Source organism: Ruegeria sp. A3M17 (genome assembly GCF_003318255.1).
GTDB lineage: Bacteria > Pseudomonadota > Alphaproteobacteria > Rhodobacterales > Rhodobacteraceae > Ruegeria.
Genome location: NZ_QOCF01000040.1, coordinates 111,892 through 167,574, shown reverse-complemented (window position 1 = coordinate 167,574; position 55,683 = coordinate 111,892). Strand labels below are relative to the sequence as shown.

Annotated in this window: 59 protein-coding genes (2 of these 59 cut by a window edge); 24 read left to right on the top strand and 35 right to left on the bottom strand. The window is 57.9% G+C overall.

All coding sequences use genetic code 11. The features are described from left to right. Nucleotides 1-96: the start of an excalibur calcium-binding domain-containing protein gene (locus DS906_RS21865; RefSeq protein ID WP_113792143.1), read on the bottom strand. The gene continues 336 nt to the left of window position 1, outside the view; only the first 96 of its 432 coding nucleotides appear in the window; its start codon is at nt 94-96; the stop codon falls past the left edge of the window. A 113-nt stretch (nt 97-209) separates the two neighbouring features. On the opposite strand from DS906_RS21865, the gene DS906_RS21860 reads away from it, so the two are divergent. Then, nucleotides 210-713 carry a HugZ family protein gene (locus DS906_RS21860; protein WP_113792142.1) on the top strand — a complete coding sequence of 168 codons (504 nt, stop codon included), beginning with the start codon at nt 210-212 and terminating at the stop codon, nt 711-713. On the opposite strand, the gene DS906_RS21855 is transcribed toward DS906_RS21860, so the two are convergent. Further along, complete coding sequence (locus DS906_RS21855; protein WP_108860159.1) at nt 698-1,105, bottom strand: universal stress protein; 408 nt, start codon at nt 1,103-1,105, stop codon at nt 698-700. The two genes, DS906_RS21860 and DS906_RS21855, sit on opposite strands and share 16 nt — an antisense overlap. Before the next feature lie 65 nt (nt 1,106-1,170). Beyond that, entirely contained in the window at nt 1,171-1,497 is a 327-nt protein-coding gene (locus DS906_RS21850) for an antibiotic biosynthesis monooxygenase (protein ID WP_058273448.1), read from the bottom strand. Between the two features lie 122 nt (nt 1,498-1,619). Here DS906_RS21850 and DS906_RS21845 point away from each other — a divergent pair, with 122 nt between their 5' ends. Beyond that, entirely contained in the window at nt 1,620-2,303 is a 684-nt protein-coding gene (locus tag DS906_RS21845) for a hypothetical protein (protein ID WP_233494881.1), read from the top strand. A 21-nt stretch (nt 2,304-2,324) separates the two neighbouring features. Here the strand turns inward: DS906_RS21845 and DS906_RS21840 are convergent, their stop codons facing one another. The 5 genes from DS906_RS21840 to phhA all read right to left on the bottom strand — a co-directional run bounded on the left by DS906_RS21840 (nt 2,325) and on the right by phhA (nt 8,056). Next, on the bottom strand, nt 2,325-4,613 hold the full coding sequence (locus tag DS906_RS21840) for a glycosyl hydrolase family 28-related protein (protein ID WP_113792141.1): 2,289 nt from the start codon (nt 4,611-4,613) through the stop codon (nt 2,325-2,327). 135 nt (nt 4,614-4,748) lie between these two features. Then, nucleotides 4,749-5,150: a DUF4864 domain-containing protein gene (locus DS906_RS21835; protein WP_113792140.1), complete on the bottom strand. Its 402-nt coding sequence runs from the start codon at nt 5,148-5,150 to the stop codon at nt 4,749-4,751. 48 nt (nt 5,151-5,198) lie between these two features. Beyond that, nucleotides 5,199-6,773, bottom strand: coding sequence for a lysine--tRNA ligase (locus DS906_RS21830; RefSeq protein WP_113792181.1), 1,575 nt, complete (start codon nt 6,771-6,773; stop codon nt 5,199-5,201). A gap of 121 nt (nt 6,774-6,894) precedes the next feature. Next, nucleotides 6,895-7,221: a 4a-hydroxytetrahydrobiopterin dehydratase gene (locus DS906_RS21825; RefSeq protein ID WP_233494880.1), complete on the bottom strand. Its 327-nt coding sequence runs from the start codon at nt 7,219-7,221 to the stop codon at nt 6,895-6,897. A 34-nt stretch (nt 7,222-7,255) separates the two neighbouring features. Next, nucleotides 7,256-8,056 carry a phenylalanine 4-monooxygenase gene (gene phhA, locus DS906_RS21820; protein WP_113792138.1) on the bottom strand — a complete coding sequence of 267 codons (801 nt, stop codon included), beginning with the start codon at nt 8,054-8,056 and terminating at the stop codon, nt 7,256-7,258. 109 nt (nt 8,057-8,165) lie between these two features. Between phhA and DS906_RS21815 the strand changes: the two genes are divergently transcribed. Both DS906_RS21815 and DS906_RS21810 read left to right on the top strand, forming a co-directional pair. After that, on the top strand, nt 8,166-8,633 hold the full coding sequence (locus DS906_RS21815; protein WP_113792137.1) for an Lrp/AsnC family transcriptional regulator: 468 nt from the start codon (nt 8,166-8,168) through the stop codon (nt 8,631-8,633). 81 nt (nt 8,634-8,714) lie between these two features. Further along, a complete protein-coding gene (locus tag DS906_RS21810; protein ID WP_058273455.1) occupies nt 8,715-9,137 on the top strand; it encodes a tellurite resistance TerB family protein in 423 nt (140 codons plus the stop codon). 2 nt (nt 9,138-9,139) lie between these two features. On the opposite strand, the gene dacB is transcribed toward DS906_RS21810, so the two are convergent. The 4 genes from dacB to DS906_RS21790 form a co-directional block, all read right to left on the bottom strand. Continuing rightward, nucleotides 9,140-10,618: a D-alanyl-D-alanine carboxypeptidase/D-alanyl-D-alanine-endopeptidase gene (gene dacB / locus DS906_RS21805; RefSeq protein ID WP_113792136.1), complete on the bottom strand. Its 1,479-nt coding sequence runs from the start codon at nt 10,616-10,618 to the stop codon at nt 9,140-9,142. Nucleotides 10,619-10,683: 65 nt separating this feature from the next. Continuing rightward, on the bottom strand, nt 10,684-11,304 hold the full coding sequence (locus DS906_RS21800; protein ID WP_113792135.1) for a nicotinate-nucleotide adenylyltransferase: 621 nt from the start codon (nt 11,302-11,304) through the stop codon (nt 10,684-10,686). A gap of 32 nt (nt 11,305-11,336) precedes the next feature. Next, entirely contained in the window at nt 11,337-11,816 is a 480-nt protein-coding gene (locus tag DS906_RS21795) for an MOSC domain-containing protein (RefSeq protein ID WP_199528624.1), read from the bottom strand. Then, nucleotides 11,817-12,404, bottom strand: a complete 588-nt coding sequence (locus DS906_RS21790; protein WP_113792134.1) for a hypothetical protein — start codon at nt 12,402-12,404, stop codon at nt 11,817-11,819. It lies immediately after the preceding gene. Nucleotides 12,405-12,614: 210 nt separating this feature from the next. Here DS906_RS21790 and ettA point away from each other — a divergent pair, with 210 nt between their 5' ends. Then, nucleotides 12,615-14,270, top strand: a complete 1,656-nt coding sequence (gene ettA, locus DS906_RS21785) for an energy-dependent translational throttle protein EttA (RefSeq protein WP_113792179.1) — start codon at nt 12,615-12,617, stop codon at nt 14,268-14,270. Nucleotides 14,271-14,510: 240 nt separating this feature from the next. Here ettA and DS906_RS21780 read toward each other — a convergent pair whose 3' ends face one another. Together DS906_RS21780 and DS906_RS22770 are read right to left on the bottom strand one after the other, a co-directional pair. Continuing rightward, nucleotides 14,511-14,726 (bottom strand): hypothetical protein, encoded by a 216-nt coding sequence (locus tag DS906_RS21780; protein ID WP_147235343.1) that lies wholly within the window; start codon nt 14,724-14,726, stop codon nt 14,511-14,513. A gap of 665 nt (nt 14,727-15,391) precedes the next feature. Next, nucleotides 15,392-15,601, bottom strand: a complete 210-nt coding sequence (locus DS906_RS22770) for a hypothetical protein (RefSeq protein WP_369935626.1) — start codon at nt 15,599-15,601, stop codon at nt 15,392-15,394. 326 nt (nt 15,602-15,927) lie between these two features. Here DS906_RS22770 and DS906_RS21770 point away from each other — a divergent pair, with 326 nt between their 5' ends. Further along, a complete protein-coding gene (locus DS906_RS21770; protein WP_058273677.1) occupies nt 15,928-16,134 on the top strand; it encodes a cold-shock protein in 207 nt (68 codons plus the stop codon). Between the two features lie 178 nt (nt 16,135-16,312). Further along, nucleotides 16,313-16,873 (top strand): L,D-transpeptidase, encoded by a 561-nt coding sequence (locus tag DS906_RS21765; protein WP_113792178.1) that lies wholly within the window; start codon nt 16,313-16,315, stop codon nt 16,871-16,873. A 5-nt stretch (nt 16,874-16,878) separates the two neighbouring features. Here the strand turns inward: DS906_RS21765 and DS906_RS21760 are convergent, their stop codons facing one another. Next, nucleotides 16,879-17,493, bottom strand: a complete 615-nt coding sequence (locus DS906_RS21760; RefSeq protein ID WP_113792132.1) for an SOS response-associated peptidase — start codon at nt 17,491-17,493, stop codon at nt 16,879-16,881. 4 nt (nt 17,494-17,497) lie between these two features. After that, nucleotides 17,498-18,139, bottom strand: coding sequence for an arylesterase (locus DS906_RS21755; protein WP_113792131.1), 642 nt, complete (start codon nt 18,137-18,139; stop codon nt 17,498-17,500). Nucleotides 18,140-18,190: 51 nt separating this feature from the next. Here DS906_RS21755 and DS906_RS21750 point away from each other — a divergent pair, with 51 nt between their 5' ends. Together DS906_RS21750 and DS906_RS21745 are read left to right on the top strand one after the other, a co-directional pair. Then, the gene (locus DS906_RS21750) at nt 18,191-18,886 is read left to right on the top strand and encodes an ABC transporter ATP-binding protein (protein WP_113792130.1); all 696 of its coding nucleotides are present in this window, start codon (nt 18,191-18,193) and stop codon (nt 18,884-18,886) included. Then, nucleotides 18,883-21,411 (top strand): ABC transporter permease, encoded by a 2,529-nt coding sequence (locus DS906_RS21745; RefSeq protein WP_113792129.1) that lies wholly within the window; start codon nt 18,883-18,885, stop codon nt 21,409-21,411. Before DS906_RS21750 ends, DS906_RS21745 begins: the two co-directional genes overlap by 4 nt. Here the strand turns inward: DS906_RS21745 and DS906_RS21740 are convergent. Further along, a complete protein-coding gene (locus tag DS906_RS21740; protein ID WP_113792177.1) occupies nt 21,408-21,860 on the bottom strand; it encodes an Rrf2 family transcriptional regulator in 453 nt (150 codons plus the stop codon). The two genes, DS906_RS21745 and DS906_RS21740, sit on opposite strands and share 4 nt — an antisense overlap. A gap of 95 nt (nt 21,861-21,955) precedes the next feature. Between DS906_RS21740 and DS906_RS21735 the strand changes: the two genes are divergently transcribed. Beyond that, the gene (locus tag DS906_RS21735; RefSeq protein WP_113792128.1) at nt 21,956-22,525 is read left to right on the top strand and encodes a gamma-glutamylcyclotransferase family protein; all 570 of its coding nucleotides are present in this window, start codon (nt 21,956-21,958) and stop codon (nt 22,523-22,525) included. Between the two features lie 52 nt (nt 22,526-22,577). On the opposite strand, the gene gltX is transcribed toward DS906_RS21735, so the two are convergent. Continuing rightward, nucleotides 22,578-23,903: a glutamate--tRNA ligase gene (gltX, locus tag DS906_RS21730; RefSeq protein ID WP_113792127.1), complete on the bottom strand. Its 1,326-nt coding sequence runs from the start codon at nt 23,901-23,903 to the stop codon at nt 22,578-22,580. Between the two features lie 60 nt (nt 23,904-23,963). Beyond that, complete coding sequence (locus tag DS906_RS21725; RefSeq protein ID WP_113792126.1) at nt 23,964-24,398, bottom strand: DUF1801 domain-containing protein; 435 nt, start codon at nt 24,396-24,398, stop codon at nt 23,964-23,966. Between the two features lie 117 nt (nt 24,399-24,515). Here DS906_RS21725 and DS906_RS21720 point away from each other — a divergent pair, with 117 nt between their 5' ends. Continuing rightward, nucleotides 24,516-25,448: an MBL fold metallo-hydrolase gene (locus DS906_RS21720; protein ID WP_113792125.1), complete on the top strand. Its 933-nt coding sequence runs from the start codon at nt 24,516-24,518 to the stop codon at nt 25,446-25,448. Between the two features lie 4 nt (nt 25,449-25,452). On the opposite strand, the gene DS906_RS21715 is transcribed toward DS906_RS21720, so the two are convergent. The 3 genes from DS906_RS21715 to DS906_RS21705 all read right to left on the bottom strand — a co-directional run bounded on the left by DS906_RS21715 (nt 25,453) and on the right by DS906_RS21705 (nt 29,162). Then, entirely contained in the window at nt 25,453-26,781 is a 1,329-nt protein-coding gene (locus DS906_RS21715) for an FAD-binding oxidoreductase (RefSeq protein ID WP_113792124.1), read from the bottom strand. A gap of 154 nt (nt 26,782-26,935) precedes the next feature. Continuing rightward, on the bottom strand, nt 26,936-27,220 hold the full coding sequence (locus DS906_RS21710; protein WP_147235341.1) for a hypothetical protein: 285 nt from the start codon (nt 27,218-27,220) through the stop codon (nt 26,936-26,938). 283 nt (nt 27,221-27,503) lie between these two features. After that, nucleotides 27,504-29,162, bottom strand: coding sequence for an NAD+ synthase (locus tag DS906_RS21705; protein WP_113792122.1), 1,659 nt, complete (start codon nt 29,160-29,162; stop codon nt 27,504-27,506). A 147-nt stretch (nt 29,163-29,309) separates the two neighbouring features. Between DS906_RS21705 and DS906_RS21700 the strand changes: the two genes are divergently transcribed. Continuing rightward, a complete protein-coding gene (locus tag DS906_RS21700) occupies nt 29,310-30,767 on the top strand; it encodes an MORN repeat-containing protein (protein ID WP_113792121.1) in 1,458 nt (485 codons plus the stop codon). A gap of 5 nt (nt 30,768-30,772) precedes the next feature. On the opposite strand, the gene DS906_RS21695 is transcribed toward DS906_RS21700, so the two are convergent. After that, complete coding sequence (locus tag DS906_RS21695) at nt 30,773-31,438, bottom strand: SDR family NAD(P)-dependent oxidoreductase (protein ID WP_113792120.1); 666 nt, start codon at nt 31,436-31,438, stop codon at nt 30,773-30,775. Nucleotides 31,439-31,725: 287 nt separating this feature from the next. On the opposite strand from DS906_RS21695, the gene DS906_RS21690 reads away from it, so the two are divergent. Beyond that, nucleotides 31,726-33,300: a 2-isopropylmalate synthase gene (locus tag DS906_RS21690; protein WP_113792119.1), complete on the top strand. Its 1,575-nt coding sequence runs from the start codon at nt 31,726-31,728 to the stop codon at nt 33,298-33,300. A 53-nt stretch (nt 33,301-33,353) separates the two neighbouring features. Here DS906_RS21690 and DS906_RS21685 read toward each other — a convergent pair whose 3' ends face one another. The 3 genes from DS906_RS21685 to DS906_RS21675 form a co-directional block, all read right to left on the bottom strand. Then, a complete protein-coding gene (locus DS906_RS21685; RefSeq protein WP_113792118.1) occupies nt 33,354-33,851 on the bottom strand; it encodes a DUF2141 domain-containing protein in 498 nt (165 codons plus the stop codon). An 18-nt stretch (nt 33,852-33,869) separates the two neighbouring features. Then, nucleotides 33,870-34,799 (bottom strand): sterol desaturase family protein, encoded by a 930-nt coding sequence (locus DS906_RS21680; protein WP_199528622.1) that lies wholly within the window; start codon nt 34,797-34,799, stop codon nt 33,870-33,872. 146 nt (nt 34,800-34,945) lie between these two features. Beyond that, nucleotides 34,946-35,737: a 23S rRNA (adenine(2030)-N(6))-methyltransferase RlmJ gene (locus DS906_RS21675; RefSeq protein ID WP_113792117.1), complete on the bottom strand. Its 792-nt coding sequence runs from the start codon at nt 35,735-35,737 to the stop codon at nt 34,946-34,948. A gap of 155 nt (nt 35,738-35,892) precedes the next feature. Here DS906_RS21675 and DS906_RS21670 point away from each other — a divergent pair, with 155 nt between their 5' ends. From DS906_RS21670 to DS906_RS21645, 6 genes are read left to right on the top strand one after another with little or no spacing between them, the layout of a single operon-like run. Continuing rightward, nucleotides 35,893-36,939 (top strand): rod shape-determining protein, encoded by a 1,047-nt coding sequence (locus tag DS906_RS21670; RefSeq protein ID WP_039523195.1) that lies wholly within the window; start codon nt 35,893-35,895, stop codon nt 36,937-36,939. Between the two features lie 59 nt (nt 36,940-36,998). Then, entirely contained in the window at nt 36,999-37,901 is a 903-nt protein-coding gene (mreC, locus tag DS906_RS21665; protein ID WP_108860807.1) for a rod shape-determining protein MreC, read from the top strand. Next, complete coding sequence (locus DS906_RS21660; RefSeq protein ID WP_113792116.1) at nt 37,894-38,430, top strand: rod shape-determining protein MreD; 537 nt, start codon at nt 37,894-37,896, stop codon at nt 38,428-38,430. The genes mreC and DS906_RS21660 overlap by 8 nt, the downstream gene beginning before the upstream one ends. Continuing rightward, a complete protein-coding gene (gene mrdA / locus DS906_RS21655) occupies nt 38,427-40,376 on the top strand; it encodes a penicillin-binding protein 2 (RefSeq protein WP_113792115.1) in 1,950 nt (649 codons plus the stop codon). Before DS906_RS21660 ends, mrdA begins: the two co-directional genes overlap by 4 nt. Continuing rightward, nucleotides 40,373-41,512: a rod shape-determining protein RodA gene (gene rodA / locus DS906_RS21650; RefSeq protein ID WP_113792114.1), complete on the top strand. Its 1,140-nt coding sequence runs from the start codon at nt 40,373-40,375 to the stop codon at nt 41,510-41,512. Before mrdA ends, rodA begins: the two co-directional genes overlap by 4 nt. A gap of 15 nt (nt 41,513-41,527) precedes the next feature. Next, nucleotides 41,528-42,460, top strand: a complete 933-nt coding sequence (locus tag DS906_RS21645) for a glyoxylate/hydroxypyruvate reductase A (RefSeq protein ID WP_113792113.1) — start codon at nt 41,528-41,530, stop codon at nt 42,458-42,460. 5 nt (nt 42,461-42,465) lie between these two features. Here the strand turns inward: DS906_RS21645 and DS906_RS21640 are convergent, their stop codons facing one another. From DS906_RS21640 to DS906_RS21615, 6 genes are all read right to left on the bottom strand, one after another. Continuing rightward, nucleotides 42,466-44,481, bottom strand: coding sequence for a M3 family metallopeptidase (locus DS906_RS21640; protein ID WP_113792112.1), 2,016 nt, complete (start codon nt 44,479-44,481; stop codon nt 42,466-42,468). A gap of 105 nt (nt 44,482-44,586) precedes the next feature. Then, on the bottom strand, nt 44,587-45,636 hold the full coding sequence (locus tag DS906_RS21635) for a molybdopterin-synthase adenylyltransferase MoeB (RefSeq protein ID WP_113792111.1): 1,050 nt from the start codon (nt 45,634-45,636) through the stop codon (nt 44,587-44,589). Then, nucleotides 45,636-46,091, bottom strand: coding sequence for a dUTP diphosphatase (gene dut, locus DS906_RS21630; RefSeq protein WP_113792110.1), 456 nt, complete (start codon nt 46,089-46,091; stop codon nt 45,636-45,638). Before dut ends, DS906_RS21635 begins: the two co-directional genes overlap by 1 nt. Before the next feature lie 15 nt (nt 46,092-46,106). Beyond that, the gene (gene coaBC, locus DS906_RS21625; RefSeq protein ID WP_113792109.1) at nt 46,107-47,303 is read right to left on the bottom strand and encodes a bifunctional phosphopantothenoylcysteine decarboxylase/phosphopantothenate--cysteine ligase CoaBC; all 1,197 of its coding nucleotides are present in this window, start codon (nt 47,301-47,303) and stop codon (nt 46,107-46,109) included. A 62-nt stretch (nt 47,304-47,365) separates the two neighbouring features. Continuing rightward, complete coding sequence (locus DS906_RS21620) at nt 47,366-48,181, bottom strand: ChaN family lipoprotein (protein WP_113792108.1); 816 nt, start codon at nt 48,179-48,181, stop codon at nt 47,366-47,368. Continuing rightward, a complete protein-coding gene (locus DS906_RS21615) occupies nt 48,178-49,056 on the bottom strand; it encodes an RNA polymerase factor sigma-32 (RefSeq protein WP_113792107.1) in 879 nt (292 codons plus the stop codon). The genes DS906_RS21620 and DS906_RS21615 overlap by 4 nt, the downstream gene beginning before the upstream one ends. 49 nt (nt 49,057-49,105) lie before the next feature. On the opposite strand from DS906_RS21615, the gene cobU reads away from it, so the two are divergent. The 4 genes from cobU to DS906_RS21595 are packed head-to-tail and all read left to right on the top strand — an operon-like array spanning nt 49,106 to nt 52,756. Then, on the top strand, nt 49,106-49,678 hold the full coding sequence (cobU, locus tag DS906_RS21610) for a bifunctional adenosylcobinamide kinase/adenosylcobinamide-phosphate guanylyltransferase (protein WP_233494879.1): 573 nt from the start codon (nt 49,106-49,108) through the stop codon (nt 49,676-49,678). Then, complete coding sequence (locus tag DS906_RS21605) at nt 49,675-50,253, top strand: histidine phosphatase family protein (RefSeq protein WP_113792106.1); 579 nt, start codon at nt 49,675-49,677, stop codon at nt 50,251-50,253. Before cobU ends, DS906_RS21605 begins: the two co-directional genes overlap by 4 nt. Nucleotides 50,254-50,311: 58 nt before the next feature. Next, nucleotides 50,312-51,196 (top strand): glutathione S-transferase, encoded by an 885-nt coding sequence (locus DS906_RS21600; protein ID WP_113792174.1) that lies wholly within the window; start codon nt 50,312-50,314, stop codon nt 51,194-51,196. Nucleotides 51,197-51,241: 45 nt separating this feature from the next. Beyond that, a complete protein-coding gene (locus DS906_RS21595) occupies nt 51,242-52,756 on the top strand; it encodes a YifB family Mg chelatase-like AAA ATPase (RefSeq protein ID WP_113792105.1) in 1,515 nt (504 codons plus the stop codon). Here DS906_RS21595 and gshB read toward each other — a convergent pair. The 3 genes from gshB to rsmI all read right to left on the bottom strand — a co-directional run bounded on the left by gshB (nt 52,753) and on the right by rsmI (nt 54,977). Beyond that, nucleotides 52,753-53,685 carry a glutathione synthase gene (gene gshB / locus DS906_RS21590; protein ID WP_113792104.1) on the bottom strand — a complete coding sequence of 311 codons (933 nt, stop codon included), beginning with the start codon at nt 53,683-53,685 and terminating at the stop codon, nt 52,753-52,755. The genes DS906_RS21595 and gshB overlap by 4 nt on opposite strands. Before the next feature lie 61 nt (nt 53,686-53,746). After that, nucleotides 53,747-54,118 (bottom strand): YraN family protein, encoded by a 372-nt coding sequence (locus DS906_RS21585; RefSeq protein ID WP_113792103.1) that lies wholly within the window; start codon nt 54,116-54,118, stop codon nt 53,747-53,749. A 1-nt stretch (nt 54,119) separates the two neighbouring features. Next, nucleotides 54,120-54,977 (bottom strand): 16S rRNA (cytidine(1402)-2'-O)-methyltransferase, encoded by an 858-nt coding sequence (gene rsmI / locus DS906_RS21580; RefSeq protein ID WP_113792102.1) that lies wholly within the window; start codon nt 54,975-54,977, stop codon nt 54,120-54,122. 88 nt (nt 54,978-55,065) lie between these two features. Here rsmI and DS906_RS21575 point away from each other — a divergent pair, with 88 nt between their 5' ends. Then, nucleotides 55,066-55,683: the 5' portion of a penicillin-binding protein activator gene (locus tag DS906_RS21575; protein ID WP_113792101.1), read on the top strand. The gene runs 555 nt beyond the window's last position; the window shows 618 of its 1,173 coding nt (coding positions 1-618); its start codon is at nt 55,066-55,068; its stop codon lies beyond the right edge, outside the window.

Below are 55,683 nucleotides of genomic sequence, written 5' to 3'. Positions count from 1 at the left end.
CAGCGCCCGTCTGCGCAGCGCATCCGCACGCCGATGCCGCGCTGCGGCTCTTTGGTTTTTCCTATTCGAGCCCTGCTCGGAATCATTGAGAACCATACCCGACACCTAAACCGGCTTTGCGGCAAAATCGAGACCTGTACGACCCCTCGCGCACTGGTCGCAATGCGGATAATGTTGCACCCGAATGAACCCCCAAGGCTAAGGCACCAATGACCAACACCGATCCGTATCGTCCAGTTGATGACACAGCCTGCCAAATGGCCCGCAATCTGATTGAAAACGCGACGTTCGGCGCGCTGGCCGTGTTGCACGCCGATACGACGTTACCTTCTGTGTCGCGCGTGGCCCTTGCAACGGATGGTCAGGGGCATCCTGTCACGTTGATCTCAACCCTGGCCGACCACACCCGGGCATTGACCGCCAATCCGGCCTGTGCCCTGTTGATTGGCGAACCCGGTGATACAGGCGATCCGTTGACGCACCCAAGGTTGACGCTGCATGCCATCGCGCAGTTCGTCGCCAGAGGGACAGAGAAACACGCCGCGCTGCGAACTCGGTATCTGAGCCTGAGGCCCAAGGCCAAGCTCTATGCCGACTTCACCGATTTCGGGTTTGTCACGTTCACCATTTCCGATGCGATTTTGAACGGCGGCTTTGGCAAGGCATGGCGCCTTGCCCCAACCGATATCTGGCCCGATCAGCGCACCACATGAACGGCGCAGGCCGCATGGCGCACTACATGGTTGGTCGTTGAGCCCAGCAACAAATCCTGCATCCCCGGGCGGTGAGACGCCATGATGATCAGGTCAGGCTTATGTTCGACTGCCCAGTCAAGAATTGTCCGGCCCGAATGACCCTCGACCAGAACACCTTTGGCGTTGGGCAGTTTTTCCGCAAGCGCGTCCAGTTCCATCTGCAGCGCCTTGCGAGCTTCGGCCAGATACTCGGGCGGCATGTAGGAAATGGCGTAGCTCGGAATATGCTCGACCACGTGCAGCAACGTGACCTGTGCATCCGATGTCGCCAGTATTTCGGCCAGCTTCAACGGCCCCGAGATATCCCTTTCGGCATCAAAAGAAATGGGGACAAGAATATTGTGATACATGACGCGCACCTCCGTTTTCACGCCTGAATCCTGCACCATCACAGGCAGTAAGGCATTGATTCAGATCAGGCTCCACCAAAGGTCCCGGCCACCTCATACATCACGGGCTCAAAACTTTTGCACAGCTCGTTAATCTGCCGATTGCGGTTTCGCATTTCCGTGGTGCGCAGCATGGCCAGAAAATCCTCGCGGCGTTCCCATTGCGAATAGTTGGCGATCCGGGTCTGCGCGTCATTCACGTGCAGTCCCGCGGCCACAAATCCGGGCTGTTTCGAGATGAATTCCGCATAAGCATCCGTCAGAGCTTCCAGCAGGTCCTGGCAGGTGCCGGGCGTCATTTCAAAGGTCGTGATAACTGTCTGGACGCTGGTGTCTTTGGCAATCTTCGGCATCTGGATTCTCCTCTATCTGTTTCAAACCTAACATAGGTTTTGAAAAGATCTTGTGTTTCCTTTGCCATTCAGCGGCATCAAGTTCCTGTAGATTTGAGCCAAATCCTAACGATCCGTTAACCATGCTGACAGATGCTGCGCGCATGCGCCGGGTTTCGATCATTCTGATTTTGCTGTTGGCAGCCTCGCCAGCCTGGTCTGGTGCTTGGTTGCGGGACAAAGGCGCAGCTTTTGTATCGACTGCCGTTACGGCGTTTAAGGAACCGGATTACGGATACGACTACAAAGGGTCATTTTATGCCGAGTACGGGATGCGAGAGAAGCTAACCCTTGGCCTGGACGTTGAAGAGCACCGCGACATTTATGGGCATGCTCTGGTGTTTGCCCGCTTGCCTGTCGCCGAATTCGAACAGGCAGGGCGCTTTGCTGCCGAGATTGCAATCGGTGCCCATCATCGCCAGATGCGAGCCTGGGCCTTGTACAAAGCCACGCTCTCATACGGCAAAGGGTTTCAAACCGGCTGGGGCAATGGCTGGATCGCCGTTGACGCTGCGCTGGAATTTCGAACGCATGATGCGATATATCGAAAGTTGGACCTTACTGCAGGCCTGTCATCCCCGCGCCTTATGAACCCCCTGCTGCAGATCGAAACCGCGTATCAAAGCGACCACCCCCTGCACTGGAGGATAAGGCCCTCGATCATGATCCGCACCAAGGACAGCCCCACCACATGGGTTCTGGGCTTGGAGCGCAATGATGCCCGCAAAAATACGGGCATCAGGCTGGCAATCTGGAATACGTTCTAGAACGCCTGTGGCGCGCGCCGCTTAGTATTCCATACGCATGATGGCCGACACCGATCCACTGACGGGCAAAGGCCAGCGCAATTGGATAGTGTCCTGATTTGCGCCCTGCTCCAGCTCGACATAGGGCGTGGCATGAACGATCTGCCCGCCCGCATTTCTGAGCGGCCCCAACACCGTAACCGCATCGCACCCGCGTGCCTTACCGCCAAAGGGCAACCGGCTGTCAGAAGGAATGGTCCAAACCGAGGATGCCGATTGTTGCGAGCGTCGGATCCGCAACGGGTTTTCCACCTTTGCGTTTATTCCGTTGAACGTGTTGTCTTCGAAAATAACGTTCAGATGCGCGGAATGGTTCAGATCGGCAAAGCTGGTATCGACGCGGTCGGCTCGTTCGATGCGACCGCTACTTGAACGGAACTTGTTCCCGGTCACGACCACTCCGTTCAGATAGTGCCCAGCCCCATGAGGGCGAATGACGATCTGACTGAACCACGGCGCGACTTCGCTGGCATAAAAGATGTTGTCCGAAATGGTCATCGAACTGAAGGAATACCCGCTTGTGTAGACTGGGTTTGCATCCCTCTCATTGGTCCATTCAACAAAGCAGTTGTCGACATAATTCTCGGAAATGGTCGAGCTGTTATAGGTCCCGGTCATGATCAACCCGGCACTGCGGATACCTTGCGGAATGCTGTCACCCTGGAAAAAGTGGTTGCCTAAGATCAGGTTGTTGGATCCGGCCAGCACAGCAAAATGCAGGAACCGCACGGCGCGATTGTGCCGTAGCTTGATATCGTTTGCGTTGGCATTCAACGCGATGGATTTGCGGTCGGACACGTTGAAGGATTCTTCGGTCGACAGGAACTGGCAATTGTCGATCAGCATCCCCTGACATCCGGTCCCGTGCGAGGTGATGCCGCGATCTTTGGGCCGGCTGATAAAGCAATTCGTCACCGCAAAAGTACTGCCGGACGGCGCAAGCCGGATCGCACTGCTGCGACCGTTGCACTGAAATTCGATCTCTTCCATGCCAAATTTGCGCAACGTACTGAAACCGCTGAAATCCAACAGGTATTTGAACGACTGGAACGTGAAGTTTTGCGTCCCCGCCGCATCAAAGAGCGGGTCATTCAGCCTGATCTCTCCGGCGCCGACATCCTTGGAGCGCACATAGATTTCACGCCCAACACCATTGCCCTGCACCAGCGCGCCAACCGGAATGTTGGCGATGTTCTCCACATTGGTCAGCTTGGTCGAATCCGCCGGGTTGTAGGTTGCGACCGAGGTGAAGGTCTCGGTATCCCAGGCCGCGCTGCTTTTGACATCGAACTGCCCGTTGCGAATGACGCGCCGAGTGGAAAACCCGCCCCGCCGGTTCGGAACGGCAGCGGCCATGTCAATTGGCGCTGTGACCGAGATTTTGCGCCCGCCCATGTCGAGTGATTCATGATCCGAATTGTTCAACAGCGCCTGGAACGCTTTTTTGAACGCGAGTTCTTCGTCCCCAAATGCCGCAATATATGCCGGAAGGTCGAAATTCTTGGTCAGCAACAGCATCTTGTCGTCGGGCATGGTGATGGTGCCTTCAAAATCCATCTCGGACGACATCGACGTGTTCTGCGTCAGCAAATAGGTGCCTTTCGGGACATAAATCCGGCGACCGCCAGCTGCCTGATCCGCTGCTTCGAACGCTACGGAATCGTCGACGACGCCATCGCCGATTGCTCCATAGTCTCGCACGTCGACAGTGCTGATCATTTCGCGCAGGAAGATGCTGGTGACATCGGAGATCTCGATATCATCGACCCGAACGAGCGACCCATTGGCACCGTCGATGTTCAGACCGAAATGCCCATAAAGCGCTGCAACGCCCCAGGGCATGTCGACGCCCGAGCGTTGACCATTGCCAACGATGGCTGTGATTTCATGTACGGTGCCATAGCCCGAAAGCTGCGTGACCGGTCCCTGATCGACAACTCCAACCACTTGCTGGTCGCCGGCCCCGCCAGCCCAGGCCGCAATGCGAACCTGGGGCAAGGGACCACTGATGGCTTTGACGCGCGCCTTGATCTGCAAATAGCACCCCGGGATCAGGGGCGTCTGCCCCATATAGCGCAGCTGTTGGGTTGCCTGCACCTTCAGGATTTCAAGGCTACCGCCGAAATCAGGATCCGCCGGAACGAATGCCCCGTTCGGTGCCCCGTTATAGGTTGGCGAACCTGATGTCCCGTCGCCTCTGGACCAGACGCTCAGACCATTCGCAAAAGCAGGTGGCATGAAGACGATCCCGTCGGTGATTGCCTTGTTCATAGAAATCCCTTTCCCAATCGCGCGCAGCAGGTCACCACGCGCACAAACCTAGTGTCCGGGGCTGCCCGAACGCAAAAGCCTGAGTACCGAATAGGGATTAACCGCCGCTCATATCACCGTGACGGTGGTGTTGCATCATGCAGCCGGATCTGAATTTCCCAAAAGCTGCACGCCATTGATCTTCCAGCCGTTTTCTTGCTGGACCATCTGATAGTCCAGAACGTGCACTTGCCCGTTGCTATCCGTGATCATGACCTTCTGCCACAATGCACCAGCAACCTCTCGCAGTTCCAGAAAGCGAACATCAGCAGGTCTCCAGACCATCGGATAGCCATTACGAACCATCGCTCCGAAATTCTCGGGCGTTCCGAAAAAGCTCTGGATGTTGGGGCTTGCAAAGGTATAGGCAGTGGCAAAATCATCTGCCTTAAACGCCTGTATCTGCGCCGTAATATTTGCCTCGATCTCGGCACTTTGGGCGAACGCGCCCGTGGCCAGTCCGGCACTGAGTGATATAGCAAGTAGTAAACGACGCATGGGGCCACCTCCTGTTGAAAGAGTAGCCCCACGCGGTTTCAGGTCAAATCAGACCAGCTCTCCGGCCAAGGCCTTGTCGATCAGTGCGATGGTTTCGGGAACGCCATAAAGGGCGATGAAACCACCAAAGCGCGGGCCTTGCGAGGCACCAAGCAGCACCTCATAAAGCGCAGTGAACCAGCCGCGCATCGGGTCGAACCGTTCGCGTCCGATGGAATAGACTACCGACTGCAGCGCCTCGTCCTCAATCGGGCCATCATAAGCCTCAAGCGCGGCCTTCAGCGCTTCCAGCGCTTCGCGTTCCTGATCGGTCGGTGCGCGGTGCTGGCGGGTAGGTTTGACGAAATCGTTGAAATAACGCACGGCAAAGCCAGCAGCCTGATCCAAGTCAGGATGGGTGTCGGGCGTGGCCTCGGGCGCATAGCGACGGATAAAGCCCCACAGCGCCTCTTTGTCCTCGGCCCCGGACACAGATGCCAGGTTCAGCAGCATCGCGAATGGCACGATCAAGGTGGATTCCGGAACGTTCCCACCATGAATGTGCCAAACGGGATTGTTCAGCTGCGCCTTCAGATCCTGCCCCGGATACGCCCGCAATTGCTGATGATACTCGTCATAGGCTTTCGGGATCACATCGAAATGCATCCGCTTGGCCGTCTTGGGCTTTTGATACATGAAGTACGTCAGGCTTTCGGTCGGCGCATAGGTCAGCCATTCGTCGATCGACACGCCATTGCCCGAAGATTTGGAAATCTTCTGACCGTTTTCGTCCAGGAACAGTTCATACGAGAAATGCTCGGGCGCGCGGCCACCCAGCGCACGACAGATCGCGTCATAGATCTTTTCGTTGGTGGCGTGTTCCTTCCCGTACATCTCGAAATCAACGCCCAGAGCAGCCCAACGCGCCCCAAAATCCGGCTTCCACTGCAGCTTGACGTTGCCGCCGGTGACGGGAACAGTCCATTCCTTGCCGGTCTCATCGTCAAAGGTCACGGTGTAGGTCTCAGCACAGACCTTTTTCATCGGCACATACATGACCCGCCCGCTTTCGGGGTGCAGCGGCAGGAAGATCGAATAGGTCTGCTGTCGCTCTTCGCGCAAGCTTTTGAGCATGATCGCCATGATCTCGTCATAACGCTCAACCGCGCGTTTCAGGATCTCGTCAAACTGTCCGGATTCGTAGAAATGCTTGGCCGAATAGAACTCGTATTCGAACCCAAACGTGTCCAGAAATCGGCGCAGCATCGCATTGTTGTGCTCGCCAAAGCTGTCATGCGTGCCAAACGGATCAGGTACCGAAGTCAGCGGGCGTTGCAAATGCTGTTCCAGAACCTCGGGATTCGGCACATTGCTGGGCACCTTGCGCAGGCCGTCCAGATCGTCCGAGAAACAGATCAGCTTGGTCGGGATATCCGACAGCGCCTCAAACGCGCGCTTGACCATCGTGGTTCGCGCCACTTCGCCAAACGTGCCGATATGGGGCAGACCTGAGGGACCATAGCCCGTTTCAAACAGCACGTATCCCTTTTCCGGAGCCCCTTTCTGATAGCGTTTGAGCAACCGGCGCGCCTCTTCAAAAGGCCAGGCCTTGGACGACATCGCGGTTTCACGCAGTTCAGACATCAGATTTGCTCCATCGGGAAAAACAGTGCCGGTCGCCCCATGCAACCGACCGACCCCTCCTATTGTGCCGGTGCAGCATGAGTCAATAAAGCGCGCTGTTTTTCCTGATGGATTGGCCGATTTAAGCGGTCAACTGATCCAGTTTGGCAGCCCAGATAAAGTCGTTCTCACTCAGGCCACCGATTTCATGGGTCGTCAGTTTGACATCCACATATCCCCACCCGAAACAAACATCCGGGTGGTGTCCCTGCTGATCGGCCAACCATGCGCAGAGATTTGCTAGATAGGTTGCCTTGGCAAAGCCCTTGAACTTGAAATGCCGGCTCAGCATCTTTGCATCTGCATCCAACTGCCAATCAGCATAAAGCTCGGCCATGTGGGTGTTGGCCTCTTCGCGTGTCAAAGCCGGGACGCCGCCGGAACAGGGCACACAAGTACGTTCCGACAAGCTGCAGGTTTCTCCTGTTAATGACATAATCAGTTCACTCCGCTGCGGTTGCTTTTTCCGGAAACTTGTTCGGCAGCAGTCCAAGGGATTGAGCCTCGCGCACGTCCTGCAACAGATCACGTTCGGCGGCTGCAAACAGCTCCTCAGGTGAGTTTAACACGAAATAGCCCATCTGGTGCATGTCGATCCGATAGGGGGTGCGCAGGATTGTTATAATGTCGAACGGGTCCCGATCGGGGATATCGCTCTCGACGGCATAGACAAGCTCGGTCGGCGAAGATGCGAGCCCTGAGCCCAGCGCCTTGATCTCACCATCCTGACGACGCAGACCAAATTCGATTGAGAACCAGTACAGTCGGATCAGCCAGGAGTAATCCTTGTCGCTGGCCTGTACCCCGGCCTTCCCAATGGCATGGCTGAAAGCCGCAAAGCGGGGATCGCTCAGCAAGGGCGTATGTCCGAATATCTCATGAAAGATGTCAGGCTCTTCGATATAGTCGAAATCTTCGCGTGAGCGGATAAAGGATGCGGCGGGAAAGACCCTGTCCGCCAGCATGCCGAAAAAGGTCTTGAACCCGATCAGCGCAGGCACCGGTTGGACCCGCCAGCCGGTCATGTCCAAAAGCCGCTCAGAGATATCGGCGCAGGACGGCACGGTGGTTTTTGGCAGGTCCAGCCGCTCCAGCCCATCCAGGTAGCCCCGCGCCATATAGCGCTGAACGTTTTCCTCTTGGGCCGCGTAGAGGTCGGCCCAAACAGCATCCTCTTCCGGCGTATACGCGATATGGCCGCGTGCATCGGCAACCTTTGCGGCGTATTTGGTCGACTTGGGCATCACTTTTCCTCCCTTATGAAAAGAATACGCCCTCTGATTGAAAAATTTGGTTTGGATTAACGGCGAAACTCCAGTAATTTGGCAAATACATATCATTGGGTCATGATTTATGAGACAAACGCTTCAATCCGCCGATATCGCCATATTGCAAGAGCTTCAGAAGGATGGCCGTCAATCCATGCAGGACCTTGCGGATCGCACGGGGTTATCCGCTTCTCAGTGCTGGCGGCGTGTGCGCGACCTTGAGGCCGCTGGTATCATTTCCGGCTATACTGCGCAGGTACGCGCCAAGTCTGTTGGGTTGAACGCCATAGCCTACGTTCACGTGGCTTTGCGCGAGCATCAGGAGGACAGCATCAACGCGTTCCTGCGCCTGATTGAAACCGAACCTCAGATCGTCGAGTGTGCCTCAATCACCGGGGATCACGATTTCATTCTGAAAGTCTATGCCAAGACGCCGGAAGAGCTTGAGCACTTCATTATGCAGCGGCTTTTGAAATCCGGGCTTGTGCGCGACACGCGCAGCAATTTTGTACTGCGACAAACCAAAACGCGCGGCCCTTTGCCCATTCTCTAGCTTCACCAAAGCGAAACCCGTTGAACCTGCCCGCTTGCCCACCTATCGTGCTGACGCAGAAAGCCTAATCAGGACGACACCATGACCGAACAAGTACCCCACCCAATGTCCCCTCAGGATTGCCTTGTAGCGATCATGGTTGCAATCTCTGCGTCTGACGAGACCATTCGCACCGCTGAGTTGGTCAAGATCGAAGGCGCGGTCAATATGCTGCCGGTTTTTGCCGAGTATGACATCGACCGAACCCGCCGCGTTTCGCAAACCGTGTTTGACCTGTTTGAACAAGAGGACGGGCTGGACGCCCTGTTTGGCCTGATCCGCGACAACCTGCCCGAACGGCTGAACGAAACCGCCTATGCACTGGCGTGTGATGTGGCCGCCGCCGACGGCTCTTTGGCGGAATCCGAGCTGCGCCTGCTCGAAGAAATTCGTTACGAGCTGAGCATTGATCGCCTGCATGCCGCCGCGATCGAACGCGGCGCGCGGGCACGTCACACCACCTGATCTTAGCTTCCGGCCATAGACCCCCAGCGCTCGATCAAAGCGCGTTGGAGTTTGCGCGAGCGATTGTTCCAGCTTCGCGCGCCTTGTGGTCGTTCGCGCTGCGCGCGCGGGATCGTGGCCCGGTGGTCGACGTCGGCGGTGAAAATGGCAAAGGCCAGTTCCGAGCCGCCCGGCGTAGTGATGAAGCCGCCAAGACCAGAAACAAAATTCAGCGTACCGGTCTTGGCATCGACCTTGATCGGGTGATCTTTGACAGGCCGCCCCTGACTGTCCGCAAGGGTGAATTTTTTCAGCAATGGTTTCAATGCGCCCGCTTGTTTCGCCGCGACCAGTGCTGTCACCAAAGCGCCCGGCGCCATTCGGGACGCATCGCTTAGACCCGAGTGATCCACCATCGCGATCCCCGTCACGCCAAATTTCTCGGTTGCCCAACGGTTCATCTCGGCCGCAGAATCCGCCAATGATTGTAGATTTGCACCGCGCGCTTGCGAGGCCGCCATACCAACCATCTCAGCCGTCAGGTTGGTCGAATACTTCAACATGCCGCGCAAGATACTGTCCAGCGGATCACTGTGATGCACCACAAGCCGGGTTCCATGCGGTGCTTCGCGCATGACCTGTACACGACCCAACTGGATACCATTCGCGCGCGCCAGCGTTCTGAACACATCCCCCGCATAAAGCGCAGGCTTACGCACCGGCAACCACCGCGCCCCACCAGTACCAAGCGCCCCTTGCGCCACGGTCCAGCGGTCCTGCCGCGCGCTGGATTCATAGGTGTAGATAGGCGCTTTTCGTTTCTCAATCTGCATAGAGGCCACATCGACTGACGGTTTGTACCGCGCGCTGCGCGCATCCATGGACACGTCATAGCGGGTACCTTCACGTTTCCACTCAAAGTGCACCCGGTTGAAATTCAACGATATGCCGCTGATGGAAGGGCTATAGCCCAAATGATCCGGCTGCCCCGGATCGATGCTGAACACATAAGGCAGCGCCCCCTCGTATACTTTGAACGCACCCTGAACCTCGGAAATCCCAGCCTCACGCAAATTCGCCGCCATATTGGCCAACGCATCGGTGTCCAGCAGCGGGTCGCCACCTCCCACAAGGATCAGGTCACCTTTCAGGATACCATTTTCGATCGGTCCTTCCGCCATCAGGGCGGTCTCGAACCGGTAGTCGGATCCCAAGACATCCAACGCATAAAGAGCTGTCAGCGCCTTGGCCACGCTTGCCGGCGGTAGCCCCTGATCGCCGCTGAACTCTTCCAGCTGCGTGCCCGTTGTTGCATCCGCCACCGCGAACACCACCTCACCACGCAACCCGGCCGCTTGGACAAGCCGCTCGACCCCGGTCGGTACGTCGCCGCGCAATTGAGGGCGCAAGGAGACCAAAGGCGCATCGGCCAGCACAGCAGAGGGGATCAAAGCCGCCCCCAGCCCTGCTAAAAATCCACGTCGAGAAAATCGATCAGTCATAAGTCGAATAAAATCTCACAGATTAAATGCGCACAACCACAGATATGGATTATGCGCGCATGGGGCTATTCCGGCAACACCTCAGCGCCCCAACCGCCGCGCTCCCGGATTTGGCTGGAACTTACATCGACCATCGGTACGTTCACGAAACACCACGCGGGCGCATCGGCGCGGCCCAGCAGACGCCGCGCCTGCCCATCTATGCGGTACTTGGCATAAAGCCGCGCAGCAGGGGACATTCGCGCAGAAATCCGGTCGCCGGGGCGCGCAATCACACCGACAGGCACGCTGTCCATGATCAACCGCCAATCTTTCCACTTATGGAACTGCGCCAGATTATCCGCGCCCATGATCCAGACAAACCGCACTTTGGGGTAAAGACGCCGCAGTTCGGCCAACGTATCCGCCGTGGCCCGCGTTCCTGTCAGCGACTCGATATCCGTCACCTCGACCCCAGGGTGTTGCATCAGCCCGCGCGCCGCCGCCATTCGCTGCGCAAGCGGCGCAGGCCCCCGCGCCTTCAAGGGGTTGCCCGGAGACACCAGCCACCACACCCGATCCAGTCCAAACGCCTTCATCGCCTCAAGCGTGACATGCACATGCCCCTGGTGCGGCGGGTCAAACGACCCACCGAACAGCCCGATGACCTGCCCGGACCGCGCGTATGGAATACTAAAACGATCCATGCCTTGCTGATGTTCAGAACTGAAGCGCGTTGTCAATCAACGGGCTGCACCGCATCGCCCAGCTTTATGCGCCCCGGCCGCACCACCTCCGCACACCACCCGCCATGCGCCCGCACGGCGGAATAGCCACCTTTTCCCAGCGCCTCCTCCATCCGGCTGCACGGCGCGCATATCACGGTAAAGCGTAGGATCGCCTCGCCCACCTGCACCTCACGCCCCTTGAGCGCGGCTAGATTGATCCCTGAGACCACCAGATTGCGGCGCAGAATATCAGGCGACACCGGTCCCTGCCCAAGATACGACCCAATCGCCGCCAGATGCTCATGCTGGATCAGAGTCACCGCCCGCTTGCCTGCGCGGCCCCGGTCGCCATCAAGCCCATAGGTGGAGATCATGCCTTCCTGAACCGCGACCATCTCCGCACGACGTTCAGGCCGCAGACCGATCCAATCAACGCGGCCGGGCTTGGCCCAGCCAGATATCAACTCACTCAGGGACAAAACATCTCCCAATCACCCATTCATACACGTTTTGAATTCGTCAAATTCAACAATATCTTCCATCGGCAAAAACGGAATGTCACTTTCGACAATACACTTAATGTGTAGTTTTGAATCCTCTGAGAGTTGCCGCAAGTTTTTCAAGGGAACATTGGCGCTCCTTGGCAAATCCACCTCGGGTTCAACGAAAAAATCTAAGCAACCTAAATAGGTTTGAACCCTAATCTCATCACCTGTCAGGGATACATATTCAAGCATCTGGTGCAAAACTGAGCTTTTAAACTGACGATAGTCTTCTGTTTGAGTGAAGCCTTCTTCAATGCTTGCCAGCGCCTGAATAAGCTTAAAGCTAACGTAGAATCGTATATCTTGCTCTGCCTTATTCGAAACACTAAGCAAACCCAGAACATGGGTCGAAGTGTCTTCATTTGTCGCAATCTTCGCGGAAAATACCGCCGTCACGTTGTATGTTGAGCAATAGGTTGCGTCCTTGTATGCCTTGCAGCCCGGTGCGTTTTCAGCGCCAACCGCCAATGAACTTATCGCCCCGAAACCCAAGGCAAAAGTGATTGAAATTATCAATCTTTTGGACATCTTCATTCGTTCTTCTCCCGATTGAGCTGTGTACTCGGCAACCCTTGCAGAGGGAATGCTCAGGAACCGAAACCAGTCGATTTCAATTGCTCAGTGCGGCGTTCTTGCAGGTTGCTCTAGCACTTACGTCCGGCACTGTGGTTCATGATTGCCCCCACCACCCGCATCCGCTATCACCCCGCCCAACCTGAATTTCCCCGACCCAGAGGACGCGACATGGCCGCCTATCAATATGTCTACCACATGCAGGGTGTCTCCAAGACCTATCCCGGTGGCAAGAAGTGCTTTGAAAACATCCACCTGAGCTTCCTGCCCGGCGTGAAAATCGGTGTTGTCGGCGTCAACGGTGCAGGTAAATCGACGCTGATGAAGATCATGGCGGGCCTCGACAAGGACTTCACCGGCGAGGCCTGGGCCGCCGAAGGTGCCAAGGTCGGCTATCTGCCGCAGGAACCGAAATTGGATGAAACCCTCAGCGTTCGTGAAAACGTCATGCTGGGCGTGGCCGAGAAGAAGGCGATCCTTGATCGCTATAACGAACTGGCGATGAACTACAGCGACGAAACCGCTGATGAGATGGCCAAACTGCAGGACGAGATCGACAGCCAAAACCTCTGGGACCTCGACAGCCAGATCGACGTCTCGATGGAGGCGCTGCGCTGCCCAGCAGACGACGCCAACATCGCCAACCTCTCGGGCGGTGAGAAACGCCGCGTGGCGCTCTGTAAACTGCTGCTGCAGGCCCCCGACATGCTGCTGCTCGATGAACCGACCAACCACCTGGACGCCGAAACCATCGCCTGGCTGCAACAGCACCTGATCGACTACAAAGGCACCATCCTGATCGTCACCCACGACCGCTATTTCCTGGACAGCATCACCGGCTGGATCCTCGAACTCGACCGTGGCCGGGGTCTACCTTACGAGGGCAACTACTCGGCTTGGCTGGAACAAAAAGCCAAACGGCTGGAGCAGGAGGCGCGTGAGGACAAGTCCAAACAGAAAACCCTGCAGCGCGAACTGGACTGGATGCGTCAGGGCCAAAAGGCCCGTCAGGCCAAATCCAAGGCCCGGATCAACGCCTATAACGATCTGGCGGAACAGTCCGAGCGCGAAAAGCTGACTCGCGCCCAGATCGTCATCCCCAACGGCCAGCGCCTTGGCGGCAAGGTGATCGAGGTCGAAGGCCTCGCCAAACACATGGGCGACAAGCAACTGATCGAGAACCTCGATTTCACCCTGCCCCCCGGCGGCATTGTCGGTGTCATCGGCCCCAACGGTGCCGGTAAATCGACCCTGTTCAAGATGCTCACCGGTCAGGAACAGCCCGACAACGGCACCATCTCGCTGGGCGACACCGTGGAACTGTCCTATGTCGACCAGTCCCGCGACGACCTGAAAGACAACGACACCGTGTGGGAAGCGATCACCGGCGGTGCCGAGATCATTCAGCTGGGCGACGCGCAGGTCAATTCCCGCGCCTATTGCTCGTCCTTCAACTTCAAGGGCGGCGACCAGCAGAAAAAGGTCTCGTTGCTGTCAGGGGGTGAGCGCAATCGCGTCCACATGGCCCGCCTGCTGAAAGAGGGCGGCAACGTCCTCCTGCTTGACGAACCTACCAACGATCTGGACGTCGAAACCCTGCGTGCGTTGGAAGACGCGCTGGTCGATTTCGCCGGCTGCGCCGTGGTCATTTCCCACGACCGCTTTTTCCTCGACCGGATCTGCACGCATATTCTGGCGTTCGAGGGCGATGCCCATGTGGAATGGTTCGAGGGCAACTTCGAGGACTACGAAGAGGACAAAAAACGCCGCCTGGGACCGGACGCGCTGGAGCCCAAGCGGTTGAAACATAAAAAGTTTGCGCGGTAAAAACTATGTTTGAAGCCCGGAACCAACGAATATGATTCCGGGCCTCAAATAGCCTGTTTGGAGTGAGTACCAGCATAGATATCGGTAATTCGGTTTGACTGGTGTGTGCGGCTATTTTTCTCAGCTTCTCCAGACCATTTGTGAGCCCTAAGCAGCCGGTCGGAGTTCAGCCTCTCACAACATAAGTCAGGTTGTCCGCGCATTCTCTATCTGTGCCTTACAACAGCTTGTGGAAATCAATTACTTTTGCGACTGGCCGACTGGCTGTTGGTTTTCACCACTCCGAACCTGTTTCTCGTTCAGAACATCTCCAAAAAGCACAGTCAGTTCTTTTTTGTTGACCGCTCCAGAATTTGCAATTTGCGTTTTCCCGGCAAGCTTTTGGGGCACCGAATTTGCCTGCTCCGCTGATTTGAAAATATGGTCTAAGATCGACTTGAAAAACATATCTTTCACCGTGCGTATTGGATTTCTCGAAATTGTTTGAAACTGAGTATTCGTTGCAATATTCCGCTGCGGGCCGATCCGAGCGTGCGGTGGACGTCGGCTCAAGGACCGTATTTCCGTGAGTGGCCACCCGCAGCGGTGCAGCGTACATATGAAAGAAAGATCAAGCGCCAACGGGGAAGAAAACCGCGTTCTGCATCATTTTTGAAAAGCCTGTCAAAAAGTCATTTTGTGATGCGGCTTTGCGAACTAAAGCTCATGCCACTGCCCCTATCGTGACGTTACGGCACTATTTATGGCTGATAGTTTTGGGTGCTTTTTTTGCGGATTGTCGGGGTTCTAAACTGAGGTTCTTCAGAGGAGTGATGGGTGAAATCACCCATCCTACGGTTCTCCGAACTTCCCTACGGTGACACCACAACTCCATTCCGGATCAACGCGACCCGCACGAATATCGCGGTGTATCGACGAATACGGCCAATGGGTTGGGTACGCTACGAACCCGTGTTTGACCGGGTTACCCCAGCAATATGCCATGTGATTACGATAATCTCGTTCATCACGGATCCAGTGCTCCCAAAACCTGCGTTGCCAAATCCCACGTTCCTGTTTGACAACTTTCGACCCGCCCCGCGGACCGAACGCGCCGACGCCACGCACAAACCGAATTTTGATCAACCGCCACCGTGTCGAAAAATCCGCATCTCCCGGTGGCAAGGTCCAAACCGCGTGCCGATGATCCGGCACCACAACAAACGCGTCAACGCAATGGCCACCCGCAATTGCGCCACCTCGCGCACCAACAAATCCGATGATCGATCGGCCATAGACACGGCAAAAAAGTACTTAGCTCCGGGAATGCGGATGCCGCGGCAATTGCTCATGCCGCAACCTGATCACAGGCTTGGTTAGAGGATTCTAAATGCTCACACAGCGCGCTGACCGAATAGCTTCACCTTATCAAAGGCCATTGAACTAATAACCAAACCCATCGGCGGATTCTTGTACAAATCGGGAAACTGGCCCTCAAACCCTTGTACGAAACGTACAAAATCCCTTGTCACACGCCCACCCCAATGCCATATCAATGGGGCTTACGTTTTTCTATTTCGACCCACTGTCACCGTTTCCGGCGCTCAGTCTATCGATACAGACAACGACGCCGGGCTGCCGCAACTCCGTGGGCAGCACTAAACAGGAGACAACGGATATGCCCACAGGCACCGTAAAATGGTTCAACACCACCAAAGGTTTTGGCTTTATCGCACCTGAAGATGGCGGCAAAGACATCTTCGTTCACATCTCGGCTGTCGAGCGTTCGGGCCTGACCGGCCTGGCCGACAACCAGAAAGTCACGTACGAGCTGCGCGCTGGTCGTGACGGCCGCGAAAGCGCCGACGATATCGCACTGGCCTAAGGCCATGAAAGGGCAGAGGTCACCTCTGCCCTTTTCACATCACGCGGGACAAAACTGCAACAGAAGTGTGTCTCTGCGATTACATCACAATACGGTTACTCTTGGCAGATGATTGACCAGATCGGTTATCATTCCGACACTGGTTTACGATTTTCCTGTTGTCCTTAAGAGAACCGATATGTTCACACGTCGCATTTTCCTTGCAGCATCTGCTGCCGCTGGCCTGACACCCGGCATTGCTTCGGCCAAGAAGAAAGCTGTCGAATACGACCCCACGCCCCAGTTCGTTCGGGTCAAGAAACAATTTCTGCCGGGGCAGCTTCTGGTCGCGCCACGGTCCTTCTACCTGTATCTCATCACAGAACCGCGCAAGGCGATCCGCTATGGGTGCGGCGTTGGCAAGGCAGGTCTGGAGTTCACCGGCACAGCCACGATCGACGTCAAGAAAGAGTGGCCGACCTGGCGCCCCACGAACGAGATGATCGAACGTGAACCGCTGACTTACGCCAAGTTCAAGGACAATGATTATGTTCAACCGGGCGGTGATGGTAACCCGCTGGGGGCACGCGCACTCTACCTGTTTCAGAATGGGGTCGACACCTATTTCCGTATCCACGGCACGACGCAGCCGCAAACCATCGGGCGCGCGGCCTCAAACGGATGCATTCGGATGCTAAACTCGCACGTCATCGACTTGTATGAGCGTGTACCGGTCGGAACTGTGGTCACGGTGGTCTGAGGCGGTTACGGCCCGGACCAGTCGACGTCCGTCGCCTCTTCGATCTGCAACAACCCGTCAGGCCACGGTTGCGCCAGCGCCTTGGCGTCGTCCTCAGTTCCTGTAAGCCATGTCTTTATGTCGGCAGGATCCAGCAGGACGCCCATTCGATGGTGTATCGGCTCCAGATCAGCATTGGGTGGGCAGGTCACAGCTGCACACTGGTCAACCCGCAGCCCCCCCGGAGCCTGCCAACTGTCCGTGATCGCAGCAAAGAACAGAAGTGAGCCATCTGCAGAGGAGATGCGCCATGCGGTTTTACGGCGCTTTTCGCCTGTCCACTCGTACCACCCGTCGACCGGAACCACGGCCCGGCCAACGCCGTCGAATGCGGTTTTGTCAAAGACGGTTTCGGACCGGGCGTTGATTATGGTTTCCATCACAGGCCGACCGCGCGCATTGACGCGCCCAACCGGGATCATTCCCCATCGCATGGGCCTCAGGCCGTGGGCAGTCAGGACGATCAATTCCTGACCCGGTTGAATGTTTTTTCGCGGCGGCTGCAGGTCCACATCACATCGGACGTTCAGTGCCTGCGCGATCTCAGACATTGGCCGTGTCAGAAAAAATCGACCGGGCATCTTCTCAATCCTGCTTGGCCGAGGTTTCGACCAACTCCAACACGTAAGGCCCAAGCGCTGCTACGATCCGCGCCACGCCTTCTTTGTTGGGGTGAATTCCATCCGGTTGCATGAACTGCCGGACTGCGTTCGGGTCGCCGTTTGGCTGCAACCCTTCAAAAAAACTTTCAGCAAACACAAGTTGATATGCCTTGGCCAGATCCGGGTACATCGCATCAAATGCCTGCTTGTAATCGACCCCGTAATTCCCCGGTGACTGCATTCCGATCAGCAAAACCTCAACCTCTGCCGCCCGGGCGGAAGTTACGATTGTCTCAAGGTGCGCGCGCGATACAGCCGGGTCGATACCGCGCAACAAATCATTGCCACCCAGCGCCACAATCATCGCGTCCACGTCAGGTGTCAGTGTCCAATCGACACGCGCCGCGCCGCCGGCGGTCGTATCCCCGGAAACTCCGGCATTGATCAATTGCACATCTGCGCCCTGATCCTTCAGCCATTGATCCAATTGTGGTACAAACCCATCCTGTTCCGGCAGCCCGTATCCTTGTGTCAGCGAGTCCCCGAGGGCCGCGATGACCAATGGTTCTGCTGTGGCGGCAAAGCCGCAACACACAAACAGTAAAGCCATCAGAGCCTTGCGCATTTTTTGAACAACTCCATATCCCAAAATGACCGCCTCCTTTTGGAACTACCAATGACGACACCTGTTCTTTCGCTTCAAAATGCCGCTTTGTCGCTGGATGGCAATGCCGGTCGGGTCAATATCCTGCATGAGATTAACCTGACTGTCGCAAAAGGCGAAACGCTTGGGCTTGTCGGGCCGTCCGGATCTGGCAAATCCTCGCTGCTGATGCTGATGGGCGGATTGGAACAGGCAAGCGCGGGCAAGATCACAGCCCTTGGCCAGGATCTCACTGGCATGGATGAGGATTCTCTGGCCCGTTTCAGACGCAATGCGATGGGGGTCGTCTTTCAGAACTTTCATCTGATCCCAACAATGACTGCCCTGGAAAATGTGGCCACGCCGCTGGAATTGGCCGGACACAAGGATGCGTTTCAACGCGCCGCGGCAGAACTTGACGCGGTTGGCCTGTCGCATCGCCGCGATCATTATCCGGCGCAATTGTCTGGCGGCGAACAACAACGCGTTGCACTGGCCCGTGCCGCCGCACCGCGTCCGCAGATTTTGCTGGCGGACGAGCCGACAGGAAATCTGGACGAAACGAACGGCGCGGCGATCGTCGATCTATTGTTCGGCCTGCGCGACAAACACGGCGCCACTCTGGTGCTTGTAACCCACAGTCATAGTCTGGCCCGCAGGTGTGATCGGGTTGTGCGCTTGCGCGACGGGCGGATTTCGGAAGACAGCCAGCAAAAGGCCGCGGAATGAGCCCTCGGCTGGCCGGGCGGCTGGCACGCCGTGAACTTCGGGGCGGACTGTATGGGTTTCGCGTTTTCCTCGCGTGTCTTGCGCTGGGTGTCGCCGCGATCGCAGCAGTTGGGTCGGTGCGCCACGCGATCCAGGCTGGACTGGCGGAAGAAGGCGCGGCCCTGTTGGGCGGGGATGCGCAACTGGAATTCACCTACCGGTTTGCCACAGATGACGAACGCGCCTGGATGGATCAGACCGGGACAGATGTCTCTGAAGTGGTCGATTTTCGCTCGTTGGCCGTTGCTGAGCAGGGCGCTGAAACGCAACGCGCGCTCACACAAGTCAAATCGGTTGACGACACCTACCCATTGTTGGGATCTCCGATTTTGAAGCCTGCTCTGCCTCTGTCGGCAGCTTTAGGGACACATCAAGGACTTCCCGGCGCAGTAATGGATCCGTCGCTGATTGACCGGTTGGGCCTTTCCGTCGGAGATCGCTTTGCACTGGGGACGCAGGAATTCATCCTGACCGCCGCATTGATCCATGAACCGGACGGGGCGGCAGATGGCTTTGGTCTGGGCCCTCGCACGCTGGTGCGGACCGAAGACTTGCAAGCATCCGGCCTGTTGGCCCCGGGAACTCTTTTTTCCACCAAATACCGCCTGGCCCTGCCATCAAGAACCGAGCTGCAAGATCTAGCGGTAGAAGCGCGTCAGAATTTTGAGGGCACCGGTATGCGCTGGACCGACGCGCGCAACGGTGCGCCCGGCATTGCCGAATTTGTCGGGCGGCTCAGCGCATTTCTGGTTCTGGTCGGGTTATCAGGCCTTGCAGTCGGCGGCATCGGAGTTTCCGCAGCCGTGCGCGCCTATCTGTCCCAAAAGACAGAGACCATCGCGACACTGCGCACACTGGGCGCTGACAAGGCGACAATATTCCAAACTTATATGATCCAGATCGGTGTCCTGTCCGGGATCGGCATCTTGCTGGGCCTTGCCTTGGGCGGGTTGCTGCCGCTGCTGCTGGCCCCCTTGATTGAAGCCCGGCTGCCTGTACCCGCGGTTTTCTCATTTTATCCGGCACCGCTTGCCGAAGCAGCCTTGTACGGCACACTGACGGCCTTTCTGTTCACGCTCTGGCCCCTTGCCCGCACCGAAGACGTCCGTGCAGCGACCCTGTTTCGGGATGCTCTGACCTCGGCGCGTGCGGTTCCACGAGGGGCATACCTCATCGCAACTGGTTTCGGCCTCGCGCTGCTGATCGCATCAGCCGCCTGGTTCAGCGGCTCCGCGCGCCTGACGTTCTGGACCACCGGAGGGTTGGTGGGCGCGTTGCTGCTGCTGGCCGCTGCTGCCTACGCGGTGCGCCGGCTGGCCCGGCTCAGCGCCCCATCAGCGCGCGGGCGTCCGGCCCTTCGGTGGGCCTTGTCGGCCATTTCCGACCCGCGAGAGGGCGCTGCATCCGTTGTACTGTCTCTGGGTCTTGGACTTTCGGTTCTGGCGGCCGTTGGGCAGATCGACGGCACTTTGCGCAATGCAATTTCCGGCAACTTACCAGACGTTGCCCCGTCTTATTTCTTCGTCGACATCCAGAAGGACCAGATGTCGGGTTTTAACGACAGGTTAACCACCGACCCCGGCGTCAGCCGGATCGAAAGCGCACCGATGCTGCGCGGGATCATCACACAGATCAACGGCAAGCCCGCCCGCGAAGTGGCAGGCGATCATTGGGTACTGGATGGCGACCGGGGCGTCACGTATTCCGCCCGGCCACCTGATAACGCACGCATCACCTCGGGTGAGTGGTGGGCAGAAGACTATACCGGTACGCCGCAGGTGAGTTTCGCAGCCGAGGAGGCGGAAGAAATGGGCCTGAAGCTCGGTGACCAACTGACCGTGAACATTTTGGGCCGGGACATTGCTGCAGAACTCACATCAACGCGCGAGGTTGATTTCTCGAACGCCGGTATGGGCTTTATCATGTCGATGAATCCATCAGCCCTTGCAGGTGCCCCGCACAGCTTTATCGCGACAGTCTATGCCGAAGAACAGGCCGAAATGAAAATTCTGCGCGATTTGGCCGGAAAGTTCCCCAACATAACGGCGATCCGGGTGCGCGACGCGATTGACCGCGTCTCGGGCCTGCTGGCGGGCATCGCAGCGGCCACGTCATACGGAGCGGGTATTTCTCTGCTGACCGGTTTTTTGGTTCTCATCGGTGCTGCTGCGGCCGGGGAACCCGCCCGCCGATACGAGGCCGCGGTCCTCAAGACACTGGGCGCGGACCGGCGGCGCATCCTGTTCAGCTTCGCCCTGCGCGCCGCGCTGTTGGGTGCGGCCGCAGGTGGCGTTGCCCTGCTGACCGGCATTCTGGGTGGGTGGGCCGTTGCCACCTATATTTTCGACACGAACTTCTCGGTGATCTGGTCGTCCGCTTTCATCATCGTTCTGGCGGGCATAATCGTGACGCTTGGCGCGGGGCTGATCTTTGCCCTGCGTCCCCTGGCCGTCCGCCCTGCCCGCATCCTGCGTGCCAGCGATTAACCGGCGCGCGCGCAGGTAACCGGTTGCAGGATCTGCAGCAAAGGATCGTTGTCGCAGATCAGGGCGTCCAGTGTGATCTCGTCCAGCGAGGCATAGAAGACCTCAGCCGCGTCCTGAAGTGCCACCCGCAATCGACATGCATCCGTCAACGGGCAGGTGTTGTCGGCATCCGCAAAACACTCGGCCAATGGAAGATTGCCTTCGACATGACTAAAAACCGATCCGATACGGATCTGTTCGGCCGGCCTGGCCAGCACCATACCGCCGTTACGACCGCGCTGCGTACTTAGATAACCCAACTGACTGAGTTGATTGATGACCTGTGCCAGATGGTTCTCGGAAATATTGCAGACTTCGGCAATCTCAGACTTGGTAACCAGCCTATCTTGATGCGCTGCACAATACATCAGCAGCCGCACCGCAATGTTCGTCCGTTTGGTTATCCGCATCGTGACCTCCCAAGTTTCAAGATGCAGACTTATTGCATGTCCGGCATAAAAGCGGTTTGACATACATCAATCGTCAGGAAAGGACGCACAGGCCCATGGTAGATCCCTATTTCTTTGGCTACGGCAGCCTTGTGAACCTGTCGACCCACGACTTTCCCGATCCGCATCCTGCCCGGCTAAAAGGCTGGCGGCGCGCGTGGCGACACACTGACCTGCGACCAGTCGCCTTTCTGACTGCGGTACCAGACCCCGCGTCCGAAATCGAAGGCATGATTGCGCATGTGCCAAAAAATGATTGGATGGCCCTAGACGAACGGGAATGGGCCTATAACCGAATTCCCGCCACACAATCCGTCACGCACCCAATAAAGCACGAGGTCGAGATTGCCGTCTACGCTGTGCCTCTTGACCGGCACAATGCTCCAAGCAATCACCACCCATTGCTACTGAGTTACATTGATGTGGTCGTGCAGGGATACCTGCGCGCATTTGGTGAAGACGGCGCAGATCGTTTCTTTGCCACCACAGATGGATGGGATGCACCAATCCTGAACGACCGGGCCGAGCCCCGGTACCCGCGCCATCAGCAGTTGAAACCGGTTGAGACCGAATTCGTGGATGATCGTCTCAGCCGTCTCTCAGCCCGGATTGTGCAGAACGCATAGAAAAAAGGCGGGATCGAATGACCCCGCCCTTCCTCATTCTATTGTCGTACACTCAAGCTTTTGCGCGGATCACCTGCAGCAGTGGCAACAGAGTGGCCATCTCAGGCCCCCGCTCCATGCCGGTCAGCGCCTTGCGCAGCGGCATAAACAGACCCTTGCCCTTACGGCCGGTCGCTTCTTTAACCGTGCTGGTCCATTTGCCCCAGGTTTCGCCATCGAACGAACCTTCGGGCAGCAAAGTCATCGCCTCTGCGATGAAGTCACGATCCTCATCCGCAATCAGCGGCTCTGCCCCATCGCGGCACAGCTCCCACCAGCCCTTGAGATCAGCCAAAGTGGTGATGTTCTCGCGTGCCATCGCCCAGAAGGGTTCGGCCAGATCGGCAGGAACACCAGCATCAGCCACGGCCTCGGCCACGTCGGCCAAAGGCAGGGACTGCAGATGCTTTGCCGTCAGCGGGAACAAGTCCTGCACATCGAACTTGGTTGGGGCAGCACCAAAGCGGTTCACATCGAAACCTTCAATCAGTTCCGCCATGTCCGAGCGCAGCTCAACCGGATCAGACGATCCAAGACGCGCCATCAGACTCAGCAACGCCATCGGCTGCACGCCCTGTTCACGCAGATCACGCAGGGCCAGCGTGCCCAGACGTTTTGACAGGGCCTCTCCTTGAGGACCGGTCAACAGCGAATGGTGCGCAAAGCGCGGGCAGGTGCCGCCCAGCGCCTCGATGATCTGAATCTGGGTCGCGGTATTGGTCACATGGTCCGAGCCGCGAACTACATTGGTGACGCCCATCTCGGTGTCATCCACCACAGACGCAATCGTATAGAGAACCTGGCCGTCGCCGCGGATCAGAACCGGATCGGATACGGATGCTGCATCAATCGAGATGTCGCCCAGAATGCCGTCATTCCACTCAATCCGCTCGTGATCCAGCTTGAAGCGCCAAACGCCGCTGCCACGCTCAGCCCGCAGCGCCTCTTTCTCGGCATCCGAGAGGTTCAGCGCGGCGCGATCATAAACCGGCGGCTTGCCCATGTTCAGTTGCTTCTTGCGCTTGAGGTCCAGCTCGGTGGGCGTCTCAAACGCCTCATAGAACCTGCCCATCTCGCGCAGTTTGTCTGCGGCTTCGGCATAACGGTCCAGGCGATCCGACTGACGCTCAACCTGATCCCAATGCAGACCCAGCCACTCCATGTCCTGTTTGATGGCGTCGACATACTTTTCTTTCGACCGCTCAGGATCGGTGTCGTCGATCCGCAAGATGAACGTGCCGCCGGCCTTGCGGGCGATCAAATAGTTCATCAAGGCGGTGCGCAGGTTGCCCACGTGGATGTAACCGGTGGGCGACGGGGCAAAACGGGTGGTTGTCATAGGTGTCTCCTGTTGGCGCGGCTCTTGTCACAGGATTGGCCAATTGTCCAGCAAAGGCATTCAGGTCGGCTGGACCGGCCAGTGCCGATCCAAGTCCTTTAACCCGGCGCAGATCAGTTCAGACAGAACATTCGTGTCAATATCCGCCAGCTTGTTCACATAGAGACAGGACTTGCCCAGCTTGTGTTTACCCAGTCTGGACAGGACATGCCCGAAATCTGCGTAGCCGGGCATGATGTAGATCGACAAAGCCGTTTTGCGGGGGGAAAACCCGGTTGCCAGAAACTCTCCTTCGCGCCCGGACTTGTAGCGATAATGGTAACGACCATAGCCCACAATCGACGCCCCCCACATAACGGGTTCAAACTCGGTCGCGTGCCGAAAAAGGGCATCCAACGCCCGCGCATCATCTGCCTTCTTCGCCGGTTGAACAGCCGCCAAAAAGCCCTCGACGCTTTGCACTGTGGGAACGGTTTTGTTTTCAGATCGCGCCATAAACAAAAATTAACACGTAATGTTCATCCACGCAGCCCATTTGAATTGTGTATAGACTGGCAAGAGACTTGCGCAGACCTAAACTCACCGAATGGTGTTCTGACAGGGAGAACCAATATGACCATCAAATTGACACGCCGCGCAGCATTGGGAACCGCGGCAGCTTTGCCCTTTGCCGTAGCTGCAGCACCGGTTCTGGCAGCCGGAGCCGAGGCCAAGGCAAACTCGACCATCGCCAAATCCTTTGCGTTGGGCGATTTCACCGTCACGACTTTGCTGGATGGCAGCCTGCCGCGCGATGGCGCCCAGGAAATCTTTGGCGGCGGAGCGTCCGATGAAGACTTCGCGAAAGTCTCAGCGGACAATTTCATCTCACCAGATGTCGCGCAGTTCTTCTTTACCCCGACTCTGGTCAACACCGGGTCTGAGCTGGTCCTGTTCGACACGGGGCTGGGGCAAGGTGGTATTCAGGCAGCATTGGCAGATGCAGGTGTGACACCGGATCAAATCAATGTCGTCGTCATTACCCATATGCACCCCGATCATATCGGCGGCATGACAACCAATGACGCGCCGACCTTCCCGAACGCGCGCTATGTTACCTCCTCTCCGGAATATGACTTCTGGGCGGCGCAGGACGCAGGCAATCGTGTCGGAGATCTGGTCGCGGCCAAGGTCACGCCATTGGCCGAGAAGATGACCTTTGTTGAAAATGGCGGCGAAGTCTCGTCGGGCATCACCGCTGTTGCAGCTTATGGCCATACGCCTGGTCACACGGTTTATCATCTGGAAAGCAACGGTCAGCGTCTGGTTCTGACCGCCGATCTAGCCAACCATTATGTCTGGTCCTTTGCCCATCCAGAATGGGAGGTTCGCTTTGACATGGATAAGGCCGCAGCCACGGCGTCGCGCCGCGACGTGCTGGGCATGTTGACCGCCGACAAGGTTCCGATGATCGGCTATCACATGCCATTCCCGGCGGCTGGCTTCGTTGAACCCCGTGGCGATGGGTTTCGCTTTGTGCCGGTCAGCTATCAGATGATGGGATAGTACCCTAGTATCCCGGGTCCGGCCGCACCTTTGAGCCATCCGTAAATCGGGACAGGCGAAAGGCGGCCGGATCAACGCATGGCGTCGTTTCACAAACCAGATCAGCCATTAAACGCCCGGCTCCGGGGCCTATCCCAAATCCGTGGCCCGAAAACCCCGTGGCGATGAACATACCCGGCATGGTATCGACTGAGGATATCACCGGAATGGCGTCCGGTGTGACGTCGATCAAACCTGCCCAGCTTTGAATGATCTCTGCCTGCTCCAGCGCCGGGAACCCTTTGCGCGCGCGTGCCCATGTCCGCCTAAGGACCTTGGCCGAGGGCTCAGGGTCCAGCACACGGCAATGTTCGAATGGGGTGACATCGGTGTGCAACCATGATCGGTCTTCGCCCGCCTCTGTCGCCCAGCGCTTGGAAAGCCTGAACCGCAGGGATCGCCACTCTTGCCGGAACGCCGGAACAAACTGCATTGCAAGCCTAAAGCTGTCCGGAACAATATCCATCGTATTCTCTTGCCCGGACGCAATTGTATAGCCGCCATCGGCCCTTTTTCGTATCGCGAAATCATCTGACCATAATGCCGTCTCAGGGCCATCCACTGGTGACGTGCGTAAGACCGTGTTGAGAACCTTAAGCTGCGGCAGGTCGATCCCCGCATTTCCCGCAAAAAGGCGCGACCATGCGCCCCCCGCCAGTACCACCCGGGCACAGGCCACCCGACCACGTTCAGTAAACACACCCGAGACATGACCGTTCTCGACGTCAACGCTGCGCACTGCGCAGTTGGTCATCAGGCACGCCCCTTTGTCACGTGCGGCTTCAGCAATCGCAGGGGCGGCCAATTGCGGCTCGGCCCGTCCATCCCGTGGCATGTGCAGAGCAACTTTCAGACCCGATTGATTGTCGGGCAGCAAGCCATCCAGTTCAGCACCCGAAACCATCTGAGCGCCAGTCTGCAGACCTTCAACATGGCGCATCCAGCGTTCAAGATTTGCATGATCCCGCTTCCCCGAGGCACCAAAAAGGATGCCGGACCGCGAAAAACCGGTTTGGCGCCCTGTGCGTTGATCCAGACCCTGCCAGATCTGCTGTGCTTCTAGCATGAGCGGGATTTCCCGGGGGTCCCGCAGCCCCAAACGCACCCATCCCCAGTTTCGCGAACTTTGCTCGCCCGCGATCTGGCCTTTTTCGCACAGCAAAACCGACGCGCCCCGCTCTGACAGCTCTAAAGCAGTTGATGCGCCAATAATTCCGCCGCCTATGACCACGACGTCAACAGACTTGGGCAGATGCAGATCGGGTTCTACAGGAGTTGGTTTTGGACCGGGCATCCGCCGCTCTTACTTCATTGCTCGGACTGCAATGAATGCGCGGTATCAGGCAATAGGCAACATGTCGCCTGATGCACGGATCACAATTTTCACAAGCTGTGGTTATAGTGCCAGAATGATCTCTGGCACTGTTCAATTCAGCTGGCTCGGGCCGTCAAGCAGCGCCGCAGAGTTCAGCCCACTTCTGACGCAATGTGGCTGTCAGTCCGGCATCGTTGCCGGACATATCTTCGCCCATGCTTTCTTGTGAAGGCAATTCAGGCAGAACCGAAGAGGCCACCGTTTCCACTGGTTCCGATTTTTGCTCTGACGGCATCTCAGCCCCCAAGAGGTCGGCAATGGCAGAATCGACCTGATCTTCGTCTAGTTCATGACCCTTGGATTCCATCGAACGCCACGGAAGTAGCGAGTGGAGTGGCCTATCGTATTGCTCACGCATTTTCACACCAAATCGTTAACACGGACACGCAATTCACGATGCGTAACAAACAAAACTCGATCATAAACACCGAGCCAATTAAGAATGCGCCGCATCTGCCCCACATGAGGCGGCAATTAAGCTAAAATGTGTCAGAAAAATGTCCTAATTTCAAGCGTGTTAAACGGCCTAAGCCGATTCTAGACATGCACTGTCCCCGATCTAGGGACAATATACAAAAGTACACCCTCAGGCACTTCTTTCAGAAACTATCGGAGACATAAAAAATGCGCGTGGTTTCGATTCAAGATCGATTCCGCCAACGATTCACTATCGGGTATCTGCGATCCAGCCAGAAGGCTCGATTGGTCAATCGCGTGCCCGGCGCAGACTGAAACCGCTTGTATTCGCTGATATAGATCAGATGCTCCACGCGGCGGGCGACATCTGCTTCGAATCCTGCCGCTTCGCAATCAGCAATCGAACCATCGCGATCGACCAGGATTTCCAGGATCGCGTCCAGTTCCGGGTAGTCCGGCAGGCTGTCGCTGTCTTTCTGGTCTTCACGCAGCTCAGCACTGGGGGGTTTATCGATGACCGACGGGCGGATCACCTCACCCTCGGGGCCTATCATCCAGTCACGGTGATTGGCGTTGCGCCAGCGACATGTTTCGAACACGCGCGTTTTATACAGATCCTTGATCGGGTTATAGCCGCCATTCATGTCGCCATAGATGGTCGCGTAACCCACGGCCACCTCAGACTTGTTGCCCGTCGTCAGCAGCATTTCGCCAAACTTGTTCGAGATCGCCATCAGCAGCAAACCGCGCAGGCGGGATTGGACGTTTTCCTCGGTCAAATCCGCCTCGCGCCCTGCAAACAACGGGGCCAGAGTGTCTGTCACCGCCGCCCGGCTGTCCGAGATCGGAACATAGTCGTAATGCACGCCCAGCGCCTTAGCGACGGCTTCAGCGTCATCCAGCGAGGCCTGGCTGGTGTATTCCGACGGCAGCATCACGCAACGGACGTTTTCCGCACCGATTGCGTCAACAGCAATTGCCGCGACCAACGCCGAGTCCACTCCACCCGACAGCCCCAACAACGCCTGTTTGAACCCGGTCTTGCCCATGTAATCGCGCAAAGACTGGACCATAGCGCGATAGTCCTGCTCCCACTCATCCGGCTGCGGCACAACTTCAGCCGGCACAATGCGCCAGCCCTCATCACCGCGTTCCAGATCGACATGTGTTACGGTCTCATCAAAGACCGGCATTCGAAAGGCCAGCTCTCCGCCCGGGTTAAGGCCGAAAGTCGCGCCATCAAAGACCTGATCGTCCTGCCCGCCCACCATGTTCAGATAGATCAGCGGCAGGCCGGTCTCGACCACACGGGCGACCATGTGATTGAGGCGCACATCATATTTGTTGCGGAAGTAAGGTGAGCCATTGGGGATCAACAGAAACTCGGCCCCGGTCTCTTCCAGTGTTTCCGAGACATCCGGATGCCAGCTGTCTTCGCAGATCGGGCTGCCGATCCGCGAGTTGCCAACCGAGTACGGCCCCCCCAACGGGCCCGCGTCGTACAGGCGTACCTCGTCGAACACGGTTTCATTCGGCAGGTGATGTTTCAGCACCTTGCTGCCGATGCGACCCCCTTTGAGGATCAAGTAGGCGTTGAAAAGCTTACCGTCTTCCGTCCACGGACCACCGATTGCTATGGTGGGTCCATCGGCACATTTCGCAGCCAGCGACTGAACCGCTGCCATGGCCGCCTGGTGGAATACCGGCTTCATCACCAGATCCTGGGTGTTGTAACCGGTAATGAACATTTCGGGGAAAGCCACAAGGTCGGCACCAGCTTCGCGCCCCTGCTCCCACGCCGCAAGCGCTTTGTCCAAATTGCCTTGGATGTCCCCAACAACGGGATTGAGTTGTGCCAGAGTAATGCGGAAACGGTTGGCCATGCTGCCCTCTTGCCCTCGTCAGTCCTAATGCCATTTAGCAGATCGCACCGCGAGTAAAAGTCAAATGCGGCAAAACACGTTGCTCTGTCCGCGCGGGTATCTTAGTTTTGCTTTAAAACGTGACAACCGGGCAAGGCAGGAAAAACCATGAACGCTATCCGCATTTCTTTGGCCGCCACGGCGATGGCTTTGCTGGCCGCATCCGCCTTTGCGCAGGACGGGCAGGTTATCGTTGCGGATGATGATGTTGGCGGCGTGTACGAGGGCACATTCCTGAACGGCCTGCGTCACGGCGAAGGCACTTACCGCTTGCCGAATGGGTTCGAATATGTCGGCGAATGGGTCGAAGGCGAAATTCAGGGCAAAGGCATTGCGCGCTATGTCAACGGCTCGGTCTATGAGGGGATGTTCGCAAAGGGGCAACCCGAGGGACAGGGCAAGATCATCTACCCCGACGGCGGCAGCTATGAGGGGGATTGGGCCGAAGGATCGATCAACGGAACCGGAGTTGCAAAATACACCAACGGCGTCCGATACGAGGGCAGCTTCAGTGACGCCCGATATCACGGCAAAGGCATCCTGACCGACCCCAGCGGTTACGTCTACGATGGCGACTGGAAGGATGGCGTCAAGCACGGCGAGGGCAAAATCACCTCGACGCAAGGCAGCGTCTACGAAGGGCAAATCAACAACGGCTTGCGCGATGGTCAGGGCACACTGACCGTTCCTGATGGCATGACATATACCGGTGATTGGTCTCAGGACCGCATGACCGGCAAGGGCCGCCTGTTGCAAGCCAATGGCGACCTTTACGAGGGCGATCTGGTTGATGGCCGCCGTCAGGGCAATGGCAAGGCCACTTATGCCAACGGCGCGACTTATGAGGGCGAATATGCCGATGACCGCCGGCACGGAAAAGGACGCTTTCTTGGGACCGACGGGTTTGATTACACGGGCGAATGGGTGGACGGCCAGATCGAAGGGCTGGGTGAGGTCACCTATCCTGACGGCGCGACCTATACCGGTGATTTCAGCGCAGATCTGCCGCACGGCAAAGGCGTTCAGACCTATCCGGATGGCACCGTTTATGACGGCGAATGGACGGCTGGCATCTTTGAGGGCAACGGCAAAGCCACGTATCCCAACGGTGTTGTTTACCAAGGGAAGTTCAAGAACGGCCTGAGCCATGGCACGGGCGTTCTGACATTCGCGAACGGGTATCGGTACGAAGGCGACTGGGTAGATGGCGCGCGTCAGGGCAAAGGCAAGGCAACATTTCCCGACGGAACGTCCTATGAAGGCGATTTCCAAGACGGTCAGCGTCACGGCGAGGGAACTATAAAAACCCCACGCGGATTCAGCTATACCGGCGGCTGGGCCGAAGGTAAAATCAGCGGTCAGGGTGTGGCGACTTATGCCACCGGTGACGTGTACGAAGGCACCTTTCTGGATAACAAACGCCACGGCAATGGCACGATGCGCTATGCCAATGGCCTGGAAGAAACCGGCGTTTGGGAAAACGGAGTCCTGCCCAGTGAGAATGTGAGCGCGCCCGACGCGACGGATACCGAAACTGAGCCTGATACAACCGCCTCTGACGGGTAATCAAGCTACCAGGGTACTGGCTTTCCTGCCCAGTCAAAAAACTCACCCGTATGAACAGGGTCCAAGGCGGCTGCGACCGTTAGCAGGTTCCGGGCGGCCTCTTCAGGCGCAACCGAAGGGTGCCGCCCGACATATTTCCGGGTGAATGCTGTCGTCACCGTACCGGGGTGCAAGGCTACGCAGATCGCCTGCTTATGGCTCCGGGCAAGCTCGATCGCGGATGTGCGGACAATTTGGTTCAGCGCCGCCTTGGACGCCCGATAACTGATCCATCCACCAAGCCGGTTGTCACCAATCGACCCCACGCGTGCGGACAACACGGCAAAGATGGCGCGCCGGTCGCGCGGCAGCAAGCGCGCGGCATGCGCAAGAACCAACGCAGGTCCGACCGCATTCAGCGCAAACTGATCCATCATCGCCGGCGCGGAGAGCAGTCTGATGGTTTTCTCGGGGGTGGCACCTTTTACCTCAAGAGCGCCAGCCGCGACCAGGATCAGGTCGAACGGACCGGAAACGCCCGCCAAAGTCCGATCGACGATCTCGGGGTCGGTCAAATCAAATCCGTCCTGTGACCGGGACAATGTGGTGACGTCGACCGACTGTTGCCGAAGCCTGTTGGCGATTGCACCTCCGATCCCACCCGAGGCACCGATGATAAGTGCTGTTTCCATGCGGGATGAACTAGCCGTCGGCAGTTCGTGATCAACACGTGTGGGAAAAAAGAAATCTCCCCACGTGCCCAAGGAAAATTCGTTCTTTTCATTCCCGCCGCGCGATGTATAACCTCAACCCCATGATCAACTGCGCAGATATCCTGATTGCCGACACCGCCCTTCGCGGTGCGTCTCTGCGTGGCCTACTGATCCTAATCCGCCTCTGAGCGTGCCACCCGGCGCGCCCGCTCAGAGGAGGACGCCCGCGCGCCATAGGCTTTAGGACAGACAAGAAAGAGATTCCCATGACCAATGTGACCGACCAAGACCGCGTCTTGATCTTTGACACAACCCTGCGCGACGGTGAGCAAAGCCCCGGTGCAACCATGACCCATTCGGAAAAGCTGGAGATTGCCGAGCTGCTGGACGATATGGGCGTCGATATTATCGAGGCGGGGTTCCCAATTGCCTCCGAAGGTGACTTCAAGGCCGTATCCGAAATTGCCGAACGGTCAAAGAACAGCCGTATCTGCGGCCTGGCCCGCGCCAATTTTGCGGATATCGACCGCTGTTGGGAGGCGGTGAAACACGCTGGCAAAAGCCGCATCCACACCTTCATTGGCACCTCGCCGCTGCACCGTGCCATTCCGAACCTGACGCAGGACGAGATGGCCGACAAAATCCACGAAACGGTCAGTCACGCGCGCAATCTGTGCGAAAACGTGCAGTGGTCGCCGATGGATGCGACGCGGACCGAATGGGATTATCTGTGCCGCGTGATCGAGATTGCGATCAAGGCTGGTGCGACGACGATCAACATACCTGACACGGTCGGCTACACGGCACCGATGGAGTCTGCCGATCTTATCAAGCGTTTGATCGAAACGGTTCCGGGCGCGGATGAGGTGGTCTTCGCGACCCACTGCCACAACGACCTCGGTCTGGCGACCGCAAACTCGCTGGCTGCTGTTGCGGGTGGTGCACGTCAGATTGAATGCACCATCAACGGCCTTGGCGAACGCGCCGGCAACACCGCACTGGAAGAGGTGGTGATGGCACTGCGTACACGCAATGACATCATGCCCTGGAACACTGGCATCGACACGACCAAGATCATGCATATCTCGCGCCGGGTCGCGACGGTGTCGGGCTTCAACGTCCAGTTCAACAAAGCCATCGTCGGCAAGAACGCCTTCGCGCATGAAAGCGGTATCCACCAGGACGGCATGCTGAAGAACCGCGAAAACTTTGAGATCATGCGCCCCGAAGACATCGGTCTGTCCGGCACGTCCTTGCCGCTGGGCAAACACTCGGGCCGCGCGGCGCTGCGTGATAAGCTGAACACGCTGGGTTATGAGGTTGGCGACAACCAGCTCAAGGACATTTTCGTTCGGTTCAAGGAACTGGCTGACCGTAAGAAAGAAGTGTTCGACGACGACCTGATCGCGTTGATGACGCTGGATGATGACGACGGCGACGATCACCTGCAACTGGTTTCAATGAAGGTTACCTGCGGAACCGTCGGCAAGGCCGAAGCCACCATCGAAATGGAAGTGGGCGGCAAGGAAATCATCGCCACTGAACAAGGCGACGGCCCGGTCGACGCTGCCTTCCGCGCCATTCGCGTTGTGCATCCGAATACGGCGCACTTGCAGCTTTATCAGGTGCACGCCGTGACCGAAGGCACGGACGCGCAGGCCACGGTATCGGTGCGGCTGGAAGAGGACGGCATGATCGCAACCGGCCAATCCGCCAACACCGATACGGTTGTGGCATCGGCCAAGGCGTATATCCACGCGCTGAACCGCCTGATCGTGCGCCGTCAAAAGGCGGGTCCGGGCGCTGACACCCGGGAAATCAGCTACAAAGATCTTACTTGAAAAAAAGGGGCGGTCGATTGTCGACCGCCCCTTCTCTATTATCTCCAGCCGCATTACGGCCAATAGAACAAGGTCAGATCTGCTGGCTTTTCTGTCCCCTTCAACGAGTAATCATATACCGGCGTGTCGTTGAGATCGTTCAGCCCCGATACCGCATACCCTTCGGTTGGCATGTAGTTCGCATCATAGTTCAGATCATAATCCCCGTTTTCGTCGTGGAACGCGATAACAGCGAAATACCCGCTGTCGAGGTCGGGAAAGTCGAAGCGGAGCGGGTCCTCGGACGCTGGTGCCTCTAGGTAGCCAACGGCTTTGGTGTAATCCATATTGTCGAAGGCCGTCGCCTGGTCAAAAGCCATGACAATCACGTTGCCCTTGGTGTTGCGCGCACCATGCAGATTGACGGTTAGACCCTTGTCTTGCGAGGTCCCTGTGGTGGAAGCCGCTGCTTGGTCAATATCTGTGGTGAAACCAGAGGCGACCCAGGCGCCTCCGACAAACAGACCTGCCGTCACAATAGCCGCCACGATGCGTTGTGTGTTGCTTGGCATCTTTTGCGCTCCTACACCTTACTTAACGGGTTTACTCTGTTTACGACCGTTCTTTGGCTGCCAGCCCGGAGGTCCGAAGAAAACACCCAGCTTGTTGCCGAACCCCGGCATGTTCCGGACATCCTTGAACAGGCGGGCAAAGCCGTGAAGGAAGGCGACGAAGGGATTGATCGAGTCGATCGGTTTGACGAGGCCATAGACCACCTCTTCCTTTTCTTCCTCGAACGTACCGAACATACGGTCCCAGATGATCAGAATCCCGGCATAGTTCTTGTCCAGGTATTTCGGGTTTGATCCATGGTGAACGCGGTGATGCGACGGCGTGTTGAAGATGTATTCAATCGGGCGCCACAGTTTTTTGATAACCTCGGTATGCAGGGCCGTCTGATACAACTGCACCAATAGTTCTGCGACCAACACCATGAACGGGTTGAACCCCAACAGCACAAGCGGAAGGTGGAAAAACAGCGGCCAAAAACCATCCAGCGGACCATGGCGATAAGCCACTGATATATTGAAGAAGGGAGAGCTATGGTGAACCGAATGCGTCGCCCAGAGAAAGTTGATCCGGTGCAGAATTCGGTGCTCCCAGTAATAGGCCAGGTCTGCAAGGATCAGCACGATAATGAACGAAGCCCATGTTGTCGGAATATCGAACACGGCAAATTGCGAAGCCCAGACATAGGCACCGATATAGAAACCAGCCAACAGAACAAAGCTGATACCAATGAAGAAAACGAGCGTGATGAAATTGGTGACGGTGTCACCCATCATCTGCCAGTTCAGCTTTTTGACGACTGCGTATCGGATCAATTCGAAGGCCAGAAAGGCCATGGCGAAGACAAAAAACCAGTCGTTGATCAAGGTTTCCCAGTAACTCAGGTGAAAGTCACTGATATGGCGGCTTAGGAAGTCCATCGAAGCAATCCGATTCCCGTTTATTGTCATGCGTGACAACTTATTTACGAAATCATCTCCAAAAATCAAGGGCCCGGCTTTGAAAAAAAGGTTTTTCCTGAAAATCCATTGCTGTCACAGCAGATTTTTCACCTGCGTGGCATACTTTAGGAAAGCCCCATGTGATCACTGATTGCTCATCCGCGCAGTTTGCCGAACAGGCCGTCCAACGTTTTGGCACACGCGTTCAGACCATAGGGCGCGTTCACAACGAACATTCCCGATCCAACCATACCGTGCCCTTCGCGCGAAGCCGGAAAGTGGACCTCGTGGTGCAGAACCTTGGGGAAATCCCGTTTCGCCAAAGCGTCGCGCATGGCCTGATGCCGCCCATTGGCCAATATCGGATACCACAGCGCGATCACACCCACGTTCCATTTCCGATTCAGCGAAGCGATGATGCCGGGCAGCCTGTCATAATCGGATTTGACCTCATAACTTGGATCAATCAGCAAAACGCCACGGCGCGGCGTTGGCGGCAGCAGGGACTGGGCCAGTTCAAAGCCATCCTGCTGATAGGCCCGGGCCCCGGTCGTGATCAAAGCATCAAACAGCGCCTGGTATTCCTGCGGGTGCAATTCGGCAAGGTGCATCTTGTCCTGCGGGCGCAAAAGGTTCGCCGCGATCAGCGGCGACCCCGGATACGCTGTTTTGCCATACCGATCATGTACAGCGGCAATGGCCCTGCTCAGGGGATGATCGGCGTCAAACCAGCCTTCGGTCAACGCACGTTCAATTCCCGCGGCTGCTTCACCGGTTTGAACGGCCTGATCCGAGTCCAACTGGTACAACCCCCGCCCCGAATGGGTTTCAACGTAGCTTAGCGGTTTGTCCTTTTGGGTCAGATAGGCCAGCGTTTCTGCCAAAATTGCGTGCTTATGGACGTCCGCAAGGTTACCTGCGTGGTAAATATGTTGATATGAGAGCATGATGCCTTCTAAAGTCCCTGCAATTAAGGCGGAAAGGTGCTGATTGTCGCGGAATCAGCCCTTTTACCGGGCGAGTTGGCACCCTATAAGTCATCCGTCCCGGAACCGTCGAGTCGCGGGCAGTAGAAAACTGACATACAGGATCAGGGAAAAATATGGGGATCTTTGGCAATCTGGGCGGCCTGTTCACAGCGGACATGGCTATCGACCTTGGGACAGCGAACACGCTGGTTTACGTCAAGGGCCGCGGTGTTATCCTTTCTGAACCCTCTGTGGTGGCGTATCACGTCAAGGACGGCGTGAAAAAGGTTCTGGCCGTTGGCGAAGACGCCAAGCTGATGTTGGGTCGGACCCCCGGGTCGATCGAAGCCATCCGCCCAATGCGCGAAGGCGTGATTGCCGACTTTGATACTGCCGAGGAAATGATCAAGCACTTCATCCGCAAAGTGCACAAGCGGTCAACTTTCTCGAAACCCAAGATCATCGTCTGCGTCCCCCATGGCGCGACCCCCGTTGAAAAGCGCGCGATCCGGCAATCGGTTCTGTCCGCAGGCGCCCGCCGCGCCGGTCTGATTGCCGAACCTATTGCAGCCGCGATTGGTGCAGGCATGCCCATAACCGACCCGACCGGCAACATGGTTGTCGATATCGGCGGAGGTACTACCGAGGTTGCGGTTCTGTCTCTGGGTGACATCGTATATGCCCGCTCGGTCCGCGTTGGCGGTGACCGTATGGACGAGGCGATCATCTCGTACCTGCGCCGCCAGCAGAACCTGCTGGTCGGTGAATCCACCGCCGAGCGGATCAAGACCACCATCGGCACTGCGCGTATGCCCGACGACGGCCGCGGCCAGTCGATGCACATTCGCGGACGCGACCTGCTGAACGGCGTGCCAAAGGAAATTGAGATCAGCCAGGCCCAAGTGGCCGAGGCGCTGTCTGAGCCTGTCCAGCAGATTTGCGAGGCGGTAATGACCGCGCTGGAAACCACTCCGCCCGACCTGGCCGCCGACATCGTGGACCGGGGGGTGATGCTGACCGGCGGCGGAGCGCTGTTGGGTGATCTGGACCTTGCCCTGCGCGAACAGACCGGCTTGGCCGTGTCGATTGCCGACGAAAGCCTGAATTGTGTGGCTTTGGGCACCGGCAAGGCGCTGGAATACGAAAAACAACTGCGCCACGCGATTGACTACGAAAGCTAAGGCGCGCACCCTTTACCACATAGGGTAAATTCGGCACGAGCAGCACGGGAAGGAGTCCTGTGGCAAAAGACCGATCACAGCGCGATGAATACACAACCCCCTTGCGCCGCCTGCTGCTGGGGATTGTTGTGTTGTGTCTGCTAGGCATCTTTCTGATCTGGCGGATCGACAGCCCGCGCGTGGAACGGTTTCGCGCACAGGTCGTGGACAGTGTTGTGCCGTCGATGGAATGGGCCATGGTTCCTGTCACCGCCGCCGTCAATCTGGTGCGCGATTTCCAAAGTTATCAACGGCTGAGTGATCAGAACCAGGAATTGCGCAGCGAATTGCGCATCATGCGCGCCTGGAAAGAGGCCGCGCTGCAGTTGGAACAGGAAAATGCCCGCCTATTGGATCTGAACAATGTGCGTCTTGATCCGCGCCTGACCTATATCACCGGGGTGGTCATGGCCGACAGCGGCTCGCCCTTCCGTCAGTCGGTCCTGCTGAACGTGGGTGAGAGAGACGGGATCAGGGACGGCTGGGCCACCATGGACGGGATTGGCGTCGTCGGGCGTATCTCGGGCGTTGGCCCCGACACCGCTCGTGTCATCCTGATGACAGATGCTTCCAGCGCTATACCGGCCACGATTCAACCGTCTGGCCAAACCGCCCTGATCACCGGCGATAACACCCAATCCCCGTCGGTGGAGTTTCTGGAAAACCGCGAACTGGTACGTCCGGGCGACCGCGTTGTGACCTCGGGCGATGGCGGCGTTTTTCCCGGAGGGTTGCTGATCGGGCAAATCACCGAAGACCCGGGCGGGCGTTTGCGGGTGCGTCTGTCCGCAGATTTCGAACGGCTAGAGTTCCTTCGAGTTCTGCGCTTCCACTTGGCCCCGGTGATCTCGGATCCTGGCGGCATCGTGGGTCCACGGCAACCCGAGGCCGCCCTGACCCCGCCGGAGGTCGGCGATGGATAGGCAAACCTCTCATCTTTGGCTCAAACGCAGTTTGTACGTGTTTCTGGCGTTGCTGGTCATGTTCCTGCATCTTCTTCCATTGGACACACAGCCGGATCGCTGGCCGTTTCCGGACATGCTGATCGCGTTAACGTTCGCCTGGGTTCTTCGCCGACCGGAATACGTTCCCATTTTTCTGGTTGCTGCAGTGATGCTGATGGCCGATTTGCTGCTGCAACGACCTCCGGGCCTGCTGGCAGCACTTGTGGTTCTGGGATCGGTGTATCTGCGCTCGGCCGCGCCCGGAATGCGCGACGCCGGGTTTATGGCTGAATGGACAACGGCCGCTGTGGTGATCGCGGGAATTTTCATATTGAACCGCGTCATTCTTGCTATTCTATCGGTACAGCAAGCAGCGTTGGGTCCTGTGGTGATACAAGTGGTTCTGACAATTGCAGTTTATCCTGTGGTCGTTCTTCTCAGCCAGAATGTGCTTGGCGTTCGGCGTGTCTCAGTGTCGGATCCCGGCACAAGAGGGGCCCGGGCATGAAACAACGCAATCCCAAAGCGCAAGGACTGGCCTACAAACGCCTACCGCGCCGCGCGTTGATCCTGGGCGGGTTGCAAGCTGCGTTTATCGGTGGGCTGGCCGCTCGAATGCGCTTTATGCAGGTGGATCAGGCTGACGAGTACCGCCTGCTGGCCGAAGAAAACCGGATCAACATTCGTCTGATCCCCCCGACGCGCGGGCGCATTTATGACCGCAACGGCCAGATCATCGGACAAAACACGCAATCGTATCGTATTGTTATGGTCCGCGAAGATGCGGGCGACGTCGACAAAGTCATCGCCAAACTTTCAGAGCTTATCCCGCTGACTCAGGAAGAGATTGACCGCGCCAAGACCGAGATGCGCCGCTCTGCTCCGTTCCTGCCAGTCACACTGGCCGATCAGGTCACGTGGGAGGATATCTCCAAGGTCGCGGTCAATGCGCCCGCTCTGCCCGGCGTGACGCCCGAAGTGGGCATGGCCCGTCAGTATCCCCGCTATGAGGATTTCGCCCATGTCGTTGGTTATGTCGGGCCAGTCAGTGACTATGATCTCAGCCTGATCGAAGATCCCGAACCGGTGTTGCGTATCCCCCGGTTCCAGATCGGCAAGGTCGGACTGGAGTCCAAACAGGAAATCAACCTACGCGGAAAAGCTGGTGCAAAACGTGTCGAGGTCAACGCCACTGGCCGCATTATGCGCGAGCTTGACCGGCAAGAAGGCGAGGCCGGAGCCGATCTGCAATTGTCCGTCGATGCGGACTTACAGCAATACGCCCAGGCGCGCTTGGCCGGTGAAAGCGCGGCTGCAGTCGTCATCGACTGCGAAACCGGGGATATCCGGGCCATAAGTTCTGCCCCCAGTTTCGACCCGAACCTGTTTGTACGCGGGATATCGGTCGCGGATTACCGGGCATTGACTGAAGATAACTACCGCCCGCTGGCCAACAAGACGGTTCAGGGAACCTACCCGCCGGGTTCGACCTTCAAGATGATCACCGCACTTGCCGCGCTAGAGGCCGGAGTAGTTAGCCCTGGCAACACCGTCTATTGCCCCGGCCACCTGAAGGTCGGCAGCCGCCGCTTCCACTGCTGGAAGCGCGGCGGGCATGGGACTGTGGATCTTAACTTGTCGCTAAAGCGTAGCTGCGACGTCTACTATTACGATGTCGCTGTGCGTACCGGGATCGACAATATATCGGAAATGGCGCGCAAATTCGGACTGGGCGTTAAGCACGACATCCCGATGTCAGCCGTCGCCGCCGGATTGGCCCCCAATCAGGAATGGAAAGAGCGGATCCACGGCGAAAGCTGGCTGGTGGGCGACACGGCGAATGCCGCGATCGGGCAAGGGTTCATGCTGGCCTCACCCTTACAGCTTGCGGTCATGACGGCAAGGATCGCCACGGGCCGGGCCGTGACGCCGCGTTTGGTGCGGTCGGTCAATGGCATCGAGGAACCGTCTGGCGGGGGCGAGCCGCTGGACGTCAATCCGTACAATCTGGATCAGGTACGCAAAGCGATGTTCTCGGTTTCAAACGAAAGGGCCGGCACCGCCTATCGCAGCCGCATCATCAACGATGAATTCCGCATGGCCGGCAAAACCGGAACCAGTCAGGTGCGCAACATCACCAAGGCCGAACGCGCGGCTGGCGTAATCCGAAACGAAGACCTGCCATGGGAACGGCGCGACCACGCGCTATTCGTCAGCTTTGCCCCCTACGACAACCCAAAATACGCCGTGGCGGTAGTGGTGGAACACGGCGGGGGCGGATCCAAGGCCGCGGCCCCGGTCGCGCGGGACATCATGTTGCAGGCTCTGTACAACGGCACCCCACCGCTCGAGGCTTATCCAGTTGCGGATCGTGACCGCATCAAGGAACAACAAAAACGGCTTGAGGGCGACCGCCGCCCCAAAGCGCGACCCGATGAAAAGGACCGCGCATGAGCTATCTTGAGTACGCCGTCAAATCCACGCCATCAGGGTTTCGCAAATTCTTCTACATGAACTGGCCGCTGACTTTGTTGCTGATCAGCGTCGCCAGCGCCGGATTCCTGATGCTTTACTCGGTCGCAGGCGGGTCCTGGATGCCTTGGGCCGAACCCCAGGTTGAGCGGTTCGGACTGGGATTGACCGTTATGTTCATCATCGCGTTGGTACCGATCTGGTTCTGGCGCAACATGTCCGTCTTGGCCTATCTCGGCTCGATCGTTCTGCTGATATTTGTGGAGCTCTTTGGTACCATCGGCATGGGTGCGCAGCGTTGGATCGACCTTGGTTTCATGAGGCTCCAGCCTTCCGAAGTCATGAAGATTGCGCTGGTCATGGTTCTGGCTGCCTACTACGATTGGTTGCCTTCTCATAAGACATCGCGACCACTCTGGGTGCTTATTCCGGTCATCCTGATCCTGATCCCTACGGCTATGGTTCTGAAACAACCCGATCTGGGCACCTCGATCCTGTTGTTAGCGGCGGGCGGGGGGCTGATGTTCCTGGCTGGTGTGCATTGGGCTTATTTCGCCGCCGTTATCGCGGCGGTGGTCGGCTTGATTGCGACCGTGTTCAACAGCCGGGGCACCGAGTGGCAGTTGCTCAAGGATTACCAGTTCCGCCGAATAGACACTTTCCTTGATCCCTCCACCGATCCGCTGGGTGCAGGCTATCACATTACCCAGTCGAAAATTGCGCTGGGGTCAGGCGGCTGGAACGGGCGCGGGTTCATGCAAGGGACTCAGTCGCGCCTGAACTTTCTGCCCGAAAAACACACAGACTTCATCTTTACCACGCTGGCCGAGGAATTCGGGTTTGTCGGAGGTATCACTTTGCTGACCCTTTACGCCCTGATCATTGTCTTTTGCTTGGTCACGGCATTGGCGACCAAAGACCGTTTCTCATCCCTGGTCACCTTGGGTGTTGCGCTCAACTTCTTCCTGTTCTTCGCGGTCAATATGTCCATGGTCATGGGCCTTGCGCCGGTTGTGGGCGTGCCCCTGCCAATGGTCAGCTACGGCGGATCCGCCATGCTGGTTCTGATGGCTGCCTTCGGCATTGTTCAAAGCGCGCATATTCACCGCCCTCGCTGAATTGAAAGGCCCTTCATGCCCGTCAACATCCTGTTTTCCGCGCGCCCTGAACAATGGCCCGTATATGAACCTCTGCTTACAAAAGGGCTGTCCCAGGCTGGTCTGGATTTCCGTCTGGCGATCGAGTTTGAGCCTGATCAGGTCGACTATGTTGTCTACGCACCAACAAGCGGGTTGCTGGATTTTTCACCCTATACACGTTTGAAGGCAGTTCTGAGCCTTTGGGCCGGTGTAGAAAAAATCGCGGGCAACGAAACGCTGACCGTGCCATTGGCCCGGATGGTGGACCACGGGCTGATGCATGGCATGACGGAATGGGTCGTTGGTCAGGTACTGCGTTATCACCTGGGCATGGACCGCTATATGATCGTGCAGGACGGCGTGTGGGCGCCCGACGCCCCGCCGCTTGCCAGCGAACGGAATGTGTGCGTGCTGGGCCTTGGTGCGTTGGGAGAAGCCGCAGCAACCGCGCTTGCCGCGCTGAATTTCAAAGTGACCGGTTGGAGCAGAACCGCAAAGGACATCCCCGGGGTAACATGCCTGCATGGCACCGACGGCTTGCGCGCCGCGTTGTCCAGTGCCGAGATCGCTGTCCTGTTGCTGCCCGACACCCCCGCAACGGAAAACGCACTGAATGCGGACACTCTCGCCTTGCTGCCCAAAGGCGCTCGGATCATCAATCCCGGTCGCGGTCCATTGATCGACGATGACGCGCTGCTGGCCGCATTGGATTCCGGACAAGTCGGCCACGCCACGTTGGACGTATTCCGCATAGAGCCCCTGCCGCCGGAACACCCGTATTGGGCGCATGCCAACGTGACCGTCACGCCGCATATCGCGTCGGAAACCCGTCCGACAACTGCGGCGCAAGTGATCTGTCAGAACATTATCCGAGGGGAGGAAGGCAAACCCTTCCTGCACCTCGTCGACCGCCATCTGGGCTACTGATCCATTCAGGCCGCGATAAGCCCGCGACCTTTCAACAGCGCCTCGACCCCCGGCAAACGCCCGCGGAACGCCAGATACAAGTCTTCGGCTTCGCGCGAGCCGCCGGTGGACAGGATATTATCCTCCAGTGCCTTGGCGCGCTCCGTGTCAAAGGCACCCCCAGCTTCTTCAAAGGCCGCGAATGCGTCAGCATCCATGACCTCAGACCACATGTAGCTGTAATAGCCCGAGCTATAGCCGTCGCCGGCGAAGACATGGGCAAAATGCGGTGTCGCGTGGCGCATACCGATGGCTTGCGGCATTCCGATACCGTCCAGAACCTCCGCCTGTTTCGCCATCGGGTCAGCTGGCGCTTCGCCTTCGTGGAACGCCAAATCGACCAAGGCTGAGGCCACGTATTCCACGGTCTGGAACCCCTGATCAAAATTCGCGGCCTTCAGAACCTTCACAAGCATATCTTGCGGCATCGGCTCACCAGTTTCGGCATGGGTGGCAAATTCGGCCAGTACTTCGGGCACCTCCAGCCAGTGTTCATAAAGCTGGCTGGGAAGCTCTACGAAGTCACGCGCGACACTGGTGCCAGAGATGCTTTCATAGGTCACGTTGGACAACATCTGATGCAATGCATGGCCGAACTCGTGGAACAGCGTGCGCGCATCGTCATAAGACAGCAGCGCCGGGTCGCCCTTGGCGAAGTTGCAAACATTTATGACGATGGGGGCCTGAACCCTGGGGAGCTTTGCCTGCGACCGCATAGCGCTGCACCATGCGCCCGATCGTTTGGAACCTCGCGCGAAGTAATCGCCGATGAAGACAGCGATATGCTGCCCGTCGCGCGTTACCTCCCAAGCCCGACAATCGGAGTGATAAAGCGGCACGTCCAGCGGGGCAAACTCAAGCCCGAACAGCCGGTTGGCGCAGGAAAAGGCGGCCTCGATCATACGATCCAGCTGCAAGTACGGCTTCAGCGCAGCTTCATCCAAATCATGTTCAGCCTTGCGGCGCTTCTCGGCGTAGTAGCGCCAGTCCCACGCCTCTAACGGACCATTAACGCCATCTTCCTGCATCATCGCGGTCAAGGTTTCGGCGTCGGCGTCAGCCCGCGCCTTTGCCGGCCCCCAAACCTGCATCAGCAAATCGCGAACGCGGTCCGGCGTTCGGGCCATTTCGGTTTCCAGCTTGTAGTCCGCGAAACTGGAATATCCCAATAACTTGGCACGTTCTTCGCGCAAGTTCAGGATTTCAGCCGCAATCTCGCGGTTGTCCGTTTCACCACCATTGGCCCCGCGCGCGGTCCAGGCCCGATACGCCTTCTCGCGCAGATCGCGGCGGGGTGAGAATTGCAGAAACGGTACAATCAGCGACCGCGACAGAGTGACGACGGGGCCATCGGAACCCTTCTCTTCCCCGGCGGCGCGGGCTGCATCCACGACGAAACCCGGCAATCCTTCCAGATCATTCTCGGTCAAGTTCATGAACCATTCGCGCTCGTCCGCCAAAAGGTTCTGGGTGAAGGACGTCCCCAGCGTGGCAAGGCGCGACTTAATCTCTTGCATGCGGGTGTCATCATCGCCTTCCAATGCTGCGCCAGCACGCACAAAGCCGCGATGGGTCAGCATCAGAACGCGGGCCTGTTCGTCGGTCAGGTCCAGCTGATCCTTGCGCGCCCACAGGTCCGCAACTCGCCGAAACAGCGCCTTGTTTGACGAAATCCCCGAAAAATGCGCCGAGAGTTTTGGTGAGAATGCGCGTTGCAGCTCTTCCCGCGCCGGGTTGCTGTCCGCACCTGCAACGGTGAAAAAGACGGAGAGAACCTTGTCCATCTGCTCTCCGGCCGCCTCAAGCGCCTCGATTGTATTGGCGAAACTAGCTGGGTCAGAATTGTCGGCAATCGCGTCGATCTGCGCGTTGTGGGCAGCCATCGCCTTGTCCAATGCAGGCGCAAAATCATCATCCGAAATCTCGGCGAACGGCGCGATTTCAAATGGAGTGGTCCAGGCGGACAGGATCGGGTTGGTCATGCGGATCTCCTTTGCTTGTCAAGCTAGGGAGGCGGGCCGGAATGGTCCAGAGGGGGTGCCCGCGATACAGACGAAATCTCTAGCCAATCTAGCCCGGCGGTTGGCTTACGCGTCAACTTCTCCGCATATGGGGCAATCTGAACGTCTGGTCAGGGTGATCTTGCGGCTTTCGCCGTAAAGCGCGTCATAGATCAGCATTTCGGCGCGCAGCGCCTGCCCGGCCCCGGTGATGACCTTGATCGCCTCAACTGCCATCATCGACCCCACAACGCCGGGCAACGGGCCAACAACCCCCGCTTCAGCACAGGACGGGGCCAGACCGGGGGCCGGTGCCTCAGGGAAGATACACTGATAACAAGGCGCGTCGTTGGCGGGGTCAAAGACGCTTAGCTGACCTTCCCATTGCGACAGAGCACCTGAAATAAGCGGTTTGCCCAGAGCGACCGCGGTACGATTGGCCAAATAGCGCGTGTCAAAATTATCGGTGCCGTCCAGGATCAGGTCAAAATCGGAGAACAGGTCTGCTGCAATCTCATCGGTCAGACGACGATGGTAGGGCAGAACAATCACGTTCGGGTTTTGCGCCTGCATGGCTTGCTGGGCCGAAAAAACCTTGGGCATGCCAATGTCGGCATCGCGGTGGATCACCTGCCTCTGCAGGTTGGCGTTTTCAACGATATCGTCGTCGATCACACCGATGGTGCCCACGCCAGCCGCCGCAAGGTACTGCAACGCGGGCGCACCAAGACCGCCCGCGCCGATAACCAGCACACGGGCCTGTTTCATCTTTTTCTGCCCCGGCCCGCCCAGTTCGCGCAGGACGATGTGGCGGGCATACCGCTCCAACTCGGTCTCAGAGAACTTGTCAGACTGCATCGTGGTTTCCTCGACTGGCTGTGGCGCGGCACGGTTGCGCAGCGTTTTGAGCACCTTGCCATAGCTCAATACCAAAACCGCGGCACCACCTAGGATCAACCACAATGCCGCAGACCCGCCGGTTGCCTCGCGCAGCGGGTGCCCACCCGGCAACGTCAGTTGGATAACAAGTACTCCGATCAGCAAAACGCTGACCGACACGGAGCGAGCAGTTCGGGACACCCCCGCCACGTACCCAATGCCCCACAGCGCACCGGCAAGGATCAGAACCAGAAGCATTAGCCGCGTCCAGTCGAGCCAAAACCGCCTGCGCCGCGATCTGTGTCGCTGAGCACCTCAACGGGTTCAAACGCAGCCTGCACGACGGGGGCGACGACCAGTTGCGCGATGCGTTCGCCATGCGCAATCTCAAAACTTTCCTGACCGGCGTTCAGCAGGATCACCCCCAACGGACCGCGATAGTCACTGTCGATCGTACCGGGCGTATTAGGCAGAGTAATCCCGTGTTTCAGCGCAAGGCCAGACCGGGGTCGTACCTGCACCTCATACCCATTTGGAATCTCGATCCGCAGCCCCGTGGGAATCAAAGCGCGCTGCCCCGGTTCCAGCGTGATCGAAGCGCCATTCGGCAGGTTCGCCCGGACATCTGCACCGGCTGCTCCTGTTGTTTCATAAGACGGCAAAGCGATGGCCGGATCGGCCCCGTCTTCGCGGATCACACGAATTTCTACCATCACTGCACCTCTTGTTCAGCTTGTTAGAGCGTCGGCGATCTTTTGCGCCAGACGTTGCGCCACTGCATCCTTGCCCATGCGCGGCCATTCTTCGGCCCCATCGTCCGAGATCAGGGTGACCGCGTTTTCCGATCCCCCCATGATGCCCGTCGCAGGGCTGACATCATTGGCGACGATCCAGTCACAGCCCTTGCGCGCACGTTTAGCGGTGGCGTGTTCAAGCACGTTGTCAGTTTCTGCGGCAAAGCCAACCACCAACGTCGGCCGCCCCGCATCCAGCTTGGACACGCGTTTGAGGATGTCGGGGTTCTCAGCAAACTCCAGCAACGGAAGACCATCGCGGCTTTTCTTCAGCTTCTTGTCTGAAGCCGCCGCCATGCGCCAATCCGCGACCGCAGCAGCAAACACACCCGCATCTACCGGCAGTGCAGCGTCGACCGCGTCGGACATCTGCTGCGCGGTTTCCACGCGGATAACCTGCACACCTTCGGGCGGCGAAACATCGGCAGGGCCGGTAACAAAAACCACATCAGCCCCCAGCGCAGACAACGCCCGTGCCACTGCGGTGCCCTGCGCGCCCGAGGACCGGTTGGCGATGTAGCGCACCGGGTCGATCGGTTCATGTGTCGGGCCGGAAGTGACCAGAATGCGCTTGCCCTTCAGCGGACCGTTGCCAAGTTGTGCCTCGACCGCGGCCACGATCTCAAGCGGCTCCGACATCCGGCCTGGGCCGTACTCTCCACAAGCCATGTCACCCTCATTTGGGCCAACAAACCGGATACCATCTGCCTGCAGTTGCTTGAGGTTGCGCTGTGTTGACGGATGATCCCACATGCGGACGTTCATCGCCGGTGCGCACAAAACCGGCGTATCTGTCGCCATCAGCAGGGTCGAGGCCAGATCGTTAGCCAGCCCAGCCGCCATCTTTCCCATCATGTCCGCCGTTGCCGGTGCGACCACGATCAGATCGGCGGACCGCGACAGCTGAATATGGCCCATCTCGGCCTCATCCGTCAGGTCGAACAAATCGCGATAGACCTTCTCTCCGGCCAGCGCCGAGACCGACAACGGGGTCACGAACTCTTCGGCCGCGCCTGTCAGAACCGGTGTCACCGAGGCACCACGTTCTTTCAGCCGCCGGATCAGATCCAGCGACTTATAGGCCGCGATTCCAGCGCCGATGATTAGAAGAATGCGTTTCGATGCCAGCATATTGTGCCCTTCCCGTCCCGGTCGGCCCGACATTAGGCAAGGCCAACAGACAGTTCCAGCGGTTAATTCTGTGTCTCAAACGCCAGACAAGGATCTTCACGTTCGATGCCGGGGCTATCGATCACAGCGTCGAACTCACCGTCGATGACGCCATCCTCGGACTGACCGAGCACGAAAACTTTCAAACCGGGGCGTAGCCGGGACAGAAAGGTTGGAATCCCTCTGTCCTTACGGGCATGACCATTGCCGGTGATCACTGCAACAGGTCCGCCGGTATCATCCGTCGCGCGCAATATGGCCCTTGTCAGAACCGCGTCGCGCAACCGTTGGATTGCGACCAGTTGCGGCAAGGCGGTCTCGGGTATCGCATTGCAATGGGCGGCCAGCTGATCGGCTTCGCGCGCCGCCTGCTCATCCCGTGGTAAGGGGACGGTCAGACCATATCGCGCGGCATCTGCGCCTAGGGCCGTCGCAGCGCCGCGTTCCATAGCCGCGCGCGCCGCCGCGCGCGGAACCATGGCACCGTAAACCGGCGCATCTGAGGCCTGAAAGACTGGGTAGTACATGCTAAGCGGCGGCCAGCCGGATTCGAGCCACTTCAGAATTCTGGCAAGCTCTTCCGGATCGGAAATGGCCTTGTCCGCCAGCCGCTGGGCACCCTCTTCGGTCACCATCTCCCAGACGACGGCCGAGGGGTTGATGGCCCCCAATGCCTCAGCCTGTGCGATGTGATGCTGCGGGTTGTCGTGAATTTCACCTAAAATCACAACGTCAGCAGACGTCATCGCAGTCAGGACGTCGACAGGTATCAAATCATCAGCACGGCCAGGAGAGGCCATAACCACCAGTGCACAAAGCAGAATCGCAAGATGTTTCATGCGATAAAGTGTTGCACCTCACGCGATTGGGCTTCAAGGTTCTTGCGCATTTTCACAAAAGCTGCCGCCTCAAGCTGACGCACGCGTTCTTTGGATAGGCTAAGTTCCTGCCCAAGGCTTTCCAGCGTTCGGGCGGGTTCGCGCAACTTGCGTTCGCGGACAATGAACCTCTCGCGATCATTCAAAGCCTGCATTGCCGTAACCAGCCATTCACGCAATTGCTGGGTATCGTGACTGTTTTCGACCGCCTCTGCGGCTTGTTCGCGCTCATCTTCCAGCGCATCGATCCATTCCCGGCCGTCTTCATCTGCCGATTGAACGGCATTCAACGAGAAATCAGAGCCGGACAAGCGGCCTTCCATCATTTCCACATCCCGCAGCGGGACGCCGATTTCTGCGGCGATCATCTGATGCAGCTGATGCCGGTCCAGATCCATGCCATCGGTCGCGGCTTCACGCTCTAGCCGGGCCTGCACACGTCGCATGTTGAAGAACAGTGATTTTTGAGAAGAGGTGGACCCGGTGCGCACCATTGACCAGTTGCGCATCACATAGTCCTGAATGCTCGCCTTGATCCACCAGACCGCATAGGTCGAAAAGCGCACACCCCGGTCGGGGTCGAACTTGTCGGCAGCCTTCATCAAGCCCAGACCGGCCTCCTGGATCAGATCATTCATGGGCGCGCCATAGCGTTTGAACTTGGCCGCCATCGAAATGGCCAACCGCATATAGGCCGTGATCAATCGGTGAAGGGCCTGTTCATCGCGGTCGTCCCGCCACGCATATGCCAATTTCAATTCGGTTTCCGCGTCCAGAAGCTCGGCTTTCATTGCCTTTCGGGACATCGAGAAGTCGTGCGCATTGTCCAGTGCCATTGAAATCTCCCCTTTTCACAGGCGCGGGCCGGGGTTGCTTTGCCGACCTATGAACGATACGCAAAACAAAACCGGGTGGATCACATGGAAGGTAATGATAGTGAATCCGGATTTAACCTTTGTGTTGGGCGGTGCTGCTTCGGGTAAGTCGGTTTTCGCCGAGCAACTCGTTGTTTCATCAGGAAAAAAGAGGGTTTATCTTGCAACATCACAAGTGTTTGATGAAGAGATGCAAGATAAGGTTCAACGCCACATTTCCCAACGCGGCGAGGGTTGGGAGACGGTTGAAGCACCTTTTGACCTCGGCTTTACGCTGGCGAATTTGCCCCCCACCTCTGTCTGCCTGATCGACTGTGCCACCATGTGGCTGACCAATCACCTGCTGGCGGAAAGCGATCTGGAACAGGCGCAAAGCGCGCTTTTGCAATCGCTACGCTTGTGTTCCGCACAGGTCGTCATCGTCTCGAACGAGGTTGGGCACGGGATCGTCCCTGACAACGCGCTGTCCCGCCGGTTTCGCGAAGCGCAGGGACGGCTGAACATCGCATTGGCCGCCGAGGCCGATCTGGTGGTGCAAGTCACGGCTGGCCTGCCGTTGGTATTGAAGGGGCGACTAGATTGACACGTCTGCATCTTGTGCGCCACGGCCCGACCCACGCCAAAACGATGGTCGGCTGGTCCGACCTGCCTGCTGACCTCAGCGATCGCGCCGCCGTTGCCCGATTGCATGATCACCTGCCTGCGGACGCTATCGTTGTTTCCTCAGACCTGAGCCGCTCCGCCGATACTGCATCAGCCATTCAAGGCACACGGCGGCGGTTGCGGCATCAGCCCGCGCTGCGCGAAATCAATTTCGGCACTTGGGAGCTGCGCGCCTTCAAACAGATCGAAGCCGAGGACCCCGAGCTTGCCTTTGCATATTGGGACAACCCCGGCGATGTGCGGCCCCCAAACGGGGAAAGCTGGAACGAGGTCCGCGCGCGTGTCGACGTAGCCGTTGACCAATTGATCGCACAGCACACCGGGTGCGATCTGGTGGTCGTGGCGCATTTTGGCGTGATCCTGACCCAGATTCAAAGAGCTCTCGACGTTGACGCGCAAGAGGCTTTTGGCCATCGCATCGACAACCTTTCGGTCACCGAAATCACGCATCACGGCGATCGCTGGTCTGTCGGACGGATCAATCATCGTCCGTGATGAAACTGCGCACAAATCACTGATTTACGGAATGGATCGGCCACGCCATCCTAGCCGCATGACTTATGATTTGTTTATCGGAGACCGCCTGTTTTCCAGCTGGTCCATGCGCGGGTGGCTGATGCTGGAAAAGTTCGGCCTGCCCTATCGTTCCCACATGATCGGCCTCTATTCCGGCACCATGGCCGAGGATATGAAACCCCTCGCGCCGGCCCGCCTTGTCCCGGCCCTGCGATTGCCCGACGGCACCGTGGTTGGGGAAAGCCTGGCGATGGCGGAAACCCTTGCCGAGTTACATCCCCAAACGGGGCTTTGGCCCAAAGACCCCGCCGCGCGCGCCGCCGCGCGGTGGCTATGTGCTGAAATGGTGGCCGGGTTTGGCGCGTTGCGCGGGCAGTGTCCAATGCAGTTCAAACAGTGCTGGCAGGGGTTCGCTCCGTCGACCGAAACACGCACCGATCTTGCAAGGGTCGAGACCTTGTGGGCCCATGCCCGTGATGTGTCTGGCGCGGACTCCGGTCCTTTGTTCGGCCACTATTCCCTTGCGGACGTGTTCTATACGCCGGTCGCGGCACGGATTATTGGCTATGGCCTGCCGATCGCTGATGCCAATCGCGACTACTGCCTTGATTTGCTGTCGGATGTTTCTGCCCGCCAGTGGCGTGCGATGGGGCTGACGGTCAACTACGACCCTTTTCCATACCCCATGAATCTGCCATCAGAGCCTTGGCCAATTGCCGGTTCTTCGCAGGCAAAAGCGGTAGATGGTACTACGTCGATCAACGACGCCTGCCCCTATTCCGGCAAAGCTGTCACCGCAGTTCTTGAACTGAATGGCCTGCGCTGGGGGTTCTGCAACCGGTTCTGCCGTGACAAAACAGTCGCTGATCCCGGTGCCTGGCCAAAATTCACCGAGATGACCCGCGCCGTTAACGATTCTTAAACCGCAGCCGTGGCAGCAACGACCTGTTAACCAAAAAGGTCATTCATGGTTGCTCGCGCCCACACAGTTGCTTTTCAAGGGGTCGATGCCCGCCCGGTCGAGGTGCAGTGCGCCGTCTCGCCGGGCCTACCCGCATTTTCCATCGTCGGTTTGCCCGACAAAGCCGTGTCTGAGGCGCGGGACCGCGTCCGCAGCGCGTTGAGCTCGATGGCCATCGCGTTACCGTCAAAACGGATCACCATCAACCTGTCGCCTGCTGACCTACCTAAAGAAGGCAGCCATTTTGACCTGCCCATAGCCGTTGCATTGCTGTCCGCGCTAGAGATTATTCCACGGGACGCCGCCGAAGGTTCGGTTTCGCTGGGCGAGCTATCTTTGGATGGCTCACTGGTGCCTGTGGTCGGTGCCCTGCCCGCGGCAATGACTGCGGCGGCTGAGGATCGGGCCTTGCTCTGCCCCCGCGCCTCAAGTGCTGAGGCTGCTTGGGTTGATGCAACACAGGTGATCGGCGCTGGGTCGCTTGGGGACGTGGTGCGGCATTTCTCGGGCCAGTCTCCGCTACCCGCCGCACAGCCCGGCGAAGTCACACTTGAGCCCAGCGCGCGTGACCTGCGCGACGTCAAAGGGCAAGAACGTGCAAAGCGCGCCCTGGAAATCGCCGCAGCAGGTCGGCACCATCTGATCATGACCGGCACACCCGGTTCCGGCAAATCCATGCTGGCTGCACGCCTGCCCGGGATTTTACCGCCGCTGACACCGACCGAAGCGTTAGAAACTTCGATGATTCAGTCGTTGCGCGGGCTATTGGACGAAGGTGGGATCAGCCGCAGCCGCCCGTTTCGCGAACCTCATCACACGGCGTCCATGGCTGCGATCGTTGGTGGCGGCAGGGGCGCGAAACCGGGTGAAATTTCACTGGCCCACAACGGTGTTCTGTTCATGGACGAGTTCCCGGAATTTCCGCGCACGGTTCTGGAGACACTGCGCCAGCCGATTGAAACTGGAGAGGTCATGGTCGCGCGTGCAAATGCCCATGTGAAATACCCATGCCGGTTCATGCTGGTCGCGGCGGCAAACCCCTGCAAATGCGGGTACCTGACCGATCCCGGGCGCGCTTGTTCCCGCGCTCCTGTTTGTGGAGAGGATTATCTGAGCCGAATCTCCGGGCCCCTGATGGATCGGTTTGATTTGCGGATTGAGGTGCCTCCGGTCGGGTTCACTGATTTGGATCTGCCGGCGTCCGGCGACAGTTCATCCACCGTAGCCGCGCGCGTCGAACAAGCCCGGTCCATTCAGGCAAACCGGTTTTGCAATACACCGTCCACCCGTCAGAATGCGGACGTAGAGGGGAAGCAGCTGGACGAAATCGCGGCCCCGGATACTGAAGGTAAAGACCTGTTGCTGAAGGCAGCCGAGCGATTTGGCCTGTCCGCCCGCGCTTTTCACCGAATCCTGCGTGTGGCGCGTACCATCGCTGATCTGGACGGGGCACCGGATGTCCGGCGTCCTCATATCGCCGAGGCGCTGAGCTTTCGCATCAGCGCCAAGGCCGCATCTTAAAGCTTGGCCTCAATCGCCTGCCAAATCTTTTCGGCGACGTTCACACCGTTGAATCGTTCGAGTTCCTGAATGCCTGTCGGCGAGGTCACATTGATCTCGGTCAGGTAGTCGCCGATCACATCGATTCCGACGAAGATCTGACCTTTTTCTTTCAGCAATGGACCGATCGCGGCACAAATTTCCAGATCGCGCTCGGACAGGCCAATCTTTTCGGGACGACCGCCCACATGCATGTTCGAACGTGTTTCGCCCGCGGCCGGTACGCGGTTGATCGCACCGACAGCGTCACCGTCGACCAGAATCACACGTTTGTCGCCATTGCTGACATCCGGCAGAAATTTCTGAACAATCAAAGGCTCGCGCGAGAATCCGGTGAACAGTTCGTGCAGCGAAGTCAGGTTGCGATCATTCGCATCCAACCGGAAAACTCCGGCACCGCCATTGCCATAAAGCGGTTTTAGAATGACGTCGCCGTGCTTTTCCTTGAACGCCTTGATGGTCTGCAGATCCCGCGCAATTGTTGTCGGCGGCGTCAGGTCCGGGAAATCCAGAACCAGCAGTTTCTCGGGGTAGTTCCGCACCCAGAACGGATCATTCACAACCAAAACTTGCCCCTTTAGACGGTCCAGCAAGTGGGTTGATGTGATGTAATGCATGTCAAACGGCGGGTCCTGGCGCAGCCAGATCACGTCGAACTCTGCCAGGTCCACTTCACGCTTGGCGCCAAGTTCCGCCGGATTGCCCGCCACCCGCTGAACTTTCATGTCCTGACCGCGCGCGGTGATCCGCCCCTCTTGATAGGCCAGCTGGTCCGGGCTGTAGAAAAACAGCGTATGTCCGCGCGCCTGCGCCTCTTCGGCCAGACGGAATGAGCTGTCGGCATTGATATCCACGGCCCCGATCGGGTCCATCTGAAAGGCGATTTTCATGGCGTGTCCCTCAGTTTCACGCCAGATACATGGCCCAGCCGGGCTGGGGGTTCAATGGGGATCAGGCTAAACCGAAGGCGTTTTCGATAATTTGAACGGCGCCCGAGGCATCCACCAAAGCCGCGTCAAACCGCACATTGGTCAATTGCCCATTTGGTTCGGTTTCCAGGAATTGGGCCGCTGATGCGCAGATGCGATCCATTTGGCGGCGATTGATCCGGGCGGCGGCCGCATCGAAACTGGTGCTTTTCTTCACCTCGACAAAGACAATCCCGTGAGCGTCGCGCGCAATAAGATCGATCTCCCCACCGGCACCGCGCCAGCGGCGATTCAGGATGGAATAGCCGCGTTGTTTATAATTTGATGCAACCTGCTGCTCCGCCGCCTGCCCGGCATGATAGGACACCGAACTTCGAACGGATCGTGCGGCCATGTCATCCCTTTCCCAATTTCAGAGCCTTCTGATAGATCGGGCGGCGCGGCAGCTTGTACATCTCTGATACCAAATCAGCCGCGTCGCGAACCGAATGGGTTTCCAAGGCTCGTTTCAACGCCTCTTCTACGTCGGATTCGTTAACAGTTTCCGAATGTCCGCGGTCCACGAGCAGAACAATTTCACCTTTGACTGTCTGCCCTTGCAGGTCGGCCGCCAGTTCTTCCAACGTCCCGCGACGAACTTCTTCGAATTTCTTCGTCAGCTCGCGGCACATTGCGGCCTGACGGTCATTGCCCAGCACGATTGCAAGATCCGACAAACACGCCGCCACGCGTTTCGGAGATTCGTAAAACACCAATGTGCCCGGCACGTCCCGCAATGCCTCGATCCGCGACCGGCGTGCGCCGGATGCATTTGGCAAAAAGCCCGCAAAAAAGAACGCATCTGTCGGCAGCCCGGCCAGAGTCAGCGCCATCAGCGCTGCGGATGGTCCCGGTGCGCAGGTCACCGTATGACCGGCCTCGGCGGCCTGCTTCCCCAAATCGTATCCCGGATCGGCAATCAGCGGCATTCCGGCCTCAGATGCATAAGCGACAGACTTCCCGTCCTGCAACGCATCAAGGATTTTGCCGCGTGCGCCTGCGCCGCTGTGATCGTGATAGGTTAGGATTCGCCGCCCATCCAGCGGTACGCCGTGAATCTCCATCAACCGGCGCAAGCTGCGCGTGTCTTCGGCGGCAATGACGTCAGCCGAGGCCAGCACATCCAGCGCTCTGAGCGTGATGTCGCGCGCCGCACCGATCGGAGTGGCAACAAAATACAGGCCCGCGCCCAATCTTACTTTTTGGAAATTCAAAGCTGGACCCTCACAGCGTGACGTTTATTATCGCGGCTTAACAGATTGGTGGTACCCCAAGCCGCCGGGACAGGGAGTTTTCATTTAGATGTTTACCGTTTGCAAGCCCGTTCGCAAGCTGGCGAAATCCGCCGCGATCCTGGCAACCGCCGCTTTCCTCGCTGCATGTGAGCCCGGCGGCCTTGGCGGAGGCCCGTCAATCAACACGTCCAAACCCGTTCCGGTCGCCCTTTTGGTCCCGGTGGGATCGGGAAATTCCGGCGACGCCCAACTGGCGCGGAGCCTTGAAAACGCGGCGCGTCTGGCCATGGCCGATCTGCAGAATGTTAAGATTGACCTGCGCGTTTATGACACGCGCGGCAGCTCGAACACGGCCGCGACAGTGGCACAACAAGCCGTCGCGGATGGGGCGAAGATCATCATTGGCCCGGTTTACGCTCAGGCGGCAAACTCGGCAGGTCTCGCCGTGCTGAACAACAAGGTCAACGTGCTGTCCTTCTCGAACAATACCAGCATTGCAGGTGGCAACGTCTTTGTTCTGGGCCCGACCTTTCAAAACACTGCGAACCGTTTGGTCAACTTTGCCGGATCGCAAGGCAAAACCAGCATGGTCATCGTCCACAGCAACGATGCAGCCGGGCAGCTTGGTCAATCGGCGATTGCAACTGCGCTTGCCAGCAGCCGTGTAGCGAACGCGGGTACGGTT

Bases quoted from the DNA above. Each gene is read 5' to 3' on its own strand.
- DS906_RS21860 (WP_113792142.1), top strand. From the start codon at position 210: ATGACCAACACCGATCCGTATCGTCCAGTTGATGACACAGCCTGCCAA.
- DS906_RS21855 (WP_108860159.1), bottom strand. From the start codon at position 1,105: ATGTATCACAATATTCTTGTCCCCATTTCTTTTGATGCCGAAAGGGAT.
- DS906_RS21850 (WP_058273448.1), bottom strand. From the start codon at position 1,497: ATGCCGAAGATTGCCAAAGACACCAGCGTCCAGACAGTTATCACGACC.
- DS906_RS21845 (WP_233494881.1), top strand. From the start codon at position 1,620: ATGCTGACAGATGCTGCGCGCATGCGCCGGGTTTCGATCATTCTGATT.
- DS906_RS21840 (WP_113792141.1), bottom strand. From the start codon at position 4,613: ATGAACAAGGCAATCACCGACGGGATCGTCTTCATGCCACCTGCTTTT.
- DS906_RS21835 (WP_113792140.1), bottom strand. From the start codon at position 5,150: ATGCGTCGTTTACTACTTGCTATATCACTCAGTGCCGGACTGGCCACG.
- DS906_RS21830 (WP_113792181.1), bottom strand. From the start codon at position 6,773: ATGTCTGAACTGCGTGAAACCGCGATGTCGTCCAAGGCCTGGCCTTTT.
- phhA (WP_113792138.1), bottom strand. From the start codon at position 8,056: ATGCCCAAGTCGACCAAATACGCCGCAAAGGTTGCCGATGCACGCGGC.
- DS906_RS21815 (WP_113792137.1), top strand. From the start codon at position 8,166: ATGAGACAAACGCTTCAATCCGCCGATATCGCCATATTGCAAGAGCTT.
- DS906_RS21810 (WP_058273455.1), top strand. From the start codon at position 8,715: ATGACCGAACAAGTACCCCACCCAATGTCCCCTCAGGATTGCCTTGTA.
- dacB (WP_113792136.1), bottom strand. From the start codon at position 10,618: ATGACTGATCGATTTTCTCGACGTGGATTTTTAGCAGGGCTGGGGGCG.
- DS906_RS21800 (WP_113792135.1), bottom strand. From the start codon at position 11,304: ATGGATCGTTTTAGTATTCCATACGCGCGGTCCGGGCAGGTCATCGGG.
- DS906_RS21790 (WP_113792134.1), bottom strand. From the start codon at position 12,404: ATGAAGATGTCCAAAAGATTGATAATTTCAATCACTTTTGCCTTGGGT.
- ettA (WP_113792179.1), top strand. From the start codon at position 12,615: ATGGCCGCCTATCAATATGTCTACCACATGCAGGGTGTCTCCAAGACC.
- DS906_RS22770 (WP_369935626.1), bottom strand. From the start codon at position 15,601: ATGAGCAATTGCCGCGGCATCCGCATTCCCGGAGCTAAGTACTTTTTT.
- DS906_RS21770 (WP_058273677.1), top strand. From the start codon at position 15,928: ATGCCCACAGGCACCGTAAAATGGTTCAACACCACCAAAGGTTTTGGC.
- DS906_RS21765 (WP_113792178.1), top strand. From the start codon at position 16,313: ATGTTCACACGTCGCATTTTCCTTGCAGCATCTGCTGCCGCTGGCCTG.
- DS906_RS21760 (WP_113792132.1), bottom strand. From the start codon at position 17,493: ATGCCCGGTCGATTTTTTCTGACACGGCCAATGTCTGAGATCGCGCAG.
- DS906_RS21755 (WP_113792131.1), bottom strand. From the start codon at position 18,139: ATGCGCAAGGCTCTGATGGCTTTACTGTTTGTGTGTTGCGGCTTTGCC.
- DS906_RS21750 (WP_113792130.1), top strand. From the start codon at position 18,191: ATGACGACACCTGTTCTTTCGCTTCAAAATGCCGCTTTGTCGCTGGAT.
- DS906_RS21745 (WP_113792129.1), top strand. From the start codon at position 18,883: ATGAGCCCTCGGCTGGCCGGGCGGCTGGCACGCCGTGAACTTCGGGGC.
- DS906_RS21740 (WP_113792177.1), bottom strand. From the start codon at position 21,860: ATGCGGATAACCAAACGGACGAACATTGCGGTGCGGCTGCTGATGTAT.
- DS906_RS21735 (WP_113792128.1), top strand. From the start codon at position 21,956: ATGGTAGATCCCTATTTCTTTGGCTACGGCAGCCTTGTGAACCTGTCG.
- gltX (WP_113792127.1), bottom strand. From the start codon at position 23,903: ATGACAACCACCCGTTTTGCCCCGTCGCCCACCGGTTACATCCACGTG.
- DS906_RS21725 (WP_113792126.1), bottom strand. From the start codon at position 24,398: ATGGCGCGATCTGAAAACAAAACCGTTCCCACAGTGCAAAGCGTCGAG.
- DS906_RS21720 (WP_113792125.1), top strand. From the start codon at position 24,516: ATGACCATCAAATTGACACGCCGCGCAGCATTGGGAACCGCGGCAGCT.
- DS906_RS21715 (WP_113792124.1), bottom strand. From the start codon at position 26,781: ATGCCCGGTCCAAAACCAACTCCTGTAGAACCCGATCTGCATCTGCCC.
- DS906_RS21710 (WP_147235341.1), bottom strand. From the start codon at position 27,220: ATGCGTGAGCAATACGATAGGCCACTCCACTCGCTACTTCCGTGGCGT.
- DS906_RS21705 (WP_113792122.1), bottom strand. From the start codon at position 29,162: ATGGCCAACCGTTTCCGCATTACTCTGGCACAACTCAATCCCGTTGTT.
- DS906_RS21700 (WP_113792121.1), top strand. From the start codon at position 29,310: ATGAACGCTATCCGCATTTCTTTGGCCGCCACGGCGATGGCTTTGCTG.
- DS906_RS21695 (WP_113792120.1), bottom strand. From the start codon at position 31,438: ATGGAAACAGCACTTATCATCGGTGCCTCGGGTGGGATCGGAGGTGCA.
- DS906_RS21690 (WP_113792119.1), top strand. From the start codon at position 31,726: ATGACCAATGTGACCGACCAAGACCGCGTCTTGATCTTTGACACAACC.
- DS906_RS21685 (WP_113792118.1), bottom strand. From the start codon at position 33,851: ATGCCAAGCAACACACAACGCATCGTGGCGGCTATTGTGACGGCAGGT.
- DS906_RS21680 (WP_199528622.1), bottom strand. From the start codon at position 34,799: ATGACAATAAACGGGAATCGGATTGCTTCGATGGACTTCCTAAGCCGC.
- DS906_RS21675 (WP_113792117.1), bottom strand. From the start codon at position 35,737: ATGCTCTCATATCAACATATTTACCACGCAGGTAACCTTGCGGACGTC.
- DS906_RS21670 (WP_039523195.1), top strand. From the start codon at position 35,893: ATGGGGATCTTTGGCAATCTGGGCGGCCTGTTCACAGCGGACATGGCT.
- DS906_RS21660 (WP_113792116.1), top strand. From the start codon at position 37,894: ATGGATAGGCAAACCTCTCATCTTTGGCTCAAACGCAGTTTGTACGTG.
- mrdA (WP_113792115.1), top strand. From the start codon at position 38,427: ATGAAACAACGCAATCCCAAAGCGCAAGGACTGGCCTACAAACGCCTA.
- rodA (WP_113792114.1), top strand. From the start codon at position 40,373: ATGAGCTATCTTGAGTACGCCGTCAAATCCACGCCATCAGGGTTTCGC.
- DS906_RS21645 (WP_113792113.1), top strand. From the start codon at position 41,528: ATGCCCGTCAACATCCTGTTTTCCGCGCGCCCTGAACAATGGCCCGTA.
- DS906_RS21640 (WP_113792112.1), bottom strand. From the start codon at position 44,481: ATGACCAACCCGATCCTGTCCGCCTGGACCACTCCATTTGAAATCGCG.
- DS906_RS21635 (WP_113792111.1), bottom strand. From the start codon at position 45,636: ATGCTTCTGGTTCTGATCCTTGCCGGTGCGCTGTGGGGCATTGGGTAC.
- dut (WP_113792110.1), bottom strand. From the start codon at position 46,091: ATGGTAGAAATTCGTGTGATCCGCGAAGACGGGGCCGATCCGGCCATC.
- coaBC (WP_113792109.1), bottom strand. From the start codon at position 47,303: ATGCTGGCATCGAAACGCATTCTTCTAATCATCGGCGCTGGAATCGCG.
- DS906_RS21620 (WP_113792108.1), bottom strand. From the start codon at position 48,181: ATGAAACATCTTGCGATTCTGCTTTGTGCACTGGTGGTTATGGCCTCT.
- DS906_RS21615 (WP_113792107.1), bottom strand. From the start codon at position 49,056: ATGGCACTGGACAATGCGCACGACTTCTCGATGTCCCGAAAGGCAATG.
- cobU (WP_233494879.1), top strand. From the start codon at position 49,106: ATGAACGATACGCAAAACAAAACCGGGTGGATCACATGGAAGGTAATG.
- DS906_RS21600 (WP_113792174.1), top strand. From the start codon at position 50,312: ATGACTTATGATTTGTTTATCGGAGACCGCCTGTTTTCCAGCTGGTCC.
- DS906_RS21595 (WP_113792105.1), top strand. From the start codon at position 51,242: ATGGTTGCTCGCGCCCACACAGTTGCTTTTCAAGGGGTCGATGCCCGC.
- gshB (WP_113792104.1), bottom strand. From the start codon at position 53,685: ATGAAAATCGCCTTTCAGATGGACCCGATCGGGGCCGTGGATATCAAT.
- DS906_RS21585 (WP_113792103.1), bottom strand. From the start codon at position 54,118: ATGGCCGCACGATCCGTTCGAAGTTCGGTGTCCTATCATGCCGGGCAG.